The sequence below is a fragment of the Mesorhizobium sp. M1050 genome (genome assembly GCF_040318715.1).
Classification (GTDB): domain Bacteria; phylum Pseudomonadota; class Alphaproteobacteria; order Rhizobiales; family Rhizobiaceae; genus Mesorhizobium.
In genome coordinates this window covers 1-44,879 of record NZ_JAMYMV010000054.1, presented here as the reverse complement: position 1 = coordinate 44,879, position 44,879 = coordinate 1, and the positions used below count along the sequence as shown (strand labels likewise).

The following is a 44,879-nucleotide window of genomic DNA, read 5'->3' as shown; positions in this document are numbered from 1 at the left end:
TCCTTGCCCAGCATGAAGGTTGAATCAGATTTGCACGCCTAAGGGAATCCCACGCCGATTCAGCCTCAATTCATTCCGCTCTAGGCGTGGGGAAGGCGCTCGGACCATGGCAAAGTCGGCGGGAAACCCAAGCCCAAATCGCAAACTTTAATGACTGGGCTGCGGCGCTCGAGGCCAAGGGCTATCCGTCAGGGCAGATCGAGTTATCGCTTGGCCAAAGGGCAGAGGTAAAACTGGTCGCTGACGCCATAACACGGCAAAGGAATCGTGAGTCAGTAGCTTGGCTCTCGATTGAGCAGGCCAATCTAGACCAATCGAAAAAGGCCGAAGAAACGCTTCCTCCTGATTACGATTGGATCGACAAATTCTGGCGCATTGCCGAAAACATATCAAATGAAAACGTACAGTCGTTTTTTGGTCTAGTCCTTGCGAGAAAGACGCTATCCGGATCTTGCTTTAGTATGAGAACTCTTGACGTTATTTCGACTTTGAGTGGTGACGAGGCGAGAGATTTAGAACGACTTGCGCAATTTGTTGTGAGAACAACTACATCAGATATCGAAGCTGCGTATGCAATAATTTGCTCGATCTCATTTGAAGGGGATGACCTCAAGCCTCTTATGTATGCCATTTCTGCCCAGCTCAGATCAATTCACGAACCGCTCCGGCAGAGACATTTCGGCTCTATTGGCGTGTTCGTTGAAGATGGCTGGGCAGCTCCAATTAATCAGAAAATTCGAGACGACCAGATAGAATTCTATGTAGCAGATCAAAAGATTAGAGTTACTTCCGTTGAGGGTAGCATCCGACCTGCGAGGCATGCCGATGGCTGTTATGACATTGGAAGTGGTGTGGAGCTCTCTCCTTTGGGAGTAGAGCTAGTCTCAATGTTGAAGGCTAAGGTATCCGCCGCGCATCTAGATGTCTTGCGTGCCGGGTTTGAGGCGAAAGGCCTTCGTATGGATATCGTCTACGACGAGCATTAGCGGGCGCACACGGGATCGGCATTCAGCATCTTAAGCACGGTCTGCGGCTTCTCCGCTGGGGTTGCGGCAGCGGCTTCGACTTTGCTCTTACGCATGTCCTGTACTCCTGTCTGACACGTCCTTGATGGACGAAACAGGCTTAGGACATAATTTCTATGTTGTAGAGCGACTGGCAGTTGTCCGAGATACACCGCGAAGCCGCGATGCGTTTGTCTCAAGGTGGACAGCTACCTTCGACAGATTGTCACTGTGGGCTTGTAGCTTCACCATCTCGGACATGATGTCGGCTGTGTGAAATATGCCAAAGGTCGCGCGGCCGGGTTGATGTGGCGCTTGGTTATTTCTGGCTTGCTTCGCATTCATAGTGAGAGCTACGAGAACGTCGTCATAGACGAACCGGCGCACCACCCAATGGGCAAATTTATGGCGATGAGTACGATGCATCTTCAGCGTCATAAGCGCACGAACAACTGCGTCTTTTACTTTTTCATCCCAAGCCCAGTCGGCAGTCATATTCTCAATGTGGTCAAGAACGTCTTTGTCATTTAGCGTCGACGCATTGCATTTGTCTGGACCCAGCGCAATTGACTTCATTGCATCAACGACCCTTCGTGCACTGAGGTCGGTGACGGCATAGATCTGAATGAATTTTCCAATCAGCAGATAATCACTGTCCAACGGAGGCACAGTCAGTTTTGAAAGCCACTCCTTCTCAGATTCTAGCCGCTCTGTAATCGCTTCAATTTGCTTGTATCGATCATATGAGCTCACATCTTGCTTTGAACGCAGGATTCTTATCCAACGCAACAGGATCTCGGCCAGCTTATATTTGAATGACATCGCAATCCCCCGCGCCCCGAAACGGCAGGCCACCCATCTAAGCAGGCCTTTAAATTGCGGCAACAGCGCCGCCCGCACACCTGGGGCGACGCGCCTTCGGCGGCGAGAGCCGGCGAGCTGTGAATCGCGAGCACCATGATCACATTTTAGGAACTCTGCCGCGAACGTGCCTGAAACGGGAGTATCTAGGGAGTCCTTTTAAAACCAAGGACTCAGCCCAGATGACATCTCTCCAGATTGCCTACCTGATGATTGCCCTGTCGTACTTGGCCGCAGTCTATGCGCTTTATTCCTCGCACTAGCTGGACCCAGCACAGCAGCAAGCTTCGCGCCGCCCACACACTTGGGGCGAAGCGCATGCTTGTCGCGCTACAGGCGAAGGCTTTGGCCGCCTGTAGGTTACGCCGCCTCACCCAGATACAATGCTTTCACAATGGCGAACGTGATCTTCGCAGTTGGGATAAACAGGATGGAGAAGCCGAAGGCATAGAAAGTGGCGACAACCGCCCTTCCCAGGAAGTTCGAGCAGTCGAGAGCTTGATGTTCAAGCACGAAAACGTCTCTGCTGTTCTGGAGAGCAGATGTGAACATAGAATCGACGAAGTACAAGTCAAATCGTCGGCTCGCATACATTCTCTCAACGATAACATTGGTCAGTAGGTGTCCAGTTCCCGTATATAGGTCGGCCAGATACGCCTCGTCTTCCGGGAATTCCTCCTGTTCTGAATCATCGCTGGGCTCCGACTCTGGCGGATCCCTTGCCCATTCCGACTTGAGGTAGACTGACCTTATAAAGGCGTGTGTGAGGGAGGAGATCTCGCTTGGAAAACTGAGCGACGGCACCCCATACATTGGGTGCCGCTGTTCATCGTCATTTGAACTCATAAATATTCCAAGCAAATTGTTCAAACTCGCTCGGGTAAGATTCTCGGTGACGATCGAATCCATGTACTTGACGTAGTCAGCAACGAGAGGGTGCTGCTTGATCTGTCGTGGAGCAAAGATAGTATAGAGAAATGACCCAATTCCGAGAAACAGCAATCCAAAATATAGGTTGTAAAATCGCAGGGTGGCATGCTCTCCTGAGGAAGATTGCGGGATTGATACGTACTCAATTCTATCGAAAACCAAACCTACGTACGATTGGAGGTTTTGATTGAAAATTATCAAATACCCTATGAAGGGAATCAGTATCGTCAACCGGACAGCAGGGGACTGACCAAAGTTCGCGATGAACGACCATCGAATGGTTTCACTCAAATTGGACAGGCCCAGGCCGGCACCGCTAACAGTGTCAAACCACCAAGATCGAAAAGCTCTCCACATGGAAAGGAAAAATTTCAACTAATGCCCCCAGGTGGCTCAACCTAACGATCCCTGTGAGAGTTGACTAGCCGAAGCCAACACGAGGTTTTCCTTATTTGGGAGCCAAGCCAAATAAGTTTTCGCGAGCGAACCCAGCGCAAGCGATTCTAATTGTTGGGAGTTTTTGGTGCCGCTTGCGTGACTCGAACACGCGACCCCCGCATTACGAATGCGGTGCTCTACCAACTGAGCTAAAGCGGCCCAGGAGGCCAGAGCCTCCAAGATGCGGGGGTTGATAGACGCAACCGGCGGCGAATTCAAGATGCGACTTGGCGATTCATGTGAGCGTGTCATGCCGTCGTCGAAAGCCCCGCCGCCGCGTTGTTCGCAAATCGGTCGCTGCGCGCCTCCGGCGCGCGCAAATCGATGAAACATGCTGATTTCGTTGCCGGAACAGCGCCGCAATGGACTTTGCACACCTCTCCAAGGCAGAATGCGCCGTTCGCCCGTTGATTGATTGGCCGCCTGCGGCTAACGATCACGGCAAGGTTGGCGAACGGACAGAGGGACCCGCTTGGACGCGATCGAAAAAGCGATCCGGAACGCCTTGGAGAAAGGCAATGCCGAGGACCGCGCATTCCGCGAAAGGGTCTATCGCGCGGCTTTTTCCGCGCTCGATCGCGCGCTAAAGGCCAATCCGGACGTGACCGTGGAACTCGCCATCAAGCGCCGGAAGGCGATCCAGGCGAAAATCACCGAAATCGAATCCGAGTTCCTGCCGGCGGTGTCGGATGTCGGCCCGCAGGGCGACGCCCCGGCGGTCGAGCTTGGTGCGGACTCCGCTCCAGCGGTCGAGGCCGGCCAACAGCCATCGGCACCCGCTGTCGTCGACGGGCCTGTGCAATCCGCCTCGGATGCGCCGCGCTCTGCCTCAGATGCGCCGCGCTCGCGCGTGCTGCCCGTCGTTCCCGATATCATGCCGGACGCTGCCCTTCCCGACGCCCCGTCCATCGACATGTCGGCTCCGGCCTCGGCCGGTGCCGCGGCGGAAGTGGCGCCCGATCGCGATGAACGGCGCATAAGGGGACGTCGCCTGCCGCTGACCGCCATCTTCCTGACCGTGACGCTGCTTGCCGCTGTTGGCATCGGCCTGTTCTTCGCCGTACAGACCGGCGTCTTCAAGACACAGGCGCAACTCGATACCGCCCCGCCGCAGGCGCCGCCGACCGTCAACGACGACGATTTCACACCGCCCGGCGGACCGGCAAAGCCCGGTGCCGCGGATCAGGCGCACGACTGGATCAACGTGTTTTCGCCGACAGACGCGTCGCATGTCAGCGCCCCGTCCGACGCCAAGGCCGAGGTGATGAAGGACGATACCGGCTCGTTCCTGCGCATACGCTCCGGAGCGTCCGGTTCGGCGATCAGCTTCGATGTCGGGCAAGGCGTGCTGGAGAAGCTCGCCGGCAAACATGCCGTGTTCGACATCATTGCCCGTTCCGAGGAAGGCAAGGAGACGCAAGTTTCCGTCGACTGCAATTTCGGCGAACTGGGCGATTGCGGCCGCAAGCGCTACGCGGTTGGCCAGCAGCAGAACGAATATCTGTTCGACGTGAAGTTTCCCGACAAGCGTCCCGGCTCTGCGGGCACCATCGCCATCAATTCCGACTTCGACAAGCAGGGCAAGGCCGCCGACATCTACGAAATCCGTGTTTCGGTCGAGCCGTAAGCCCGAAGCTTGACGAGATATCGCCATGGGCGGATCGACCGTCTTTCCGAACCTACGGGACCGGCTTGGGGCTGCGTAGATCACCCCAGGCCGGAGCGCATTCCAGCGCGGTGAAGTCGCCCGTCGTCATTTCCCGACACATGTTCAGCAGCACTCCGCCGACTGCTCGGGCAAGCGAGCCACCGACGCTGATCCGCCGCACACCCGCCCCCGCAATTTGGTCGAAGGTCAATCCGGACACACCTTGACCGAGCACATGATTTACCGGAGCGCTGACTGACCGGCAAAGCTTCTGGAGCGAGGCCAAGTCTGGCACACCAGGTGCATAGAGGACCTCGGCACCTAGAGCCTCGAAAGCCTTGAGACGGCGAATTGTCTCTTCGAGATCATATACTCCTTTGCCGAGCCCATCGGCGCGGGCCGTAAACACGATGTTGTACTTTCGCGCAGCGTCGGCCGCGGCAGCTACCCGCGCGACCGCGCTATCAAAATCGCGTATAGGCAAATCGGAATTCGGCTGCCTGTCCTCGATGGAAAACCCCGCCAGTCCAGCCTCCGCAGCGAGTCGAACAGTCTCGGCAACACCTTCGGGAGTGTCTTCGTAGCCGTCCTCCAAATCCGCTGTGACCGGAACATCGGTCGAAGCCGCTATCTCGCCAGCGTATGCCAAGCTCTCATCGCGACTGACCTCCAACGCCCCGTCCTTCCTGCCTTTGGAGAACGCATAGCCCGACGATGTCGTCGCGAGCGATTTGAAGCCCAAGCCGACCATGATCCGGGCGCCGGCAACGTCCCAAGGATTTGGGATCAGGAAGCAGCCGGACTTATGAAGAGCACGAAAGCGTTCAACCTTTTCGGATCGAGAAATCACATGCGCTCCTAGCTGGAATGGGCGATCAAGCTGGGAGCAAATGATCACAAAAGCAATCGCTTTCCGCCTGCGTTTAAGTCGGATTTCAAGCCAAGCCGTCTTGCGTACGGGGTTCTAGCGGTCGAGCAGGGCCTGCAGCGTCTCGATCCGATCGGCCTCGTTGGCTGGCTTGTCCCAGCGCAGCCGTGATACGCGGGGAAAGCGCATGGCGACGCCGGATTTGTGCCGGGTCGAGCGGTTGAGCCCCTCGAAGGCGACTTCCAGCACAAGGCCGTTGTCGCGGTCGGCCCGCACCGAGCGCACCGGGCCGAAACGCTCGACCGTGTTGTCGCGTACATATTTGTCGATCTGCCTCAACTCCTCGTCGGTGAAGCCGAAATAGGCCTTGCCGACCGGCACCAGCTCCTCCTCGCCTTCGGGACCGGACCAGACACCGAACGTATAATCCGAATAGAAGCTCGAGCGCTTGCCATGACCGCGCTGCGCATACATCAGCACCGCGTCCACAGTGTGCGGATCGCGCTTCCACTTGAACCAAGGGCCTTTCGGCCGGCCGGCGACATAGGCTGAGTCCCAGCGCTTCAGCATGACACCTTCGATGATTGGATGCAGCGGTACCCGCCGCAGTTCTTCCAGCGCATGCCAGTCCGAGAATTCGACGAACGGCGACAGATCGAACCGGCTTGGGTCGAGCGTCTTCACGAAGGTTTCGAGGCGGCCGCGGCGCTCGCGAAACGGCAGCGCGCGCAAATCCTCGTCGCCGATCTGCAGCACATCATAGCAGCGCATGAAGGCCGGGTACTGCTGCTGCATCTTCGCGGTAACCGTCTTGCGGTTCAGCCGCTGCTGCAGATCCGAGAATGTCCCCGTCGCCTCTCGGGGATCGCCGACCAACAGCTCGCCGTCGAGCGTCGCGGAAAAAAGCATGGCGTCGGCAAGGTCGGGAAAGGCACCCGAAACATCGTCTCCGGTGCGCGAATAGAGCCGGCGGATGCCGCCTTCGGCCACCGCCTGGACGCGGATGCCGTCCCATTTCCACTCGGCCGCATAATCGGCCGGATCGAGCTTTTCGAGATCGCCGTCGCCCACCGGGTTCGACAGCATTACCGGGCGAAACAACGCCATCGCCGTGCTCCGGGGCTTTTCGGCCTTGCCTTCCAGCCACGCGAACAGTGCTGTGTAGGGCGGCGACAGGCCATGCCAAAGCTCTTCGATCTCGGTGACATCGACCTTGCCGAAATCCGCCAGCGCCTGCTTGGCCAGCCGCGCCGACACGCCGATGCGCAGGCCGCCGGTGACCAGCTTGATGATGGCAAAGCGGGCCGAGATGCCGGCGCTATCGAGCAGCCCTGCCAGCACCTTCGGTCCGTCGGAACGGCTTGCCGCCTGCAGTTTGGCGACGACCTCGCTCAGCGTCGGCTCGCGGTTCGGGATGTTTCCGGGCGTTTGCGGCCAGACCAGCGACACCGTTTCGGCAAGATCGCCGACATAGTCGTAGGAATAGCCGAACAGCACCGGATCCATGCGCTCGGTGACCAGCGTGCGCAGCATCGCCGGCTTGACCGCCGCGATGTGGAGGTCGCCGGTGATGGCCGCCAGCGCCAAACCGCGATCGGGATCCTCCACGGTGCGGAAATAGTCGGTCAGCAAGGTCAGCTTGCCGTTGCGCGACGGCGTCAGCACCAGGCGATCGAGAAGTTCGGCGAAGCGGTTCATGCCATCAATCGCCCTCGTCCTCGTACCCCACCAGGTGCAGCGGCCGGGCGGCGATGCCTTCGAGTTCGCACCAGCGCACCAGCGCTTCCTCGCGGCCATGCGTCACCCAGATTTCCTCAGCTCCGGTCTGCTTGATGGTGGCGGTCAGTTCGTCCCAGTCGGCATGGTCGGAGATGATCAGCGGCAGTTCGACGCCGCCTTGCTTGGCACGCTGGCGGATGCGCATCCAGCCCGAGGCAAAGCACGAGATCGGATCGGGAAAGCGCCGTGCCCAGCGGTCGGCGAAGGCCGATGGCGGGCCGACGACGATGGCGCCACTGAAATCATCCTTGCCGCCGCTTTCGACGGTTGCCGGCTCCAACTGCCCAAGGTCGATGCCCTGGCTCTGGTAGTATTCGCTGAGTTTGGCCAGTGCGCCGTGGATGTAGAGCGGTCGGTCGTAGCCGGCGTCGCGCAACAGCCGCATCACCCGCTGCGCCTTGCCCAGCGCATAGGCGCCGACCAGATGCGAGCGTTCGGGAAACTGTGCCGCCGATTTCAGCAGGCGAGCGATCTCCTCGGTGTCGGGTGGGTGACGGAATACCGGCAGGCCGAAGGTCGCTTCGGTGATGAACACATCGCACCGGATCGGCTCGAATGGCGCGCAGGTGGCGTCCCTCTGCCGCTTGTAGTCGCCGGAGGCGACGATGCGCGTGCCCTGATGCTCAACTGATATCTGCGCCGAGCCCAGCACATGGCCCGCTGGATGGAAGCTGACGCTGACGCCGTCGAGGTCGATCGTCTCGCCGAGCCGCGCTGCTTGCGTCGTTCCCGCAAAATCCTCGCCGTAGCGCAGCCCCATGATGTCGAGCGTCTGCTGCGTCGCCAGCACCGAGCGATGGCCGGAACGCGCGTGGTCGGAATGGCCATGCGTGATCAACGCGCGGTTGACCGGCCGCACCGGGTCGATGAAGAAATCGCCTGGCGGGCAATAAAGGCCCTCGGGCCGGGGATGAAGCAAGTCGCTGGCGCGCATGGTCGCAAGATAGGATATAATTCCGCCGCGGGAAGCCTGTTGTAAGTGACTGCTGACTCCCGCATACAGCACCGCTGGCTCGATCCGCCGACAGGACCAACCGCCATGAAACCGCTTCAGGCCTCGTCCGGCGACTTGAACGCCGATCGCCGTGCCGAATATGCCGAGATGCTCCATGCGGATGGCGCTCACGCGGCAGCGGCTGAATTGCTGCTCGGCGCGCTGGAAATGACACCGCAATGGGCGATGGGCTGGTTTCGTCTCGGCGAAATGCAGCAGGCGGCGGGCGCGCCGGATCTGGCAGCACGGGCCTGGACGATGTCGCTGCAACTCGATCCATCGGATCGACAAGGCGCCGCCCTGAACCTTCAATTGATCGGCAAGGCGCCGGCGCTCGTCGCGCTGCCCAGCGCCTTCGTCGAGACTTTGTTCGACCACTATGCCGAGAGCTTCGATGAATCGCTGGTCGATAGACTGGGCTACCGGCTGCCTGAGGTGCTCGACCAGGCCATTCGAGCGGCGAGGCCGAGCCGCTTCGCGCTGGCGCTCGATCTCGGCTGCGGCACCGGCTTGATGGGGCAGAGGCTGCGGCCGATCGTCGATCGGCTCGAGGGTTACGACATTTCGGCCAGGATGCTGAGAAAGGCGCGGACGAAGGGCGTCTACGATGTCCTGGGCAAGGCCGATCTGCGGGATTTTGTCCATGCCGGCCCGGCCGATCTGGTGACTGTGGCCGATGTCTTCATCTATGTCGGTGCGCTCGATGGCGCGGTGAGGACGATTGCCGGCTTGCTGGCCAAGGACGGCCTGTTTGCGTTTCCGTCGAGGGGCTGGCCGGAAATGGCGATTTTGCCTTGCAGCCGTCGCGCCGCTACGCACATGCGGAACACTATGTGCGTGACGTCCTGGCTGCCAACGGATTTTCGGTCCTGTCGCTGGAAACGACCGTGATCAGGCAAGACCGGCGCGAACCCGTCAACGGGCTGGTCGTTGTGGCGGGCAAGTTGCCGGCCGCTTGAGGATACTGTCTCGCCGGCCTCACAAATATTCGTGCTGCCAAAAAAGTCCGATTTGCATGCGCGACTGATATTTGCGATCTGGTCGGATCAGGGCGCGATATCAGGAGGAGCATCTCGATGCGCTGGAACATGATGATCTTGGCATCTTGCGTGCTGACAGCCGGCTGCGTTGGCGGCACCTCGATGTCGGAACGCCAGGACGCCAACATCCAGTCGTCCCTGCAGTATGACAGCGTGCCGTGCGATCAGTTGCTAGCACAGCGCAACGGGTTGGCGCAGCAATACAACCTTCCGACGACGGCCAAGCCGACATTCTCCAACCCGGCGATGGGCTTCGGCCCGTTCACGCCGGACATGCGCTCCAAGGTCAAGCGCGATACCGACCAGGCGAGCGGCGAGATCGATGCCATGAACCGGTCGATCAATCGCCGCCAGTGCGGCCAACCGGACAAGCAGAAGAAATTGGCGTTGCCTGGCTAATACCCCGCCTTGCGGTCCACCAGATTGTCGAGCTTTTCGCCGCGCTCGAAGGCGTCCATCTGGCGCAGCATGATCGGCGCCAGATGGACGGGGTCGGAAGTCGCTGCCGCGTGCGGCGTGACGAACACTTTTGGATGTCCCCACATAGGACTGGTCTTCGGCAGCGGCTCGACTTCGAACACGTCAAGGCTCGCCTCCTTCAGCGTGCCGTCATCCAGCGCCCGCAAAATGTCGGCGTCCTTTTGCAGGCGGCCGCGTCCGGCATTGATCAGCACCGAGCCGCCGAGGCCGTTGCGCTTCCGCAATTCCTTCAGCACGCCATAGTTGATGATGCCCTTGGTGTCCGGCGTCAGCGGCAAAAGTACGACAAGGATGTCAGTCGCCTTGAGGAAGGGGATCAATCCGGCCTCGCCGGAATAGGTCGCCACGCCTTCCATAGCCTTGTCGCTGCGCGACCAGCCGTTCACGGCAAAGCCGAGCGATAGCAGCACCGAGGCTGCCGCGCGGCCGAGGCTGCCGAGGCCCATGATACCGACGGAAATGTCGCCGGCCGGCCTTTGCTGCGGCTCGTGCCAGATCTTCTTCGACTGCTGCGACCGGTAAAGCAGGCCTTGGCGGTGATGGTCGAGAACCCGCCAGACGACGTATTCGGTCATGTACTGGGTGAGGTTGCCGGCGACGACCTTGACGATCGGAACGTCGGGCAGCCCGGGGTCGGCGAAGATGTGGTCGACACCCGCTCCGATCGAGAAGATGGCGCGCAGATTGGGCAGCGAGGCCAGCAGGTTCGGCTTCTGCTTCCACACCACCGCATAGGTGATCGAAGGATCGCTGGCGCCGTCCGGTTCCAGCACCACCTCGCGTTCGGCCGACAGGAGTTCGCGCCAGCGCTGCGGATTGAAGCCGGTGACGGCAAGCAGGATGCGGCCTTTTTCCATTGCGATCTTTTAGTCCCTCTGCACGCAAATTACTCGCTGACGATGCCGACCGGCGCCGTTTCTATCTTGAAGGCGGCCGAGATCAGCGCCCGAGTATAGTCGGTTTGCGGATTTTCAAAAATCTGCCGGGAAGGGCCGGCTTCGACGATCCTGCCATTGCGCATGACGATGACGTCGTTGGCGAGCGCGCGGATAACCTTCAAATCGTGGCTGATGAAGAGATAGGCGAGGTCGTGCTTGGCCTGCAGGCTGCGCAACAGGTCGACGACCTGTGCCTGTACGCTCATGTCGAGCGCCGATGTCGGTTCGTCCAGCATGACGAAGCGCGGGTTGAGCACCATGGCGCGCGCGATGGCGACGCGCTGGCGCTGGCCGCCGGAGAATTCGTGCGGATAGCGGTTGCGCGTCGCCGGATCGAGGCCGACCTCCTTCAGCACGGCCGCCACCTTGTCGTCGCGCTGGTCGGGCGACAGCTTCGGCTCGTGGATCTTCAGGCCTTCCTCGATGATCTCGGCGATCGACATGCGCGGGCTGAGCGAGCCGAATGGATCCTGGAAGACGATCTGCAACTCGCGCCTGAGCGGCCGCATGGCGTTGAAGGTGAGCTGGTTGATGTCGCGCCCGTTGAACTGGATGGCTCCGGTCGAGGAGATCATGCGCGCCAGCGCCAGGCCGAGCGTCGTCTTGCCTGACCCCGATTCTCCGACCACGCCGAGCGTCTGGCCGGCCCGCACGGTGACATCGATGCCGTCGACCGCCTTCACATTGTCGACGGTGCGGCGGAAGAAGCCCTGCTTGATCGGGAACCAGACCTTTATGTCCTTGCCCGTCATCACTGGTTTGGCGGCGGCATTGGCCGCCGGCGGCTTGCCCTTCGGCTCGGCCGCCAGCAGATGTTTTGTATAGGCATGCTGCGGATTGGCGAAAATCTCCTTGGTCGGACCGGTCTCGACGATCTTTCCCTTGGTCATCACGCAGACCCGGTCGGCAATCTTGCGCACGATGCCGAGATCGTGGGTGATGAACAGCATCGACATGCCTTTGCGGCTCTTCAAGCCGGCCAGCAGCTCGAGGATCTGCGCCTGCACGGTGACGTCGAGCGCCGTCGTCGGCTCGTCGGCGATCAGCAATTCGGGCTCGTTGGCCAGCGCCATGGCGATCATGACGCGCTGACGCTGACCGCCGGACAGCTGGTGCGGATAGGCATCGAGGCGTTTTTGCGGATCGCGGATGCCGACCTCGTTGAGCAAGGCCAGCGTGCGCGCCTTGGCCGGGCGGTCGGCCATGCCCTGATGCAGCTTCAGGATCTCGACGATCTGCTGCTCGATCGTGTGCAGCGGATTGAGCGAGGTCATCGGCTCCTGGAAGATCATGGTGATCTTGTTGCCACGCACCTGCCGCAACTGCTTCTCGCTCATCGCAAGCAGGTCGGCGCCCTGGAACAGTATCTTTCCCGAGGGGTGGCTGGCACTGGGATAGGGCAACAGCTTCAGCACCGACAGCGCAGACACCGATTTGCCGGAGCCGGATTCGCCGACGAGTGCCACCGTCTCGCCCTTGGCGATGTCGAACGAGATGTGGTCGACAGCCGTCGACTGGCCATCGCCCTGGCTAAAGGCGACACTGAGGTCTTGTACGCTGAGCAGGGGGGCTCCGCTCATCTGAACGTCTTGCGCGGATCGAAGGCATCGCGCGTCGCCTCACCGACGAAGACCAGCAGCGACAGCATCAGCGAGATGACGATGAAGCCCGAAATGCCGAGCCACGGCGCGTTGAGGTTTCGCTGCGCCTGCTTGAGCAGTTCGCCGAGCGACGCGGAGCCGGGCGGCAGGCCGAAGCCGAGATAATCGAGCGAAGTCAGCGTCGAGATCGAACCTGAGAGCAGGAACGGCATGAAGGTCAATGTCGCCACCATTGCGTTGGGCAACAGGTGCCGGAACATGATGGTGCGGTTGGGTACGCCGAGCGCGCGCGCCGCGTTGACATATTCGAAGTTGCGGGCGCGCAGGAACTCGGCCCGCACCACGCCGACCAGCGCTACCCAGGAGAACAGGAGCATCAGGCCGAGCAGGATGAAGAAGCCCGGCGGCAGGATGGCGGCTATGATGAGCAGGAGATAGAGCACCGGGATCGCCGACCAGATTTCGATGAAACGCTGGAACAGCAGATCCGTCCAGCCGCCGAAATAGCCTTGCACGGCGCCGGCCGCGACGCCGATCAGTGCCGAGCCGGCAGTCAGGATCAGGCCGAACAGCACCGAGATGCGAAAGCCGTAGATGACGCGCGCCAGCACGTCGCGCGCCTGGTCGTCGGTGCCGAGCCAGTTCCAGTTGCCGACGATGCAGGCCGGATCGGCCGGACCTTGCGGATACTGGTTGCATCGCATCTTGGCGTCGTACTCCCAGGACGGCTTGGCGGGAGCTGCTTCAGGAATGGCGTTGTTGACGGTCTGGTAGGAGTACCGCACCGGCGGCCAGATCATCCAGCCATTGGCGTTGATCTCATCCTGGATGACCGGGTCGCGATAGTCGGTGACGGCATAGAAGCCGCCGAACTTTTCCTCGGGATAGGCGACCAGCACCGGAAACAGGATTTCGCCCTTGTAGGAAGCGATGATCGGCTTGTCGTTGGCGATGAACTCGGCAAACAGCGACAGCACGAACAGGACGAGGAATATCCATAGCGACCAGTAGCCGCGCCGGTTGGCTTTGAAGTTCTGCAGGCGGCGCTTGTTGAGCGGCGACAGCCAGGGCCGCGCGATCCGCTGCGGCGTCGCTCCCGCGGGGGCAGTAGCATCCGACATCAGACGTCTCTCCGCTCGAAATCGATGCGCGGATCGACCCAGGTGTAGATCAGGTCGGACAGCAGCCCAACGAACAACCCGAGCAGCGAGAAGATGTAGAGGTTGGCGAACACGACCGGATAGTCGCGCTCGACCACCGACCTGAAGCCGAGCAGGCCAAGGCCGTCGAGGGAAAAGATGTTCTCGATCAGCAGCGAGCCGGTGAAAAAGGCCGAGATGAAGGCGCCGGGAAAACCGGCAATGACGATCAGCATGGCGTTGCGGAAAACGTGGCCGTAGAGCACCTGCCGCTCCGAAAGGCCCTTTGCCCGCGCCGTCACCACATACTGCTTGCGGATCTCTTCCAGGAACGAGTTCTTGGTCAACAGCGTCGTGGTGGCGAAGGCCGACAGCACCAGCGCCGTCAGCGGCAAGGTCATGTGCCAGAAATAATCGACGATCTTGCCCCACCAGGACAGCTGATCCCAATTGTCCGAGGTAAGGCCGCGCAACGGAAACCAGTCCCAGAAGGACCCGCCGGCAAACAGCACCATCAGCATGATGCCGAACAGGAAGCCTGGGATGGCATAGCCGACGATGACGACGCCGCTGGTCCAGACATCGAACGTAGAGCCGTCCTTGACGGCCTTGCGGATGCCGAGCGGGATGGAGATCAGGTAGGATAGAAGCGTGATCCACAGGCCGATCGAGATCGACACCGGCATTTTTTCGAGGATCAGGTCGAGCACCGAAATGTCGCGGAAATAGCTGTCGCCGAAATCGAACCTGATATAGTTCCACAACATCATGCCGAAGCGCTCGAGCGGCGGCTTGTCGAAGCCGAACTGCTTTTCCAGCTTCTTGATGAATTCCGGATCGAGGCCCTGCGCGCCGCGATATTTCGAGCTGACGTCGCCGGCAACGTCAAAATTGGCGCTGCCGCCCGCGTCGCCACCGCCACCACCGCCGAGGCGGTCGCTGCCGCCCTGGTTGGTCAACCTGGCGATGACCTGCTCGACTGGCCCGCCAGGGGCGAACTGGATGACGGCGAAGGATATCGCCATGATGCCGAACAGCGTCGGGATCATCAACAGGATGCGGCGCAGGATATAGGCGCCCATCAGGCTTTCTGTCCTCGTTGGACTGATATCTCAGGCTTTGCCAATTTTTGCCGCCTTGCCCTTGTCGAACCACCACAGCGCCTCGACCGGAAAGCCGAAATCGGGCTTCTGCTCGGGAAAGCCGAACATATCCCAAAAGGCGCTTCGGTGATTCGCCAGGAACCAACTTGGAATCCAATCGCGCCGTGCGCGCAAGGCCCGATCGAGCGCCCGCATCGCAACGGTCAGGCTTTCCCGATCCTTGGCCGCGCCGACGGCGTCGATCAGTTTGTCGATCGCAGGATCTGCGATGCCCGGCAGGTTGCGCGAGCCGGACACTTTTGCCGTGCTTGAATGAAAGAAGGTTTCGAGGTCGTCGCGAGTCGGCGTGGCGTTGAATGAGAAAGCGGCCGACAGCAGATCGAAATCGAACGTCGCCTGTCTGGCTTGGTATTGCGCCGAATCGACCAGCCGGATCGTGGCGTCGATGCCGATCGCCTTCATATTGGCGACCCAGGGCGAATAGACCTGGACGAAGGTATCGTCGTCGACCATAAACTCGGCCGAAAGTCGGCCGCCCTTGTCGTTGACAACGAAATCGCCCGACCTTTTCCAGCCGGCCGCAGCCAGAAGCTTCGCTGCCTGGCCAAGCAGCTTGCGGTCACGGCCGGAGCCGTCGGACGGGGACTGGCTTACCGCCTCGCCAAAGACCTCCGCTGGGAGCTGTGCGCGCAACGGCTCCAGCAGAGCCAGTTCCTGTGACGACGGCGGTCCTTCTGAGCGAAAGTCCGACTTCTCGAAACAGGACTGCGAGCGCTCATAGGAGCCGTAGAAGAAGTTGCGCCGCGTCCATTCAAAATCGAAGCAGAGAGCGATCGCCTGGCGCACGCGCGCGTCGCGAAATTGCTCGCGTCGCTGGTTGACGGCGGTTCCCTGCATCGTCGGCCGTTTCTCGGCGGGAAATTCGTGCTTGACCACCTTGCCAGCGGTCAGGGCCGGAAAGTCGTAGGCGGTCGCCCAAACGCGCGACGTGAATTCCTCGCGGTAGGTGATTTCGCCTTTTTTGAACGCTTCGAAGCCGGCCATTCGGTTCTGGTAGAACTCGATCCGGATAGTATCGAAATTGTTCATGCCGCGATTGACCGGAAGGTCGCGGCCCCAATAGTCGGCCACCCGGTCGTATTCGATCCACGCGCCGGCCGAGAAGCGACCGATCTTGTAGGCGCCGGAGCCGAGCGGCGGGTTCAGTTGCGAGGAGTCGAACGGGTTGGCCGTGTAGAAGGCCTTCGACAGGATAGGGAACTCCACGACATTGAGCACCGTGCGGGCGGACTGCTTGCCGGAAAAATTGAGCTTGAGCGTGTGCTGATCGACGGCGACCGCCTCGTCGAGGTGGATCAAGGACAGCGAAAAGTCGGGATGGCCCTTTTCCTTGAACAGCTTGAAGGTGAAGGCGGCGTCCTCTGCCGTCAGCGGCGTGCCGTCGTGGAAGCGCGCCTGCGGCCTCAGTGAGAACTCGAAGCTGTTGCGGTCGTCGGAAACCGTCACGCCGTCGGCGAGCTGCCCATAGAGGGCGTCCGGCTCGTCCAGAGCCCTGACCATCAGCGCGTCGAAGCACATCTCCATGCGCGGCGGCGCATCGCCCTTCTGGGTGAAGGAGTTCAGCGTGTTGAAGGTCAGCGTGTTCTGGTTGTAGCCCCAGTTCGGCGGCGAGAAGTTGAAGATGCCGCCCTTCGGCGCATCGACATTCACATAGTCGAAATGGGTGAAATCCGGGCTGTATTTGAGATCACCGAAGGCGGACAAGCCGTGCAGCTTCACGCCGGTCGCAATGTCGGCGAAGGCCTTGCCCGGCAGCATGGCGGCGGCAGCGGCAGCAGTGCCCAGCGCCAGGAAATCGCGGCGGGGCAGGCCCACCATCAATTGCTGCCCCTGTATTTGGCCGCCAGCGCCTTTTCCTTGTCGATGTCGATCCACCAGGAGTCGGGATCATAGCCGGAATAGGCAGGCTGCTTTTCGGGGATGCCGAATTTGTTCCAGTAGGCCACCCATATTGCCGAGCGATGATATTGCGGCACGACATAGAAATTCCACAGCAGCACGCGGTCGAGCGCATGAGTGGCGGCGACGAGATCCTCGCGGTCGGTGGCGAAGATGACGCGGTCGACCAATGCGTCGACGGTCGGATCCTTGATGCCCATCAGATTTCGCGAACCGGGCGTGTCGGCGGCCTTCGAGCTCCAGAAATCGCGCTGCTCATTGCCGGCCGAATCGGACTGGCCGAACAGGCCGGTGACGACATCGAATTCGAAATGGTTGACGCGGTTGATGTATTGCGTCTGGTCGATGATGCGCAACGTGGCATCAACGCCGATCTTGCGCAGATTCGCGATATAGGGGCTGGCGATCACCTGGTCGGTGTCGTTCCAGCCCAGGATCTCGAACTTGAAGGGAGCGCCGGTCTTGGCATTGACCATCTTGCCGCCCTTGATCACCCAGCCGGCCTTGGCGAAGAGGTCGACGGCCTGTTTGAGGTACTTCCGTTCCGCTTGCGGTGAATCGTAGACCGGCAGCTTGAACTGCTGGGTGAAGAGTTCAGGCGGCAGCTTGTCGCGGTACTTTTCCAGGATTTCCAGTTCCTTGCCTTGCGGCAAACCGCTCGACGCCAGGTCGGTGCCCTGGAAATAGCTTGAAGTACGGGTATTAGAACCGAAGAACAGCGTTCGGTTCATCGACTCGAAATCGAACGGATAGGTCAGCGCCTCGCGCACCAGGCGATCCTGGAACAGCGGCCGCCGTTGATTGAGCACGAATGCCTGCATCGGCTGCGGCGAGTGGCTCTCGAAGACCTTCTTGATGACGTCGCCGGCCTTGATCGCCGGGAAATCATAAGCTGTCGCCCATTTGCGCGAGCTGAATTCGCGGTTGAGGTCTTCCAGCCCGCCCTTGGTGAAGGCCAACCAGGCCGCATTGTCATCGAGTATGTAGGTAAAGCGCCGCGTATCGAAATTCTCGCGGCCGATCTTCACCGGCAGCTTGGCCGCCCAATAGTCCGGCACGCGCTGCCAGATGACTTCCGAGCCCGGTTTGAAGCTGGCGATCTTGTAGGCGGCTGAGCCGAGCGGAATCTCCAGCGTCGGCTTGGTGATGTCACGCTTCTTGCCATTGGCATCGGTGCCTTCCCACCAATGTTTCGGCAGCACTGCAAGATCGCCGATGATCTTGGGCAGTTCGCGGTTGCCCTTCTGGTTGAAATGGAACTCGACCTCGTGGTCCGAAATCGCCACCGCATCGGTGACATTTTCGAAGTAGCGGCTGTATTGCGCACTGTTCGCCTTGAGTACCTGGAACGACCAGATCACGTCGTCGACGGTGATCGGCTGGCCGTCATGCCATTTGGCACGAGGGTCCAGCCGGTAGGTCGCCGAGGAATAGTCGGCGGGATATTTGTAGGCGTCGGCGATCAGCGGGTGGCTGGTGCTGCCTTCGTCGGTCGCCTGTTCCATCAGCGTATCGTAGAGCAGGCCACCGCCGAACCCGACCAGGCCGGCGGCCGGTGATCCCTGTACGATGTAGGGATTGAAACTGTCGAAGGTGCCGAGCACCACCGAATTCAACGTGCCGCCCTTGGGCGCGTTCGGGTTGACGTAGTCGTAGTGCTGGAAGTTGTCGCCGTATTTGGACTCGCCGATCAGCGATGAGGCGGTGCGCCATTCGTCCGCTCGGCTCGTCTGCAATCCGGCCGCCAGAAGGGCTGCCGCCAGCATCGACTTGAGAAGCGTTCGGCCAACCGTCATGCACTATCCTCTTCGCAATGCCCGTTCATGGACAATCTAGACGATTTGGCGCTCGTGAAAACCGCCATGCGCGGCTTTGTCGCCGCATATGCGGTTTTCCTAACGAAAAAGCCGGGCTGAACCCGGCTTTTTCAAGGTCGTCGAGATGGATATCCGACTATTGAGCGGGCGCCGGTGCGGGTGCGGCCGGCTTGGCCGGCGCGGCACCTTCAGCCGGCTTGGCGGGCGCGGTTGCGTCGGCGGCAGCGCCTGGCGCAGGCAGCGGCTTCGGATTGTCGGACAGCGTGCGAAGATAGGCGATGACGTTGGCGCGGTCCTCGTCCTTCGGCAGGCCGGCGAAGCCCATGGCGGTGCCCTTAACGAATTTCTTCGGCGAGGTGATGAAGTGATTGATGTTGTCGTAAGTCCACTTCTCGGTGCCGCCCTTGGAAAATTCCTTCATGCCGGCCGAATAGGCAAAGCCTTCATGCTCGGCCACCGGGCGGTCGACGAGATCCCACAGATCGGGGCCGACCTTGTTGGGGCCGCCCTTTTCGCCGGAATGGCAGGCCTGGCATTTCTTGAAGACGGCAGCGCCTTGCTCGACATTGGCGGTGGCCAGCAGGTCGGCGATCGGCTTGGCTTCGGCGGCAGGCGCGGCCGGGCCGCCTTCGGCTGGCTCGGCGGCCTCGATGGCGAAACCGGGCTTTTCCGGAGCCGGCGAGGCAAACAGCGCGTCGGACACAATGCCGACCGAGAAGACGACGAAAACGGTTCCGAGCAATCCGGCGAGCAGTTTGTTGACTTCGTTGGAATCCATACGCCCCTTGCTCCCTTTTCCGGCGGACCGAACCGTCCACTCCGTCCGTCGGTATCGTGATCACCCTGCCAGGGCGGTCAAATCGGGCGGAAACTAGGTCTTTTGCTGCGGCGTTGCAACACCTATAAGGGCGCTTCCAGTGAGACCTTTTGCCACTTTCCCTGTCCTCTTCGAGACGCCTTGCACCGCGCATGTCCACACTGATTCTGATCCCGGCCCGCATAGCCTCGACACGCCTGCCGGGCAAGCCGCTGGCCGACATCGCCGGCGCGCCGATGATCGTCCATGTCGCCCGCCGCGCCACGGAGTCCGGCCTCGGCCGGGTCGTGGTGGCGACCGACACGCAAAGCGTGGCCGAAGCGGTGCGCGCGCATGGTTTCGAGGCCGTGATGACGCGAATGGACCACGAATCCGGTTCCGACCGCATCCACGAGGCGCTGGTCGCGCTCGATCCCGAGCGCAAGGTCGAAACCATCGTCAATGTGCAGGGCGATCTGCCGACCATCGATCCCGGCATCATCGTCGCCTCGCTCAGGCCGTTCGAGGACAGCGCGGTGGACATCGCCACCCTCGGTGTCGAGATCGTCCGCGACGAGGAAAAGACCAATCCCAACGTCGTCAAGATCGTCGGCTCGCCGCTCTCGCGCACCAGGCTGAGGGCACTCTATTTCACGCGCGCCACAGCACCTTGGGGCGAGGGGCCGCTCTATCATCATGTCGGCCTCTATGCCTATCGCCGTGCCGCGCTAGAGCGTTTTGTCGCACTGAAGCCGTCGCCTCTGGAGCGGCGAGAACGGCTGGAACAGCTACGGGCGCTCGAAGCCGGCATGCGCATCGATGCCGAGATCGTCCAGTCGCTGCCGCTTGGCGTCGACACGCCGGAAGATCTCGAACGCGCCAGAACCATCCTTGCAAACTGAGAAATCCCTTCGAAGCTGAGACCCCTTGAATCGAGAATTGGCCATGCCTGAAAAGACCAACAGAATATCCTTCCAGGGCGAGCCGGGTGCCAATTCCGACACCGCTTCCCGCAACGTCTATCCATCGATGGAGCCGTTGCCGTGCCCGACCTTCGAGGACGCGTTCAACGCGGTCGAGACCGGCAAGGCCGATCTCGCCATGATTCCGATCGAGAACACAATTGCCGGGCGGGTCGCCGATATCCACCATCTGTTGCCGGAATCGAAGCTCCACATCATCGGCGAATACTTCCTGCCCATCCATTTCCAGCTGATGGTGCTGCCCGGCGTCAAACGCGACGAGATCAAGACCGTGCACAGCCACATCCACGCGCTTGGCCAGTGCCGCAAATACATCCGCAAGAACGGCTGGAAGGCGATCGTCGCCGGTGACACGGCTGGCGCCGCCAAGATGGTCTCCGAGGGCAAGGACCGCACCATGGCGGCGCTGTCGCCGACGCTGGCCGCGACGCTCTATGGGCTCGACATCATCGAGCATAATGTCGAGGACACCGACAGCAACGTCACCCGCTTTGTCGTCCTCACCAAGAACAAGCAATGGGCCGAGCGCCCGTCTCCGGACGTCAAGATGATGACGACCTTCATCTTCCGCGTCCGCAACGTGCCGGCCGCGCTCTACAAGGCGATGGGCGGTTTCGCCACCAACGGCATCAACATGACCAAGCTGGAGAGTTACCAGCTGGGGGCTTTCACCGCGACGCTGTTTTACGCCGACATAGAGGGTCATCCCGAAGATCCGCTGGTCAAGCTGGCGCTGGACGAGCTTCGCTTCTTCTCACGCGAAGTGCGAATTCTGGGCGTATATCCGGCCAGCGCGTCGCGTGAGCAGTGGAAGGTCGCTGACTAGATCACCGCGCCCAGCGGCACATAGTCGATTTCCATGAACGTCTCGACCTCCGGCACCCAGCGGTCGCGTACGAAAGCGACGTGGTCGGGATGATCGTTGTACCTGGTATAGGCAGCCTGATCGGCGAACTCCATCGAGAAGCCGAAACGATAGTCGTTCTTGGGGCTGATCTGCCGCAATTGCTCGAAATGCGTGACGCCCCTGATCGCGGTGAGGATTTTCTTGGCGTCGACCAGGAACCTCCGTTCCTCCAGCGAATGTGGCGGATGCTTCAGCGTGAAGACGACGGTGTGACGGATCATTTGCTGCTCCTGAATGGTCTTTCGATAGTCGCTGCCATCACTCCGAGTCGACCCAGGCGCGGATGAGGTGGTGAGCAATGGCGCCTTTCGGTGGCGTGACCAAATTGCCGGGATGCTCCCTGGTCAGCATCGAACGCACCTCGTCGCGGGCAAACCAACGGCAGTCCTCCAGCTCGTTCAAATCGGCCTGGATATCGTCGTTGAGCGGCTCGCCGAAGCAGCCGATCATCAGCGAATAAGGAAACGGCCAGGGCTGGCTGGCGTGATAGACGACGCGGCCAAGCCGGATGCCAGCCTCCTCCAGCGTCTCGCGGCGCACTGCCGCTTCGATCGTCTCGCCCGGCTCGATGAAGCCGGCAAGGGCGGAGTACATGCCCGGCGCGAAATGCCGGCCGCGCCCGAGCAGGCATTTCTCCCGCGTCGCCGTCAGCATGATCGCGACGGGGTCGGTACGCGGAAAATGCTCGGTGCCGCAATTCGGGCAGTGGCGCTTGTAGCCGCCGGCCCGCATCTGCGATTGCGTGCCGCATTTGCTGCAGAAACGATGGCTTGCATGCCAGGCCAGCAGGGCCGCACCTTGCGCCATCGCGCCGGCAGCCGCCTCATCGATCAGCCCCTGCATGTAGACCGAGCGGTAGTCGATTGCCTTGATGGTTTCCGGAAGCCGCTCCGGATCGACGCCGCCGGGCACGGCCAGCACGGGTCCCTGTTCGGAGAGACCGAGCAGGACACCCTGTTCGAGAAATGGTTCGAAAGGCTCGCTCTCGGAGGCGCCAAACCAGGGGTCGAGACCACTGCCATCCCCGAGCTTCAGATAGAGCCGCCCGCCATGCATCAACAAAAGCCGTGTCGCCGGGTCGGCGAGCGCCTTGTCGACCGAATCGTCGGCGCGGTTTTCGGACTGCCGGTCGATGATGTTGCCGGCAAAGCCGACGAACTGGCTCGGCTCGCGCAAGGGCGCGTCAAACAGGCGGAAGCTCATGGAAACTCTGCGTTGCGGGATGGACACGGGGAACGCTTATAGCGCCGCCTTGATCGTTTCGGCAAACCGCCGCAGGTCGGAGCCTTTATAGGGCTCGCGCAGGCCGTATCCCCACACCGGGCCCGGCCAGCCGGGATCGCCTTCCGAACGCGCAATGATATGGATGTGCAACTGGCGCACGATGTTGCCGAGCGCGCCGGTGTTGATCTTGGTGCAGCCTGTCGCTTTCTTCAGCGCCTGCGCCACCATATTGGTCTCGAAGGTCAGCATTGCCTGGTCGAGCGGCGTCATCTCGTGGATCTCCTCCGCGCCTGGCCGCTGCGGCACCAGGAGCAGCCATGGCCAGCGGCGGTCGTTCATCACCCGCAACTCGCACAGCCCCAGCCACATCAACTGCTCGCTATCCGCCTCCAGCCGGGAGTCCAGCGTGAATCCGGCCTTCAGGCCCGTCATCATCGGCGTTTCCCTTGCTTTTCTTGGTTTCCTCAAGGGCATGAACGCTAGAGCGGCGGCAAGGGGGCTGCAAGCGAATCATTGCGCCCTCGCGATCGGCAGCTCTTCACGATAGGAATTTTTTCTTGATTCGTGACCTCAGCTATGGTACATATTTGTTCATGGTGCTGATTTGCGCCAGTGACCCGCCGCGCAGGCGGGTTTTCGTTTGATGCTCCGTCAGCCGACGCGCCGGCGAAGGCTGCAAAGGAATCCGGGATTTCTTCTGCGCACTTGCATTTCATCGAACAATTGCCGATATGGACGACGGGAGGTTGGTGGTGGACGATCCACTCGCCAACCGGGTCAGGTCCGGAAGGAAGCAGCCCTAACGAGCCCGGAACGGGTCATTGTTCCAGCCTCCCACCTCACCGGCCCTTCTCGCGACATTGACGACGCATTGCAGCGCGGGCGAGACTATGCGCAGGAATCGGCCGCTTTCGGGCGCGGCCATTTGGAGCTTATGGGCGAATGAGCGAAGCCGGAAATTCGGGACCAAAAAGCCTGGAGAATGGCAAGGCGGCCGCCTATCGCGTGCTGGCGCGCAAGTACCGTCCCTCGAACTTCTCGGAACTGGTCGGCCAGGAACCGACGGTGCGCACCCTCACCAATGCCTTTGCCACCGGCCGTATCGCCCAGGCCTGGATGCTGACCGGCGTGCGTGGCGTCGGCAAGACCACGACGGCACGCATACTCGCTCGTGCCCTGAACTACAAAACCGCTGATATCGACCAGCCGTCGGTCGACCTTGCCGAGCTCGGAGAACATTGCCAGGCGATCATGGAAGGCCGCCATGTCGACGTCATCGAGATGGACGCCGCCTCGCACACCGGCATCGACGATATCAGGGACATCATCGAGCGCGTGCGCTATGCGCCGGTCTCGGCTCGCTACAAGGTCTACATCATCGACGAAGTGCACATGCTGTCGACGCAGGCCTTCAACGGCCTGTTGAAGACGCTGGAAGAGCCGCCGCCGCACGTCAAATTCATCTTTGCCACCACCGAGATCCGCAAGGTTCCGATCACCGTCCTGTCGCGCTGCCAGCGCTTTGACTTGAGGCGCATCGACGCCGGCGCGCTGGTCGCGCATCTCGCGTCGATCTCGGCCAAGGAGGGCATTTCAGTCGACGACGACGCGCTGGCGATGATCGCGCGCGCCGCCGAAGGCTCGGCCCGCGATTCGCTCTCCATCCTCGATCAGGCGATTGCCCACGGCGCCGGCTCGGTCAGCGCCGCTGCGGTTCGGGCGATGCTGGGGCTCGCCGACCGCGCCCGCATCGTCGACCTGTTCGAACATGTGATGAAGGGTGATGTAGCGGCCGCTCTTGCCGAATTCCGCGCGCAGTACGACACTGGTGCTGATCCGGCCGCCGTGCTGACTGATCTTGCCGAGTTCAACCATCTCGTCACGCGGCTGCGTTTCGTGCCGACGGCCATCGAGGATGCCTCGCTATCCGAGGACGAGCGGCAGCGCGGCGCGGATTTCGCCAAGGCGTTGTCGGTCAGAGTGTTGTCGCGGACATGGCAGATGCTGCTCAAGGGCATTCCCGAGGTCCAGTCCTCCAACCGGCCGGTGAGTGCCGCCGAAATGGTGCTGATCCGGCTGGCGCATGCCGCCGACCTGCCGACGCTGGACGAGGCGTTGAGATCTCTTGAGGGCGCAACGCCGGTACAAAATGGCACCCCACGCCCGAATGGTACACCCGCGGGGTCGGGCAATGGTGGTGGCGCCAGTGCGATGGCGCAGACGCGCATGCCGGCCGGGCCCGGCGGTGCACAGACCATGCGGCTTGTGGAGAGCACGCCAGCCCCTGTTGCTTTCGTCGCTCCGCCGGAGCCGGTCGTCGAGACGCAATCGGTGCCGCTGAAATCGCTCGCCGACATCATTGCCCTGGCTGACGCGCAGCGTGACATCGCCTTCAAGGTGCAGGTCAAGAGCTATATCCGCCTGGTTCGTATCGAGCCCGGCCGTATCGACGTCGGCCTGACCAGCGACGCGCCCAAGATGCTGCTCAACGACCTGACAACGAAGTTGCGCACCTGGACCGGCCGCAGCTGGCTGGTTTCGCTGTCGAAGGAAGAGGGTGGCCAGACGCTCGCCGAGATGGAATCGGCCAAGCGCGAGAACGCCTTCCTCGATGCCAAGAGCGACCCGACGGTGGCCGCTATCCTGGCGCGCTTTCCCGGGGCCAAGATCATCGACGTGCGCATTCCAGACGCGCCGGAAGCCGAAACGGCCGAGGCCGAAGTGCCGGTCGAGCCGCCGGCTGACGACGACGAAACCTGACCACAGAACGAATCCGCAAAGGACCAGACCATGAAAGATCTTCTCGGCCTGATGGGCAAGGCGAAGGAAATGCAGGCCAAGTTCCAGGCCATGCAGGATGAGATCGCCACTCTGGAAGCGTCGGGCCAGGCCGGCGGCGGCCTGGTCAACGTGACGCTGACCGGAAAATTCGAAATGAAGTCGCTGAAGATCGATCCATCCTTGTTCAAGGAGGATGATGTCGAGATCCTGGAAGACCTGGTGCTCGCCGCCCACAATGACGCCAAGACCAAGGTCGAGCAGATCATGCAGGAAAAGACCAAGGCGCTGACCGCCGGTCTGCCGATCCCGCCTGGAATGAAACTGCCCTTCTAGCGTTCGGCGCGCCCCATGGTCGACATGACCGAAGAGCCCACCGAAAGATTGATCGAGCAACGTATCCGCAACAGGATCTACGAGATCCTGGAAATCCTGGCCGACTGCGACGATGGCGTCGATCTCGTCGGTATCAAGGGCTACTTCAACCTGTTCGAGGACTTCGTCCATCGCCCGTCGATCGAGGCCGGCACATCCGCGCTTTCGAAAGACGAGCGCGCGATCGTGCTGGAGATCGCCGAATTCCTGGAGGCGGCCAGCGAGACAAATCCGGACTTCACCAAGGCCGAGTTCGTCGAAAGCGGCTGGCCGGCAAGGATCGCGCCGACGGCCAGGGACGCGCGGGCGCTGTTCCTCCGGCGCGGCCTGTTTTCGGAGAAGATCGAAGAGGCTGAACCTGGCCAGCCGGTGGCGATTGCAGCCGGGCGGTAGCCCGCATAAAGCCATGCAACCGTGCCAATTTGGCAACAGTGCCCCGGTAATAACGTTTTGGCCATCTTTTTGCCTGAAAGTGTCTCATTCTTGCCGCAGCCTGGGGGCGGGCATGGAAGTGAGAGGGTTACCTGTTGATTGCCACGCGATGGAAGGCGCCGCTGTTGCTCGGCGCCGTCATTTCACCTCTGTTTTTGGCTGCATGCAGCCAAACCACTTCGCACGGTATGTCCGTCGCCAGCCTGACCGATGCCATCACGCCGAGTTTCCTGAGCTCCCGGGCCTACAGCCATACGCCCAAGGACAAGGAATGCCTGGAACGGGCGATGTTCTTTGAATCCAATCGCTCAAGCCGCGATGGCATGATCGCCGTCGGCACGGTGGTGATGAACCGGCTCCGCTCCGGCAACCACGGAAGCACCATCTGCGAGGTGGTGGGCGAGGGCGGGCAGTTCGCGCCTGGCGTCATGACGAGGCCGATGAATTCGCGGGCGATGCCCGATGTCGAGGAAGCCGCCGATGCCGTGCTCAAGGGCGAGCGCAAGGCAAAGCTGAAGAACACGATGTATTTCCACACCGCCGGGCTGCGCTTCCCTTACAAGAATATGCACTACACGATGGTTGCCGGCGGCAATGCCTTTTATGAGAAGCGCGGCCGCAACTGGCAGCCGCTGCCGGATGAGCCGCAGGTCGCAATTGCCTCTGCGGCACCCGAGAAGCCGGCCGCACCGGCGATAATGGTCGCTTCCGCCGAGCCCGCACCTCCGGCCAGGACGGCAACCGTTCGATCCGCCCCTGCCCAACAGACCTATGTGACGGCGGCAGCTGCGCCGTCCGCGAAATCCGCGCGTGTCTCGGTTCAGCCGACGGTGGTGGCGATGCAGGAACCTATGGAAGAGCCAGATGCCGCCCGTTTTGGCGGAACCCTGAACACAAGGGTCATCTCCTCGGTTCAAAACGCGCCACAGGAGGCGACGATGGTGGGGTTCCAGTCCACGCCTGAGAACACCGACGCCATCGGCGCGATGATTGCCAGCCAGGACCGGCCACTCGAGACCAATTGATCCGGCTCCATGATCCACCTAGCCAATATGGCGGTTGATGCGGACGTGGCATGTTTCAAAGCGCTCTGAAAAATCCTAGATCAGAGCGATGTCGAAGCGAATCGCCGGTCCCGAGATCGAACGCCTGATCCAGCTCCTGGCCAAGGTGCCGGGGCTGGGACCCCGTTCGGCCAGGCGTGCGGCACTCCATCTGATCAAGAAGAAGGAGCAACTGCTGTCGCCGCTCGCCGCCGCCATGGCCGAGGCGGCAGACAAGGTGCGCATCTGCTCGACCTGCGGCAATGTCGATACATCCGACCCTTGCATGATCTGCACCGATCCGCGCCGTGACGCCGGCACCATCATCGTCGTCGAGGACGTCTCCGACCTGTGGGCGCTGGAGCGCGCGGCGGCGATGAATGTGCGTTATCACGTGCTCGGCGGCACGCTGTCGCCGCTCGACGGCATCGGGCCCGACCAGCTCAACTTGCGCTCGCTGGTCGACCGTGTCGCCGGTGGCGAGGTCAAGGAGGTCATCCTCGCCGTCAACGCGACGGTCGAGGGCCAGACCACCGCGCACTACCTCACCGACCAATTGTCCGGCTTCGACATCAAGGTGACGCGTCTGGCACATGGCGTGCCGGTCGGCGGCGAACTCGACTATCTCGACGAAGGCACGCTGGCCGCTGCACTGCGCTCGCGGACGGCGTTTTGACGAAGTTGGCGGGGATGTTTGTTGAGATGACTGCATTCCTTGGCGCAGAACGCAACCTTCGCAATGTAGTCTCTGCATTTCTTCTGGCCGCGCTAACCAGTCTCCTCCTTTCCGCTCCCGCCTCCGCTGCAACGATCAACGACCAGTTTCGCGCCTGGCTGCAGGACGACCTGTGGCCGCAGGCCAAGGCGAAAGGCATTTCCAGGCACACCTTCGATGCCGCCTTCGACGGCATCAATCCCAATCTGAAGCTGCCCGATTTGGTCAAACCGGGCGAGAAGGCGACCACGCCGCAGAAACAACACCAGGCCGAATTCGGCTCGCCCGGCGCCTATTTTGCCGAGAAGACGGTTCTTGCGGTGACGGCAGGCGGACGTGCGCGTGAAGCCACCAATGCCAGGACACTTGCAGCCATCGAGAAGCGCTACGGCGTGCCGGGAGAAGTGCTTTTGGCGATCTGGGGTCGCGAGACCGGCTTCGGCGCGGCGAAAATGCCTTATGACGCCTTCGAGGTGCTTGGCACCAAGGCATTCATGTCGACCAAGAAGGATTTTTTCCGCACCGAACTCCTGGCGGCACTCGAAATCGTCGAGCGCGGGCTGGCCCCGGTCGGCGCGATGAAATCGTCATGGGCCGGGGCGCTCGGCCAGCCGCAATTCATGCCGACCTCTTTCCTGAAGCATGCCGTCGATTTCGACGGCGACGGCCGTGTCGACATCTGGAACTCGACGCCGGATGTGCTGGCTTCGATCGCCAATTATCTCGTCCATTATGGTTGGGTGAAGGGCCGTGGCTGGGGTTTCGAGGTGACTGTGCCGGATCAGGTTTCCTGCGCGCTGGAAGGCCCGGACCAGGGCAAGAAGATTTCGGATTGGGCGGCAATGGGCATTAAGCGCGTCGGCGGCAAACCGTTTCCGACGAGCGAGCTCAAGGCCGAGGGTTTCCTGCTGATGCCGGCCGGGCGCAGCGGCCCGGCCTTTATCGCCACGCCCAATTTCTACGTGCTGAAGGAATACAACACCAGCGACCTCTACGCGCTGTTCATCGGTCATGGCGCCGATCGCATAGCCCATGGCGACTCGAATTTTTCAGGGAACTGGGGCGCGGTTGGCGGGCTCCACCGTTCCGACATCGCCGCCCTGCAGCGCACGCTGCAAGCCAAGGGCTATGATGTCGGCAGCGTCGACGGACTGCCCGGCTTCAAGACCCGCCGTTCGATCGGCAGGTGGCAGGTCAAGAACGGTCGCGCCGCAACCTGCTTCCCCGATGCGGAGTTGGTGACAGCGCTGAAGTAGCCCGGAATAGCAGATTTTTCTCATTTGGCAGCCTCGATTAGCCGCCAAATGCATCGACTTCCAACAGCTCCTTCTGGTCCAATGCGTCGTCCTACAAAACCCCGTTGCCGAGTTGGGGGGTGCCGGATTAGGGTGTTGACCAACTGGACAAAAAACACGACGGTAGCGGGTCAGAGGCCGTCTTCCGGCCCCTAAAAAATTTTCTGCATCCCTGAGCCGGGAACTCAGGTCGCCAAACAACAAAACAGGGAACAATCACGATGATGATGGAAAAGTTTGCTCTCCGCTCCCGCATCTTGCTTGCGGGTGCGGCCATGTCCGCGCTGCTTCTGGCCGGCGCGCCTGCCGGTGCGGTCACGCCCGCCGACACGCTGGTCGAAGGTTTCGCGATCGACGACATCATCACCATGGATCCGAACGAGGCATTCGAGCTATCTACTGCCGAGATCACCGGCAACACCTATGATCTGCTGGTCCGTCTCGACCTCAACGACACCTCCAAGGTCAAGGGCGACCTCGCCGAAAGCTGGACCGTCTCCGACGATGGCCTGACCTACACGTTCAAACTCAAGCCCGGTCTCAAATTCGCTTCCGGCAATCCGATAACGGCGGCAGACGTTGCCTATTCATTCGAGCGTGCCATCAAGCTCGACAAGAGCCCGGCCTTCATCATCGGACAGTTTGGCATCAGCGGCGACAACGTCACCGAAAAAGCCAAAGCGGTCGACGACAGCACTTTCCAGTTCACCGTCGACAAGGCCTATGCGCCGAGCTTCGTGCTGAACTGCCTGTCGGCAACGGTCGCCTCGGTTGTCGATGCCAAGCTGGTCAAGGAACATGTCGTCACCGCGGCACCCACCGCCGACTACAAATGGGACAATGATTTCGGCAATGCCTGGCTGAAGACCGGCTATGCCGGCTCCGGCGTCTTCAAGCTGCGCGAATGGCGCGCCAACGAGGCTGTCGTTCTCGAGCGCAACGACAATTACTACGGCGAAAAGGCCAAACTAGCCCGCGTCATTTATCGCAACATGAAGGAAAGCTCGGCCCAGCGCCTGGCGCTCGAAGCCGGCGACATCGACGTCGCCCGTAATCTCGAGCCGAACGACCTCGACGCAATCGCCAAGAACGCCGACCTCACCACCACCAGCGCGCCGAAGGGCACGGTCTTCTATATCAGCCTCAACCAGAAGAACGCGAAACTCGCCAAGCCCGAGGTTCGCCAAGCATTCAAATATCTGGTCGACTATGATGCCTTGAGCTCGACCATTCTCAAGGGCATCGGTGAGATCCACCAGACCTTCCTGCCCAAGGGCGTGCTCGGCGAGCTCGACGAGAATCCGTTCAAGCTCGACGTCGCCAAGGCCAAGGAATTGCTCGCCAAGGCAGGTCTGGCCGACGGTTTCAGCGTAACCATGGACGTTCGCACCGGCCAGCCGACGACGGGCATGGCGGAATCGATCCAGCAGACGCTTGGCCAGGCCGGTATCAAGCTGGAGATCATTCCCGGCGACGGCAAGCAGACGCTGACCAAATATCGCGCCCGCAATCACGACATCTATATCGGCCAGTGGGGTCAGGACTATTTCGATCCGAACTCCAATGCCCAGACCTTTGCCTCGAACCCGGACAATTCGGATGCCGGCAAGTCCCACACGCTTGCCTGGCGGAACTCCTGGGACATTCCGGACCTGACCAAGGAAACGGAAGCGGCTTTGCTCGAGAAGGACGCCGGCAAACGCGCCGACATGTACAAGGATCTCCAGAAGAAGATCCTCGACACCAGTCCTTTCGTCGTCATCCACCAGCAGCTGGAAGTGGCCGGCCTGCGCAAGAACCTCAAGGGCTTCGCACTCGGCCCGAGCTTCGACAGCAACTTCGTCGGGCCGGTCTCGAAATAACGCCGCGGGCGCCGCATGAGCGCGGTTGAAAATGGGAGCGGGCGCGGCAGCGCCCGCGCCGTCGCCATTGCATCATCGCTCGGCCGCTTCCTGGTCATCGCGATCACGACCTATCTTGGTCTGCTCGCGGTGACCTTCTTCATCGGTCGTGTCATCCCGATCGACCCGGTGCTGGCGGTGCTCGGCGACCGGGCGCCGGCCAATGTCGTCGAGCGCACGCGCCGCGAGATGGGCCTCGACCTGCCGTTGATCGAGCAGTTCTATATCTATGTGAAAAATGCCCTGAACGGCAATTTCGGCGTCTCCGTGCTGACCACGAACCCCGTCATGACCGACATTCGCCGAGCGCTTCCGGCGACCACGGAGCTGGCGACGCTGGGAACGTTGATCGGTGCGCTGTTCGGCGTGCCGCTTGGTGTGCTGGCCGCGGTCAGGCGCGGCAGTCTCATCGACCAGATCGTGCGCATCATCGGCCTGATCGGCTATTCCGTGCCGATTTTCTGGCTCGGACTGCTGGCGCTGGTTTTGTTCTACGCCAAGCTGCAATGGGTGGCCTTCCCGGCGAGGCTCGACGTCGTCTACGAGTACACCTTCACGCCGATCACCGGTTTCTACCTGCTGGATTCCCTGTGGCAGCGGCAGTGGGATGTCTTCCACGATGCCTTCCGCCACATCATCCTGCCGGCTTCGCTGCTCGGCTATTTCTCGCTCGCCTATATCAGCCGCATGACGCGCTCGTTCATGCTCAACGAGCTGTCGCAGGAATACATCGTCGCGGCGCGCGCCAAGGGCCTGTCGGAGACCCGCATCATTTGGGGCCACGCATTACGCAACGCCGCCGTGCCGATGGTCACGGTGATCGCACTGTCCTATGCCGGCCTGCTTGAAGGTTCGGTGCTGACCGAGACTGTCTTTTCGTGGCCAGGCATCGGTCTCTACATCACCAATTCGCTACAGAACGCCGACATGAATGCCGTGCTCGGCGGCACCATTGTGATCGGCTCGGTGTTCATCGCCATCAATCTGCTCTCCGACCTGCTCTACCGCGTGCTCGATCCGAGGACGAAGGTAAGATGAGCAGAGGCATCCCACTTTCGGGCTCAGTTGCGCCCAATCACCCCCACTCCGGCCCTTCGGGCCACCTCTCCCCCTGCCCGGGGGAGAGGAAAAGCCGGGCGCACGCCTGGCGCCTTTCCTCTCCCCCGTCGAGCGGGGGAGAGGTGGTCTGCGCAGCAGACCGGAGTGGGGGTCGACAGCTCCAAGAGGCATCGTCATGACCGCCTCCGACGCCCGCCCTCTCTCTCGTCGTGACTGGCTGCTCAGCGAGCGGCCGGCCTCGCGCATGCAGGCAAGACTCGGCCGCGCCTACGTGGCGTGGCGGCGCTTTTCCGCCAACCGGCTGGCGTTTCTCGGCCTGCTCATCATCATCGCCTTGCTGGTCGTTGCCGCCTTTGCCGGCGTGCTGGCGCCGTATTCGCCGACATTTGGCGACCTGAAAAACGCGCGTCTGCTGGCTCCGAGCGCCGAGCACTGGTTCGGCACCGACGACCTCGGCCGCGACATCCTTTCGCGCATCCTCTACGGCTCGCGCTGGACGCTTTATGTGGTCATCCTGGTTGCGATTATCGCCGCACCGATCGGCCTGCTGGTCGGCACTGTCGCCGGCTATGCCGGCGGCTGGACCGATGCCATCCTGATGCGCATCACCGATATTTTCCTCGCCTTCCCCAAGCTGATCCTGGCGCTGGCCTTTGTCGCAGCCCTTGGGCCAGGCATCGAGAACGCTGTGCTTGCCATCGCCATCACCTCCTGGCCGCCTTACGCACGCATCGCGCGCGCCGAGACGCTGACGGTGCGCAATTCCGATTACATCAAGGCGGTGCAACTGATGGGTGCTTCGCCTTTCCGTATCGTGCTGCGCCACATCATGCCGCTCTGCATCTCCTCGCTGATCATCCGGGTGACGCTCGACATGGCCGGCATCATCCTGACCGCCGCCGGCCTCGGTTTCCTCGGCCTTGGCGCGCAGCCACCGCTGCCGGAATGGGGCACGATGATCGCTTCGGGCCGCCGTTTCGTGCTTGATCAGTGGTGGGTGGCCGGCGCGCCAGGCTTCGCCATCCTCATCGTCAGCCTCGGCTTCAACCTGCTCGGCGATGGCCTGCGCGACGCGCTCGATCCGCGGAGCGGCGACCAATGAGCCACGATCCCAACCAGCAGCGATCAACGAGCGCGCTGCTCGATGTCGAGGATCTCCGCGTCACCTTCCCGACCCGCACCGGGCTGATCGAAGCGGTTCGCGGCGTCTCCTTTTCGCTCGGCCGCGAGCGGCTCGGCATCGTCGGCGAGTCCGGCTCGGGCAAATCGCAGACCGGCCGCGCCATCATGGGCCTGACGCCGCCGCAGGCGCGGATATCGGCCAACAAGCTTTCCTTCGACGGCATCGACCTGCTCAGCGTCTCGCCACGCGAACGCCGGTCACTGCGGGGAAAGCGCATCGCCATGATCCTGCAGGATCCGAAATATTCGCTCGATCCGGTGATGAGCATCGGCCGCCAGATCGTCGAGACGCTGCGCACCCATGAAAAGGTCGGCAAAGCCGAGGCGCGCGATCGCGCACTGGCAATGCTGGAGGCGGTGCAGATCCGCGATCCGGCCCGCGTGTTCGACCTGCATCCGCATGAAGTGTCCGGCGGCATGGGCCAGCGCGCCATGATCGCCATGATGCTGATCGCCGGGCCGGAAATGATGATTGCCGACGAGCCGACCTCGGCGCTCGACGTCACCGTGCAGCTCGACGTACTCGGCATCCTTGATCGGCTGGTCAGTGAGCGCGGCATGGGGCTGATCTTCATCTCGCACGATTTGCGCCTGGTCTCGTCCTTCTGCGACCGCGTCATCGTCATGTATGCAGGCAAGGTGGTCGAGCAGCTCAAGGCATCCGAGCTCGGCCGCGCCCAGCATCCCTATACGCGCGGCCTGCTCAATTGCATGCCCAAGATCGGCGCCGACCGTCATCCGTTGCCGGTGCTCGACCGCAAGCCGGAGTGGGCGGCATGACTTCTGCGATTGCCGTCGACGGGCTGGAAGTGATCTTCGACCGTTTTCGCGCGCTGAAGGGCATCAGGCTTGATGTGCAGCCGGGCGAGTCCTTTGGCCTGGTCGGCGAATCCGGTTCCGGCAAGTCGACGCTGCTGCGAGCCATCGCCGGCCTTGCGCCGGTCGCTTCGGGCAGCATCGCCGTCAACGGCAAGACGCTCGGCGCGCGCCGCGACAAAGCCTTTTATCGCGAAGTCCAGATGGTCTTCCAGGACCCCTACGGCTCTCTGCATCCGCGCCAGACCGTCGACCGCCTGCTGCAGGAGCCGCTTGCCATCCACCGGTTTGCCGACGGCGAAAAGCGCATCCAGCGGGCGCTCGACGAGGTCGGTCTCGGCAACGGCTTTCGCTTCCGCTACTCCCATCAATTGTCGGGCGGCCAGCGCCAGCGCGTGGCGATTGCCCGAGCGCTCATTCTCGAACCATCGATCCTGCTGCTCGACGAACCGACCTCGGCGCTCGACGCCTCGGTCCAGGCGGAAGTGCTCAACCTTCTGGAAGATGTCCGCCGGCGGCGCAAGCTGACCTTCCTAATGGTCAGTCACGACCTCGCCATCATCACCCATATGTGCGAGCGGCTGATGGTGATGCAAAGCGGCGAGGCGGTGGAGAATCTGGCGGCGGCAGACCTCGTCGAGCGCCGCGTGACCAAGGATTATACGCGCAACCTGCTGAGAGCGAGCGACGGGTTTGTGAGAACCGCCTGAATTCGTTCTTCCTGTGTACAGAACAACCGTCTTGGGGGACTACCATGGAGGAATGGAAGTTTGCTGACCCACCCAATGTCGCGGTGTTGTCGGACAAGAGCAGTGGCGACTGGATCGCATACGTTGTGCATGAAGATGACGACGACGACAGCTACAACGATGACGGTGGCAGTTGGCAATTCCACAACAGCGAACCCGGACCTGTGGATGACGGCGATATAATGCTCGTCGGCCTGCAAGAGGTGGTTCAACTGGATGAAAGCATCCTGACATTGGCCGATTTGCCAAAAGGTTGGTATGCTTGGCGAAGTTCCAAATCGTCGCGGTGGCAGCGCGCCAAATCACTCCCTGTACCCTCCAACGATAACGAGTGATCCAGCACGATCTTAAGTCGACCTTTGCGCCAGATCGGCCCCATCCAGAACGGGTGGCTCTTCCCGGCGTTTCGGCTCCTTGATCCTGAACCAGGCCACATAGAGCGCCGGCAGGAACAGCAGCGTGATCGCCGTGCCGGCGATGATGCCGCCCATCATGGCGAACGCCATCGGTGCCCAGAACACCTCGCGTGCGATCGGGATCAGCGCCAGGCTGGCAGCGGCGGCCGTCAGCGCGATCGGTCGCATGCGGTGTTCGGTGGCTTCGATCACCGCCGCCCAGCGATCCTTGCCTTCGGCGACCAGATCCTCGATCTGCACGATCAGGATGACCGAGTTGCGGATCAGGATGCCGATCAGCGCCAGCACCCCCAATATCGCGACGAAGCCGAGCGGTGCGCCGCTCGGCAGCAAGGCCGCGACCACGCCAATCAGCCCCAGTGGCGCGACGGCCACGACCAGGAACAGGCGCTGGAAGCTTTGCAGCTGGATCATCAGGATCGTCGCCATGATGAACAGCATCAGCGGCACGACCGCCGCGATCGGGCCCTGGCTTTTGGCGCTTTCCTCGACCGAGCCGGCCGTGGCGATGGCATAGCCGACCGGCAGCTTGGCGATGAAGGCATCGACCGAGGGTTTCAGCTCGTCGACCACGGTCGCCGGCAGCGCATCGTCCACGAGTCCGGCGCCCACAGTGATCGTCGGCACGCGGCTGCGTCGCCAGACTGTCGGCTGCTCCAACTCGTAGTGGAAGTTGGCGACGGCGGCCAGCGGGATGGATTCGCCGGCACCGGTCGGCAATTGCATGTTGCGCAGCGTCTCGATCGAGCCGCGTTCGGCACCGCGTGAGCGGACCACGACGTTGATGAGGTACGTAGCGTCGCGCACCTGGGTGATGGTGACGCCGCCAACGATGCTGTTCAGCGCATTGGAGATGTCCGACGAGGTGACGCCAAGCTGGCGCGCCTTGTCCTGCAGCACGTCCACTTTCAGCACCCGCGACGGTTCATTCCAGTCGAAGATCGGTGCGCCAAGCTTGGGATTGGTCGAGATGACGCCTGCCAGTTGCTGGGACAGCGTCCTCACCGTCTGGATGTCGGGGCCGCTGACGCGGTATTGCACCGGCCGGCCGACGGGCGGACCGAGTTCGAGCGTCTTGACGAAGGCGTCGGTGCCGATGAAGTCGTCGCGCAGCATTTTTTCTATTGCCGCCTTTACCCTGTCACGCGCCTCGACGTTCTTGGTGACGATGACGGTCTGGCCGAAATAGGGATTGGCCGGCTGCACGTCATAGGCAAGCACGAAGCGTACCGCGCCCTGGCCGATATAGGAGCTCCAGTGATCGATGTCGGGATTGCCGGCAAGGGCTGCCTTCTCGAAGCGCTCCATCTGGTCGCGCGTCTCGGCGATCGATGAATTCTGCGGCAGGTTCCAGTCGACGATAAGTTCCGGCCGGTCGGAGGACGGGAAGAACTGCTGCTGGACAAAGCCCATGCCGACGACCGAGGCGGCGAACAACAGCACCGTCGCGATGATCGTCAGCCAGTGGCGGCGCACCGACCCAACCAGCACGCTGCGGAACAGCGAGGTGAAACGGCCGGGTTTGTCGTGGTGCTTCTGCTTCATCACCGCAGGCAGGATGGTGATGCCGAGTAGCGGCGCAAACAGCACCGCGACGATCCAGGACACCAGAAGCGAAACGGCAATGACGACGAACAGCGTGTAGGTGTATTCGCCAGCCGCGCTGTTGTTGAGACCGATCGGAATGAAGCCGGTTACCGTCACCAGCGTTCCGGTCAGCATCGGGAACGCGGTCGAGGTGTAGACATAGGTCGCCGCCTTGCGCAGATTGTCGCCGGCCTCCAGCCTCGCCACCATCATCTCCACGGCTATCATGGCGTCGTCGACCAGCAGGCCGAGTGCGATGATTAGCGCACCCAGCGAAATGCGCTGGAGCGAGATGCCGAGATAGTCCATGAACAGGAAGGTGATGGCGAGCACCAGTGGGATCGACAGCGCCACGACGAAGCCGGCGCGCATGCCGAGGCTGATGAACGAGACGGCAAGCACGATGGCGACAGCCTCGAACAGCGCGCGGGTGAAGCCCGAGACCGCTTCCTCGACGATGACAGGCTGGTCGGCGACCAGATGTACGCCGACACCAACCGGCAGGTCGGCAACGATCTTGTCCATCTCGACCTTCAGCGCCTTGCCGAAGTCGAGCAAATTGGCGTTGGGCTTCATGCCGATGGCGAGCCCGATCGCATCCTCGCCGTTGAAACGGAACAATGCCGTCGGCGGATCGGCGTAGCCGCGGGTGATGGTGGCGACATCGCTCAGCCGAAAGAAACGGTCATTGACGCGCAAATTGATGGCGCGCAGGCTTTCCTCCGAAGTGAACTGGCCCGAGACGCGCACGCTGACGCGTTCGGGGCCGGTCTCGATGACACCGGAAGGCGCAATCGCGTTCTGTGCCTGCAGGCTAGCGACGATTGCCTGCTGGTTCAGGCCAAGGGCTGCGATCTGGCGGGTCGAAAACTCGAGATAGATCGCCTCGTCCTGGGCGCCGATCAGGTCGACCTTGCCGGCATTTGGCACGGCCAGGATCTGGGTGCGCGCCTGCTCGACATAGTCGCGCAGCTGGCGCGATGTCAGCCCGTCCGCCGTGAATGCGTAGATGTTGCCGTAGACGTCGCCAAAACTGTCGTTGAAGAACGGACCTTGCACGCCCTGCGGAAACTGGGCGCCGATGTCATTGATCATGTTGCGGATGCGCACCCAGGTCGGGGCTACGTCACGAGCCTTGGTCGACGGCTTGAGATTGACGAAGATGACGGTCTTGCCAGCCGTGGTGACAGATTTGCTGTAGTCGAGGCTGTCGAGTTCCTCCAGTTTCTTCTCGATGCGGTCGGTCACTTGGCGGACTGTCTCGTTGACCGAGGCGCCCGGCCAGTTGGCCTGGATCAGCATGGTCTTGATCGTGAAGGCCGGGTCTTCCTCGCGGCCGAGATTGAGATAGGCCGAGACACCGGCGACGACGAACACCAGCATGAAATACCAGACCAGCGAACGATGGCTGAGCGCCCAGTCGGAGAGGTTGAAGCCCTTCACTTGGCGGCTCCTTCGGGGATCTTGACCGTCTCGCCCGGAGTCAGGCTGTGCACGCCTGCGGTGACGACGCGCGCGCCCGCGTTAAGTCCGCCGGCGACGACAAAGCTGCCGCCGCGTTTGGCGCCGATCTGGATATCGTGCAAGGCTACCTTCGATTGCGCATCGACGATCCACACTTGCTGCTTGCCGTCCTTTTCGACCAGTGCCGACAGCGGCAGCTCGATCGTCGGGTCGATCGGCATCACCCGTGTCGCCGTGACCGTCGAGCCGAGCCGGAATGCGGTCGGCGCATTGAGCAGCGTCAGGCGCACGCGGCGGGTGCGGGTCGAACTATCGGCCTGCGGCGCGATCTCGCGCAGCTTGGCTTCCGTGCGGATCGAGGGCAGAGACTGCAGGATGACGTCGAAGCCGGTTCCGACAGCCAGGTCGCCGGTCAGCTGGTCGGGAATGTCGACGACGGCTTCGCGCACGTCCGAGCGCGCCACCGTCACCACGGTCTGGCCGGCCGATACTGTCTGCCCGACTTCGGCGCCGGTGGCGGTGACGACGCCATCGAAATCCGAAAACAGGCGGGCATAGCCAAGCTGTTCCTGAGATTTAGCCAGCGCAGCCCTGGCGCGCTCGACATTGGCCTGCGCGGCTTGCCGCGCCTGCTGGGCTGCCTCATAGGTGGCCTGCGAGGTGTTCCTGTCTGCCAGCAATGCGCGCTGGCGCTCCTCGCTGGCGTAAGCATTGGTGAATTCCGCCTGTGCGTTGGAGAGGCCAGCCTTGGCTGCCTGAACGGCCAATTCCAGCGCCGTCGGATCGAGCGTGGCGAACGTCGTACCCTTGGTGACGAGGTCGCCGATATCGACGTCGCGGGTGACGACACGGCCAAGCAGGCGGAAGGCCAGGTTGGCACTGAATTCCGGCTCGACGACGCCGGCGAAGCCAAGCGTCTGGCTGGTGCGCGGCTCGACCACCACCGAAAGCACCGGCCGGATGATCTCGGGCGCCTTTTCCGGCTCGGCCGAACAGGCGCCGACAACAACCAGCGCCGACAGGGCGATCATGCGCGCAGGCCGGTTCATTGCGTTGCCCCTCCGGCGATCTCGACCGTCTGGCCCGGGCTTAGCAATTGTCCACCGGCAGTGATGACGTGCTGGCCGGGCTCCAGCCCCTTGTCGACGACGATGACGCCGGAACCATAAGCGAGAATATCGACCGGCGCGACGGTGACCTTCTTGGAAGCAGGGTCGACGAGCCAGACCGCAGGCTGACCGTTGCTGGAGGTCAGCGCCTGCCAGGGCAGGATCACGGCTTTCACCGGCTGGGCGCTGACCGTGCCGGTGACGGCGGCGCCAAGCGGCATGGCGGCAGGGGTCTCGGGAATGGCGACCTTGACCCGAACCGAGGCCGAGGCGGCGTCGACCACTGGAGAAATCTCTCGCACCTTGCCTGTCGCCTTCACCGACGGATCCGACACCAGCGTGATCGACACCGGCGGTGGTGCCATCGAGCTGCCGGCAACCAGCGTTTCATGAACGTTGAAGACGGCGTCGCGGTCGCCGTCCTCGGCGATGGTGAAGACTGTTTGTGCCCCTTGCACCACCTGGCCGGCCTCGACCGAACGTGCCGTGACGACACCCGGCGCGCCGGCCCGCAGCTCGGTGAAGGTGAAGCTCTCCCGGGCATTGTCCAACGCGCTCTGCGCCTGCTGGACGCCGCCTTGTGCAACGCTCTGCACCTGTGCTGCCTGATCATAGTCCCGGCGCGTGGTAAAACCCTGAGCAAGCAGCGTCTTTTGGCGCTCGAAGGCGGCGGATGCCTGCGTCAATTGCGCCTGTGCTGCGTCGAGATCGGCCTGCGCCGAGCGCAGGTCCGATTCCTGCTCCTGTGGATCGATGCGGGCCAGCAACGTGCCCTTGTCGACATGCTGGCCGATTTCCACCAGCCGCTCTGCGACGCGGCCGCCGACCCGGAAGGCGAGGTTGTTCAGCGTGCGCGCGGCGATGACCCCGGTCAGCGACGTCGTCGGGGCATAGAAGGAGATTTCGACTTCGGCGGTGCGCACCATGGTCGGCAGCTTGTGTTCGGCCGCCTCCTGTTTCTGGCAACCCGCAAGCAGCAGGCTGGCCATCGTGCAGGCGATAAGGATAGGGGCATTTCGAAACGGCAAAGGGCTGGATGGCGACAGTGGCAAGGCGGGAGATGTCACGTTCCGGCTCATGGCTCTCTCGCCTGTGTGGGACGCTCCCGCCACGGAGCCTCGCGGCGTCAGAAGATAGTCGATCCCTTGGAAAAGGGAACCTCCTTCGCACGCTTACCGGTCGACTGGTTCTGGCCGCGCGGGGCGACAGGCCCAATCGCCTGTTGACGGTGCCAACTTGAGGAAAACGTGAAATAAGGTCAGAAGACGTGTCAGCGACATCAAACAAGAACGGGCGCCGGCTCGATGAGGACAGCATGAAGAATTCAGCCATTTCCGAACGCAAGAACCAGTCGATCTCGCGCGGCGTCGGCATGACCACGCAGATCTATGCCGACCGGGCCGAGAATTCGGAGATCTGGGATGTCGAAGGCCGTCGCTACATAGATTTTTCGTCGGGTATCGCCGTCGTCAACACCGGTCACCGCCACCCCAAGGTGATCGAGGCGGTCAAGGCGCAGCTCGACCGCTTCACCCACACCTGCCATCAGGTGGTGCCCTATGAAAGCTATGTGCGGCTGGCCGAACGGCTGAACGGCATGCTGCCCGGCAAGTTCGAGAAGAAGACGATCTTCGTCACCACTGGCGCCGAGGCAGTCGAGAACGCGATCAAGATCGCCCGCAACGCCACCGGCCGCCAGGCGGTCATCGCCTTTGCCGGCGGCTTCCACGGCCGCACCTTCATGGGCATGGCACTGACCGGCAAGGTCGTGCCCTACAAGGTCGGCTTCGGCGCCATGCCGGGCGACGTTTATCACGCGCCGTTCCCGGTGCCGCTGCATGGCGTATCGGTCGCCGATTCGCTGGCCGCCCTCGACCGCCTGTTCAAGGCCGATGTCGACCCGGCCCGCGTCGCCGCCATCATCATCGAGCCGGTCCAGGGCGAGGGTGGCTTCTACGAGGCGCCGCGCGAGTTCCTGACGGCTCTGCGCAAGCTTTGCGACCAGCACAGCATGCTTCTGATCGCCGACGAGGTGCAGACCGGCTTTGCCCGTACCGGCAAGATGTTCGCGATGGATCACCACGAGGTAGCGGCCGACATCACCACCATGGCCAAGAGCCTGGCTGGCGGCTTCCCGCTGGCCGCGGTCACCGGCCGCGCCGAAATCATGGATGCACCAGGCCCCGGCGGGCTCGGCGGTACCTATGGCGGCAGCCCTATCGGTGTCGCCGCGGCGCACGCCGTGCTCGACGTGATCGATGAGGAAAAGCTGTGCGACCGCGCCAACACGCTGGGTGCAAGACTGAAGCAGCGGCTGCAGTCGATCCGCGACGACGTGCCCGAGATCGTCGACATAAGAGGCCTCGGCTTCATGAACGCGGTCGAGTTCAACGACGTCAAGAAGGGCCTGCCGTCGGCCGAGATAGCCAATGCGATCAGGCTGAAGGCGCTCGACAAGGGCCTGATCCTGCTGACCTGCGGCGTCTACGGCAACGTCATCCGCTTCCTGGCGCCGATCACCATCCAGGACGGCGTCATGAACGAGGCGCTCGACATTCTGGAAAGCTCGATCCGCGAAGTGTGCGCCGCCTGATCGGCGAGGATATCGCCTAGGATTCAACAACCTTGCGGGAAAAGGCCGAGATAGGGTGGCAAGCTGCCGTTCAACGCCCTATGCGAGCACGAAATTCTGCGGTCGAATTGGTGCGTGGAAACGGTTCGGAAGGCAACTGTACACCGAGAAAGGCACAAAGGGGCTCCCATCCTTCGGAGGCCTGATAAGTGAGAAGGCGTTCAGGTGGCAGCGTTGATTTCACGGAAGCGTTATGTGCTTCATAGACAGCGATTGCGTGATCTCGGTCATCAAATCGACCGCCAAAGACACTGTTTCCAACCACTGCCACACCAAAGGACTGTGGATCATTGGTAGCAGCATCCATCGTGAACCCTATCGTTTGCGCCATGCTTTCATACCAGGCTTCTGGGTCACGAACTGTCAAGATAACCTTTGCGTCAGGGTAGTGGTCACTCACTTCTCGCCAGAAATGCGCCGTTGGCCAATCGACCGCGGAAAGATAGCCGGCATATGCCGTATCCCAGGTAGGGAGTTGTCCCTGGCCGGCGGCGCGCCACAGCGCCTTCTGCTCCGGATTGGCGTGGACATCTGCCATGTGATGACACGGCCCGAACCCAAGATGCTCCAACGCGAGTTTCAGCGAATATGTGCCAGTGCGACCCATGCCTGCGCCAATGACATCTAGAGCCATGAGCACCCCCCAAAGACGACTTCAATTGGTCAAAATACCGCTGTTTCCTTTACTTCGCTATAGGTTTTGAAGGTCAGCTCCCGGGCGAACTCGGTCGTTTAGGGTGATTGGGTTTTGATCCTATCCCGCCGCGCGGACAGGCTCCTCTTCCTGGAAGGCGGCAAGCGCAGCCTTCAGCCCGTCCGGTCCCGTCGCAACGGTCCCCGGCGTCGGCGAGAAGCCGGCGCCGAGCATCTTGCGGCCAAGCATGTGGTCGCCGGGACGGTTCACCGATTCGATGCCGAGCAGCCGGTCTCCAGCATAATGGTAGATCGAGAATTTGTTGTCGGGCAGATCACCCAGCACGACATGGCTGTCGCTGCCTGCAGTCAGCCCAACCATCTGCAATTTCATGTCGCCGATGTCGGACCAGAACCACGGCACGGCTGAATAGGCATCGGCATGGCCGGTAATGGTGCGTGCAGCAAGCCGCGCCTGGTCGGTGGCGTTCTGCACCGATTCCAGCCGCACGTCGCCGCCGGTGAACCAGTGCCGGTAGGAGGCGGCGTCGCCGATGGCGAGGATTTCAGGCACCGAAGTGCGCATCTGATGATCGACGCGGATGCCGTTGGCGATGCTGAGGCCTGCGGCCTGTGCCAGCTCGACATTCGGCACGGCGCCGATGCCGACGATGACCATGCGCGCCGGCAGCCTTTCACCGCTGGATGTGATCGCGGCTGCGACATGGCCGTTTTCGCCTTCGAGTCTTGCAATCGAGGTGCCGGTGAGGATGCGCACGCCTGTCGCTTCCAGTCGTTGCCGGACGTGGCTCGCCCCGACCGGCGCCACGGCGCGGCCGAGCAGCCGGTCGACTGCCTCGACAATGGTCACCGTGCGGCCGGCTGCCCGCAACGTCGCGGCGATCTCCAGCCCGATGAAGCCGCCACCGAGGATGACGACCTCGTCGCTCTGGGCGCTGAGTTCCCGGATCAGACGCGCATCGGCCAGCGAGCGCAGCGACAGCACGCCCGACAGGTCTGAACCGGGCAGCGGCAAGGTGCGCGGGCGCGAGCCGGTCGCCAGGATCAGATGGTCGAAGGCAAGTGCGCCGCCGCCTGATATCTCCAGGCTACGGCGTCCGGCATCGATGCGATCGATCCTGATGCCCGGCCGGAAGTCGATGGCGCTGCCGGTGTAGAAGGCCTCGCCGCGCAACGGTTGCGGTCTGGCCTCGGCATCCTTGATGAAGGTCTTCGACAGTGGAGGTTTATGGTAGGGCAGCTCGTTCTCGTCGCCGACTAGGATCACCGGCCCGTCATAGCCGTCGTCGCGCAGACTGGCGGCCGCTTGCACGCCCGCATGACCCGCGCCGACAATGACCACACCGTTCTTCATTGCATTCCAATCCTGCCGGTATCCTAGGATGTCTCGCCATGTGGCGATTGTCTGGCGCCGCCGCAAGCGAGGCTGTGCGGGTCGCACTCGGGATGGCTGCTGTCAATCGTACAGTTCAGCGGCAAGACCGGTGCAGGCCGCGCATTAAGTTGACAGTTGCAGTTTAGAATAATTCTAAACTATTGTTTCAATTGATTTTTCTTGCCAATCTCCATTGACATCCGACGATGTCGCAGCTTTATGGAAGCTCGCGCGTCAGCGCATCCCTTTAATGTCTGGGCCTTGAACCCTTTCGATTGGAGGCATTTTGGTGTCTTTCTTCCACGAACCGCGCGAAGGCGCGGCATCTCTTGCGCCCGATGGCTTGCAGATGGCCTGGTGCCAGTTGCCGCGCGCGCCGATTACAAAAAATCCGAGAAACTGGAGAGCGATTATGACAGCACGATATGGCGGCAGGCTTGCCGCGATCGGCGCCACGGCCCTACTGACGGCGGCGGTGTTCGTGCTGCCCGCAAAGGCCGAAACCGATGCGAAGGCGGTCATCAAGACCTATTCCGACATCGCCTTGGCCAAATATGAGGATTCGCTGACGACCGCGCAGTCGCTCGACAAGGCAGTCGACGCGCTTCTCGCCAATCCCTCGGCGGAAACCCTCAATGCAGCCCGGGGCGGCGGGGGGGGGGGGGGGGGGGGCGGCCCGCCCCCCCCCGGGGTGGGGGGCCACGCCGGTCCTCAAGCGCGAAGCCGCTGATAAGTGAGCGACCGAGCTGGCCCGATCTCAGGGTTCGAGTTCGACATCCCAGTAGAGA

The 44,879-nt window shown here is 61.9% G+C and carries 38 protein-coding genes, 1 tRNA gene, 1 other RNA gene and 2 pseudogenes; 21 read left to right on the top strand and 21 right to left on the bottom strand.

Annotated elements, in window-relative coordinates; genetic code table 11:
- Positions 1-86 precede the first annotated feature (86 nt).
- Positions 87-986, top strand: a complete 900-nt coding sequence (locus tag NKH57_RS24825; RefSeq protein WP_352948146.1) for a DUF2806 domain-containing protein — start codon at positions 87-89, stop codon at positions 984-986.
- Between the two features lie 153 nt (positions 987-1,139).
- On the opposite strand, the gene NKH57_RS24820 is transcribed toward NKH57_RS24825, so the two are convergent.
- The 3 genes from NKH57_RS24820 to NKH57_RS24810 form a co-directional block, all read right to left on the bottom strand.
- Complete coding sequence (locus NKH57_RS24820) at positions 1,140-1,826, bottom strand: hypothetical protein (protein WP_352948143.1); 687 nt, start codon at positions 1,824-1,826, stop codon at positions 1,140-1,142.
- A 399-nt stretch (positions 1,827-2,225) separates the two neighbouring features.
- Entirely contained in the window at positions 2,226-3,170 is a 945-nt protein-coding gene (locus NKH57_RS24815) for a hypothetical protein (protein WP_352948141.1), read from the bottom strand.
- 146 nt (positions 3,171-3,316) lie between these two features.
- Positions 3,317-3,392: transfer RNA gene (locus tag NKH57_RS24810), tRNA-Thr, on the bottom strand.
- Positions 3,393-3,705: 313 nt separating this feature from the next.
- Between NKH57_RS24810 and NKH57_RS24805 the strand changes: the two genes are divergently transcribed.
- Complete coding sequence (locus NKH57_RS24805; protein WP_352948138.1) at positions 3,706-4,860, top strand: hypothetical protein; 1,155 nt, start codon at positions 3,706-3,708, stop codon at positions 4,858-4,860.
- A 52-nt stretch (positions 4,861-4,912) separates the two neighbouring features.
- On the opposite strand, the gene NKH57_RS24800 is transcribed toward NKH57_RS24805, so the two are convergent.
- From NKH57_RS24800 to NKH57_RS24790, 3 genes are all read right to left on the bottom strand, one after another.
- Entirely contained in the window at positions 4,913-5,731 is an 819-nt protein-coding gene (locus NKH57_RS24800; protein WP_352948135.1) for an isocitrate lyase/PEP mutase family protein, read from the bottom strand.
- A 114-nt stretch (positions 5,732-5,845) separates the two neighbouring features.
- The gene (locus NKH57_RS24795) at positions 5,846-7,447 is read right to left on the bottom strand and encodes a cisplatin damage response ATP-dependent DNA ligase (RefSeq protein WP_352948132.1); all 1,602 of its coding nucleotides are present in this window, start codon (positions 7,445-7,447) and stop codon (positions 5,846-5,848) included.
- Between the two features lie 4 nt (positions 7,448-7,451).
- A complete protein-coding gene (locus NKH57_RS24790; RefSeq protein ID WP_352948130.1) occupies positions 7,452-8,462 on the bottom strand; it encodes a ligase-associated DNA damage response exonuclease in 1,011 nt (336 codons plus the stop codon).
- A gap of 105 nt (positions 8,463-8,567) precedes the next feature.
- Here NKH57_RS24790 and NKH57_RS24785 point away from each other — a divergent pair.
- Together NKH57_RS24785 and NKH57_RS24780 are read left to right on the top strand one after the other, a co-directional pair.
- Positions 8,568-9,481 (top strand): annotated as a pseudogene (locus NKH57_RS24785) (class I SAM-dependent DNA methyltransferase).
- Between the two features lie 117 nt (positions 9,482-9,598).
- A complete protein-coding gene (locus NKH57_RS24780; RefSeq protein ID WP_352948128.1) occupies positions 9,599-9,961 on the top strand; it encodes a hypothetical protein in 363 nt (120 codons plus the stop codon).
- On the opposite strand, the gene NKH57_RS24775 is transcribed toward NKH57_RS24780, so the two are convergent.
- The 7 genes from NKH57_RS24775 to NKH57_RS24745 form a co-directional block, all read right to left on the bottom strand.
- A complete protein-coding gene (locus NKH57_RS24775) occupies positions 9,958-10,899 on the bottom strand; it encodes a 2-hydroxyacid dehydrogenase (RefSeq protein WP_023758169.1) in 942 nt (313 codons plus the stop codon). The genes NKH57_RS24780 and NKH57_RS24775 overlap by 4 nt on opposite strands.
- A gap of 29 nt (positions 10,900-10,928) precedes the next feature.
- Positions 10,929-12,560, bottom strand: a complete 1,632-nt coding sequence (locus NKH57_RS24770) for an ABC transporter ATP-binding protein (RefSeq protein ID WP_352833154.1) — start codon at positions 12,558-12,560, stop codon at positions 10,929-10,931.
- Positions 12,557-13,702, bottom strand: coding sequence for an ABC transporter permease (locus NKH57_RS24765; RefSeq protein ID WP_352948125.1), 1,146 nt, complete (start codon positions 13,700-13,702; stop codon positions 12,557-12,559). The genes NKH57_RS24770 and NKH57_RS24765 overlap by 4 nt, the downstream gene beginning before the upstream one ends.
- Positions 13,702-14,802 carry a microcin C ABC transporter permease YejB gene (locus NKH57_RS24760; RefSeq protein ID WP_352948122.1) on the bottom strand — a complete coding sequence of 367 codons (1,101 nt, stop codon included), beginning with the start codon at positions 14,800-14,802 and terminating at the stop codon, positions 13,702-13,704. The genes NKH57_RS24765 and NKH57_RS24760 overlap by 1 nt, the downstream gene beginning before the upstream one ends.
- 30 nt (positions 14,803-14,832) lie before the next feature.
- Positions 14,833-16,701 carry an extracellular solute-binding protein gene (locus NKH57_RS24755; protein WP_352948120.1) on the bottom strand — a complete coding sequence of 623 codons (1,869 nt, stop codon included), beginning with the start codon at positions 16,699-16,701 and terminating at the stop codon, positions 14,833-14,835.
- Positions 16,701-18,578, bottom strand: coding sequence for an extracellular solute-binding protein (locus NKH57_RS24750; protein ID WP_352727095.1), 1,878 nt, complete (start codon positions 18,576-18,578; stop codon positions 16,701-16,703). Before NKH57_RS24750 ends, NKH57_RS24755 begins: the two co-directional genes overlap by 1 nt.
- A 157-nt stretch (positions 18,579-18,735) precedes the next feature.
- The gene (locus NKH57_RS24745; RefSeq protein WP_352948116.1) at positions 18,736-19,377 is read right to left on the bottom strand and encodes a c-type cytochrome; all 642 of its coding nucleotides are present in this window, start codon (positions 19,375-19,377) and stop codon (positions 18,736-18,738) included.
- A 191-nt stretch (positions 19,378-19,568) separates the two neighbouring features.
- Between NKH57_RS24745 and NKH57_RS24740 the strand changes: the two genes are divergently transcribed.
- Positions 19,569-20,297, top strand: coding sequence for a 3-deoxy-manno-octulosonate cytidylyltransferase (locus NKH57_RS24740; RefSeq protein ID WP_352948113.1), 729 nt, complete (start codon positions 19,569-19,571; stop codon positions 20,295-20,297).
- Positions 20,298-20,340: 43 nt separating this feature from the next.
- Positions 20,341-21,204, top strand: coding sequence for a prephenate dehydratase (locus NKH57_RS24735; protein ID WP_352727089.1), 864 nt, complete (start codon positions 20,341-20,343; stop codon positions 21,202-21,204).
- Here NKH57_RS24735 and NKH57_RS24730 read toward each other — a convergent pair.
- From NKH57_RS24730 to NKH57_RS24720, 3 genes are read right to left on the bottom strand one after another with little or no spacing between them, the layout of a single operon-like run.
- Complete coding sequence (locus NKH57_RS24730) at positions 21,201-21,506, bottom strand: Dabb family protein (protein ID WP_023758158.1); 306 nt, start codon at positions 21,504-21,506, stop codon at positions 21,201-21,203. The two genes, NKH57_RS24735 and NKH57_RS24730, sit on opposite strands and share 4 nt — an antisense overlap.
- A 37-nt stretch (positions 21,507-21,543) precedes the next feature.
- A complete protein-coding gene (gene nudC, locus NKH57_RS24725; protein ID WP_352948110.1) occupies positions 21,544-22,488 on the bottom strand; it encodes an NAD(+) diphosphatase in 945 nt (314 codons plus the stop codon).
- Positions 22,489-22,524: 36 nt separating this feature from the next.
- Positions 22,525-22,944, bottom strand: a complete 420-nt coding sequence (locus NKH57_RS24720; protein WP_023758156.1) for an HIT family protein — start codon at positions 22,942-22,944, stop codon at positions 22,525-22,527.
- Positions 22,945-23,250: 306 nt separating this feature from the next.
- Between NKH57_RS24720 and ffs the strand changes: the two genes are divergently transcribed.
- The 13 genes from ffs to NKH57_RS24655 all read left to right on the top strand — a co-directional run bounded on the left by ffs (position 23,251) and on the right by NKH57_RS24655 (position 35,189).
- Positions 23,251-23,347: signal recognition particle sRNA small type (ffs, locus tag NKH57_RS24715), an RNA gene on the top strand.
- A 104-nt stretch (positions 23,348-23,451) separates the two neighbouring features.
- Positions 23,452-25,269: a DNA polymerase III subunit gamma/tau gene (locus tag NKH57_RS24710; RefSeq protein ID WP_352948108.1), complete on the top strand. Its 1,818-nt coding sequence runs from the start codon at positions 23,452-23,454 to the stop codon at positions 25,267-25,269.
- A gap of 30 nt (positions 25,270-25,299) precedes the next feature.
- Positions 25,300-25,623, top strand: coding sequence for a YbaB/EbfC family nucleoid-associated protein (locus NKH57_RS24705; protein ID WP_013527931.1), 324 nt, complete (start codon positions 25,300-25,302; stop codon positions 25,621-25,623).
- Positions 25,624-25,647: 24 nt separating this feature from the next.
- On the top strand, positions 25,648-26,055 hold the full coding sequence (locus tag NKH57_RS24700; protein WP_023758153.1) for a hypothetical protein: 408 nt from the start codon (positions 25,648-25,650) through the stop codon (positions 26,053-26,055).
- Positions 26,056-26,189: 134 nt separating this feature from the next.
- Complete coding sequence (locus NKH57_RS24695; RefSeq protein WP_352948104.1) at positions 26,190-27,119, top strand: cell wall hydrolase; 930 nt, start codon at positions 26,190-26,192, stop codon at positions 27,117-27,119.
- 88 nt (positions 27,120-27,207) lie between these two features.
- A complete protein-coding gene (gene recR / locus NKH57_RS24690; protein WP_352727082.1) occupies positions 27,208-27,813 on the top strand; it encodes a recombination mediator RecR in 606 nt (201 codons plus the stop codon).
- A gap of 26 nt (positions 27,814-27,839) precedes the next feature.
- Positions 27,840-29,108, top strand: a complete 1,269-nt coding sequence (locus NKH57_RS24685) for a lytic murein transglycosylase (RefSeq protein WP_352948101.1) — start codon at positions 27,840-27,842, stop codon at positions 29,106-29,108.
- A gap of 260 nt (positions 29,109-29,368) precedes the next feature.
- Positions 29,369-31,009: an ABC transporter substrate-binding protein gene (locus NKH57_RS24680; RefSeq protein ID WP_352948099.1), complete on the top strand. Its 1,641-nt coding sequence runs from the start codon at positions 29,369-29,371 to the stop codon at positions 31,007-31,009.
- A 15-nt stretch (positions 31,010-31,024) separates the two neighbouring features.
- Positions 31,025-32,086, top strand: a complete 1,062-nt coding sequence (locus NKH57_RS24675; protein WP_352601495.1) for an ABC transporter permease — start codon at positions 31,025-31,027, stop codon at positions 32,084-32,086.
- A 196-nt stretch (positions 32,087-32,282) separates the two neighbouring features.
- Entirely contained in the window at positions 32,283-33,209 is a 927-nt protein-coding gene (gene nikC / locus NKH57_RS24670) for a nickel transporter permease (protein ID WP_352601493.1), read from the top strand.
- A complete protein-coding gene (locus NKH57_RS24665) occupies positions 33,206-34,069 on the top strand; it encodes an ABC transporter ATP-binding protein (RefSeq protein ID WP_352948095.1) in 864 nt (287 codons plus the stop codon). The genes nikC and NKH57_RS24665 overlap by 4 nt, the downstream gene beginning before the upstream one ends.
- Positions 34,066-34,815: an ABC transporter ATP-binding protein gene (locus NKH57_RS24660; RefSeq protein ID WP_352727078.1), complete on the top strand. Its 750-nt coding sequence runs from the start codon at positions 34,066-34,068 to the stop codon at positions 34,813-34,815. Before NKH57_RS24665 ends, NKH57_RS24660 begins: the two co-directional genes overlap by 4 nt.
- Before the next feature lie 44 nt (positions 34,816-34,859).
- Positions 34,860-35,189 carry a hypothetical protein gene (locus tag NKH57_RS24655; RefSeq protein ID WP_352948092.1) on the top strand — a complete coding sequence of 110 codons (330 nt, stop codon included), beginning with the start codon at positions 34,860-34,862 and terminating at the stop codon, positions 35,187-35,189.
- Between the two features lie 12 nt (positions 35,190-35,201).
- On the opposite strand, the gene NKH57_RS24650 is transcribed toward NKH57_RS24655, so the two are convergent.
- The 3 genes from NKH57_RS24650 to NKH57_RS24640 are packed head-to-tail and all read right to left on the bottom strand — an operon-like array spanning position 35,202 to position 40,509.
- A complete protein-coding gene (locus NKH57_RS24650) occupies positions 35,202-38,300 on the bottom strand; it encodes an efflux RND transporter permease subunit (RefSeq protein WP_352948089.1) in 3,099 nt (1,032 codons plus the stop codon).
- Positions 38,297-39,370, bottom strand: a complete 1,074-nt coding sequence (locus tag NKH57_RS24645; protein ID WP_352948086.1) for an efflux RND transporter periplasmic adaptor subunit — start codon at positions 39,368-39,370, stop codon at positions 38,297-38,299. The genes NKH57_RS24650 and NKH57_RS24645 overlap by 4 nt, the downstream gene beginning before the upstream one ends.
- The gene (locus NKH57_RS24640; RefSeq protein ID WP_352948084.1) at positions 39,367-40,509 is read right to left on the bottom strand and encodes an efflux RND transporter periplasmic adaptor subunit; all 1,143 of its coding nucleotides are present in this window, start codon (positions 40,507-40,509) and stop codon (positions 39,367-39,369) included. The genes NKH57_RS24645 and NKH57_RS24640 overlap by 4 nt, the downstream gene beginning before the upstream one ends.
- 236 nt (positions 40,510-40,745) lie before the next feature.
- On the opposite strand from NKH57_RS24640, the gene NKH57_RS24635 reads away from it, so the two are divergent.
- Entirely contained in the window at positions 40,746-42,023 is a 1,278-nt protein-coding gene (locus NKH57_RS24635; protein ID WP_352727069.1) for a 4-aminobutyrate--2-oxoglutarate transaminase, read from the top strand.
- 70 nt (positions 42,024-42,093) lie between these two features.
- Here the strand turns inward: NKH57_RS24635 and NKH57_RS24630 are convergent, their stop codons facing one another.
- Both NKH57_RS24630 and NKH57_RS24625 read right to left on the bottom strand, forming a co-directional pair.
- Positions 42,094-42,696 (bottom strand): sulfotransferase family protein, encoded by a 603-nt coding sequence (locus NKH57_RS24630; protein WP_084025241.1) that lies wholly within the window; start codon positions 42,694-42,696, stop codon positions 42,094-42,096.
- Positions 42,697-42,816: 120 nt separating this feature from the next.
- Positions 42,817-44,070 carry an NAD(P)/FAD-dependent oxidoreductase gene (locus NKH57_RS24625; RefSeq protein ID WP_352948081.1) on the bottom strand — a complete coding sequence of 418 codons (1,254 nt, stop codon included), beginning with the start codon at positions 44,068-44,070 and terminating at the stop codon, positions 42,817-42,819.
- Positions 44,071-44,440: 370 nt separating this feature from the next.
- Between NKH57_RS24625 and NKH57_RS24620 the strand changes: the two are divergent.
- Positions 44,441-44,737: pseudogene (locus tag NKH57_RS24620) on the top strand (imelysin family protein); the annotation flags it as partial.
- Positions 44,738-44,879 lie beyond the last annotated feature (142 nt).

Coding starts and splice junctions, on each gene's coding strand:
- NKH57_RS24820 (WP_352948143.1), bottom strand. CDS start 1,826: ATGTCATTCAAATATAAGCTGGCCGAGATCCTGTTGCGTTGGATAAGA.
- NKH57_RS24795 (WP_352948132.1), bottom strand. CDS start 7,447: ATGAACCGCTTCGCCGAACTTCTCGATCGCCTGGTGCTGACGCCGTCG.
- NKH57_RS24790 (WP_352948130.1), bottom strand. CDS start 8,462: ATGCGCGCCAGCGACTTGCTTCATCCCCGGCCCGAGGGCCTTTATTGC.
- NKH57_RS24780 (WP_352948128.1), top strand. CDS start 9,599: ATGCGCTGGAACATGATGATCTTGGCATCTTGCGTGCTGACAGCCGGC.
- NKH57_RS24775 (WP_023758169.1), bottom strand. CDS start 10,899: ATGGAAAAAGGCCGCATCCTGCTTGCCGTCACCGGCTTCAATCCGCAG.
- NKH57_RS24770 (WP_352833154.1), bottom strand. CDS start 12,560: ATGAGCGGAGCCCCCCTGCTCAGCGTACAAGACCTCAGTGTCGCCTTT.
- NKH57_RS24765 (WP_352948125.1), bottom strand. CDS start 13,702: ATGTCGGATGCTACTGCCCCCGCGGGAGCGACGCCGCAGCGGATCGCG.
- NKH57_RS24760 (WP_352948122.1), bottom strand. CDS start 14,802: ATGGGCGCCTATATCCTGCGCCGCATCCTGTTGATGATCCCGACGCTG.
- NKH57_RS24755 (WP_352948120.1), bottom strand. CDS start 16,701: ATGGTGGGCCTGCCCCGCCGCGATTTCCTGGCGCTGGGCACTGCTGCC.
- NKH57_RS24750 (WP_352727095.1), bottom strand. CDS start 18,578: ATGACGGTTGGCCGAACGCTTCTCAAGTCGATGCTGGCGGCAGCCCTT.
- NKH57_RS24745 (WP_352948116.1), bottom strand. CDS start 19,377: ATGGATTCCAACGAAGTCAACAAACTGCTCGCCGGATTGCTCGGAACC.
- NKH57_RS24740 (WP_352948113.1), top strand. CDS start 19,569: ATGTCCACACTGATTCTGATCCCGGCCCGCATAGCCTCGACACGCCTG.
- NKH57_RS24735 (WP_352727089.1), top strand. CDS start 20,341: ATGCCTGAAAAGACCAACAGAATATCCTTCCAGGGCGAGCCGGGTGCC.
- NKH57_RS24730 (WP_023758158.1), bottom strand. CDS start 21,506: ATGATCCGTCACACCGTCGTCTTCACGCTGAAGCATCCGCCACATTCG.
- nudC (WP_352948110.1), bottom strand. CDS start 22,488: ATGAGCTTCCGCCTGTTTGACGCGCCCTTGCGCGAGCCGAGCCAGTTC.
- NKH57_RS24720 (WP_023758156.1), bottom strand. CDS start 22,944: ATGATGACGGGCCTGAAGGCCGGATTCACGCTGGACTCCCGGCTGGAG.
- NKH57_RS24710 (WP_352948108.1), top strand. CDS start 23,452: ATGAGCGAAGCCGGAAATTCGGGACCAAAAAGCCTGGAGAATGGCAAG.
- NKH57_RS24705 (WP_013527931.1), top strand. CDS start 25,300: ATGAAAGATCTTCTCGGCCTGATGGGCAAGGCGAAGGAAATGCAGGCC.
- NKH57_RS24700 (WP_023758153.1), top strand. CDS start 25,648: ATGACCGAAGAGCCCACCGAAAGATTGATCGAGCAACGTATCCGCAAC.
- recR (WP_352727082.1), top strand. CDS start 27,208: ATGTCGAAGCGAATCGCCGGTCCCGAGATCGAACGCCTGATCCAGCTC.
- NKH57_RS24685 (WP_352948101.1), top strand. CDS start 27,840: ATGACTGCATTCCTTGGCGCAGAACGCAACCTTCGCAATGTAGTCTCT.
- NKH57_RS24680 (WP_352948099.1), top strand. CDS start 29,369: ATGATGATGGAAAAGTTTGCTCTCCGCTCCCGCATCTTGCTTGCGGGT.
- NKH57_RS24675 (WP_352601495.1), top strand. CDS start 31,025: ATGAGCGCGGTTGAAAATGGGAGCGGGCGCGGCAGCGCCCGCGCCGTC.
- nikC (WP_352601493.1), top strand. CDS start 32,283: ATGACCGCCTCCGACGCCCGCCCTCTCTCTCGTCGTGACTGGCTGCTC.
- NKH57_RS24665 (WP_352948095.1), top strand. CDS start 33,206: ATGAGCCACGATCCCAACCAGCAGCGATCAACGAGCGCGCTGCTCGAT.
- NKH57_RS24660 (WP_352727078.1), top strand. CDS start 34,066: ATGACTTCTGCGATTGCCGTCGACGGGCTGGAAGTGATCTTCGACCGT.
- NKH57_RS24655 (WP_352948092.1), top strand. CDS start 34,860: ATGGAGGAATGGAAGTTTGCTGACCCACCCAATGTCGCGGTGTTGTCG.
- NKH57_RS24645 (WP_352948086.1), bottom strand. CDS start 39,370: ATGAACCGGCCTGCGCGCATGATCGCCCTGTCGGCGCTGGTTGTTGTC.
- NKH57_RS24640 (WP_352948084.1), bottom strand. CDS start 40,509: ATGAGCCGGAACGTGACATCTCCCGCCTTGCCACTGTCGCCATCCAGC.
- NKH57_RS24635 (WP_352727069.1), top strand. CDS start 40,746: ATGAAGAATTCAGCCATTTCCGAACGCAAGAACCAGTCGATCTCGCGC.
- NKH57_RS24630 (WP_084025241.1), bottom strand. CDS start 42,696: ATGGCTCTAGATGTCATTGGCGCAGGCATGGGTCGCACTGGCACATAT.
- NKH57_RS24625 (WP_352948081.1), bottom strand. CDS start 44,070: ATGAAGAACGGTGTGGTCATTGTCGGCGCGGGTCATGCGGGCGTGCAA.